50 protein-coding genes (1 of these 50 running past the window's edge) are annotated in these 57671 nt (G+C 38.2%); 5 read left to right on the top strand and 45 right to left on the bottom strand.

Going from position 1 to position 57671, the window contains the following annotated elements:
• Positions 1-136: 136 nt before the first annotated feature.
• Both KDU71_RS17510 and KDU71_RS17515 read left to right on the top strand, forming a co-directional pair.
• Positions 137-922: a transposase gene (locus KDU71_RS17510; RefSeq protein WP_212192395.1), complete on the top strand. Its 786-nt coding sequence runs from the start codon at positions 137-139 to the stop codon at positions 920-922.
• A 389-nt stretch (positions 923-1311) separates the two neighbouring features.
• Positions 1312-1629 (top strand): hypothetical protein, encoded by a 318-nt coding sequence (locus KDU71_RS17515; protein WP_212192396.1) that lies wholly within the window; start codon positions 1312-1314, stop codon positions 1627-1629.
• 2 nt (positions 1630-1631) lie between these two features.
• Here the strand turns inward: KDU71_RS17515 and KDU71_RS17520 are convergent, their stop codons facing one another.
• From KDU71_RS17520 to ileS, 31 genes are all read right to left on the bottom strand, one after another.
• On the bottom strand, positions 1632-2678 hold the full coding sequence (locus KDU71_RS17520; RefSeq protein WP_244828554.1) for a mannose-1-phosphate guanylyltransferase: 1047 nt from the start codon (positions 2676-2678) through the stop codon (positions 1632-1634).
• Between the two features lie 77 nt (positions 2679-2755).
• Positions 2756-3853: a GDP-L-fucose synthase family protein gene (locus KDU71_RS17525; RefSeq protein WP_212192397.1), complete on the bottom strand. Its 1098-nt coding sequence runs from the start codon at positions 3851-3853 to the stop codon at positions 2756-2758.
• A gap of 47 nt (positions 3854-3900) precedes the next feature.
• On the bottom strand, positions 3901-4275 hold the full coding sequence (locus tag KDU71_RS17530; protein WP_212192398.1) for a four helix bundle protein: 375 nt from the start codon (positions 4273-4275) through the stop codon (positions 3901-3903).
• Positions 4276-4338: 63 nt separating this feature from the next.
• Positions 4339-5454, bottom strand: coding sequence for a GDP-mannose 4,6-dehydratase (gene gmd / locus KDU71_RS17535; protein ID WP_212192399.1), 1116 nt, complete (start codon positions 5452-5454; stop codon positions 4339-4341).
• A 251-nt stretch (positions 5455-5705) separates the two neighbouring features.
• A complete protein-coding gene (locus KDU71_RS17540) occupies positions 5706-6863 on the bottom strand; it encodes a hypothetical protein (RefSeq protein WP_212192400.1) in 1158 nt (385 codons plus the stop codon).
• Positions 6832-7575: a WecB/TagA/CpsF family glycosyltransferase gene (locus KDU71_RS17545; RefSeq protein ID WP_212192401.1), complete on the bottom strand. Its 744-nt coding sequence runs from the start codon at positions 7573-7575 to the stop codon at positions 6832-6834. The genes KDU71_RS17540 and KDU71_RS17545 overlap by 32 nt, the downstream gene beginning before the upstream one ends.
• On the bottom strand, positions 7550-8713 hold the full coding sequence (locus tag KDU71_RS17550; protein ID WP_212192402.1) for a glycosyltransferase family 4 protein: 1164 nt from the start codon (positions 8711-8713) through the stop codon (positions 7550-7552). The genes KDU71_RS17545 and KDU71_RS17550 overlap by 26 nt, the downstream gene beginning before the upstream one ends.
• Positions 8713-9393: an O-antigen ligase family protein gene (locus KDU71_RS17555; protein WP_212192403.1), complete on the bottom strand. Its 681-nt coding sequence runs from the start codon at positions 9391-9393 to the stop codon at positions 8713-8715. Before KDU71_RS17555 ends, KDU71_RS17550 begins: the two co-directional genes overlap by 1 nt.
• 510 nt (positions 9394-9903) lie before the next feature.
• Positions 9904-11163 carry a hypothetical protein gene (locus KDU71_RS17560; RefSeq protein WP_212192404.1) on the bottom strand — a complete coding sequence of 420 codons (1260 nt, stop codon included), beginning with the start codon at positions 11161-11163 and terminating at the stop codon, positions 9904-9906.
• A 3-nt stretch (positions 11164-11166) separates the two neighbouring features.
• Positions 11167-12039 carry a hypothetical protein gene (locus KDU71_RS17565; RefSeq protein WP_212192405.1) on the bottom strand — a complete coding sequence of 291 codons (873 nt, stop codon included), beginning with the start codon at positions 12037-12039 and terminating at the stop codon, positions 11167-11169.
• A 121-nt stretch (positions 12040-12160) separates the two neighbouring features.
• A complete protein-coding gene (locus KDU71_RS17570; protein ID WP_212192406.1) occupies positions 12161-12814 on the bottom strand; it encodes an LbetaH domain-containing protein in 654 nt (217 codons plus the stop codon).
• Between the two features lie 5 nt (positions 12815-12819).
• The gene (locus tag KDU71_RS17575; protein ID WP_212192407.1) at positions 12820-13560 is read right to left on the bottom strand and encodes an SDR family oxidoreductase; all 741 of its coding nucleotides are present in this window, start codon (positions 13558-13560) and stop codon (positions 12820-12822) included.
• 6 nt (positions 13561-13566) lie between these two features.
• On the bottom strand, positions 13567-14478 hold the full coding sequence (locus KDU71_RS17580; RefSeq protein ID WP_212192408.1) for a Gfo/Idh/MocA family protein: 912 nt from the start codon (positions 14476-14478) through the stop codon (positions 13567-13569).
• Complete coding sequence (locus KDU71_RS17585; RefSeq protein WP_212192409.1) at positions 14475-15194, bottom strand: acylneuraminate cytidylyltransferase family protein; 720 nt, start codon at positions 15192-15194, stop codon at positions 14475-14477. Before KDU71_RS17585 ends, KDU71_RS17580 begins: the two co-directional genes overlap by 4 nt.
• 5 nt (positions 15195-15199) lie before the next feature.
• Positions 15200-16237, bottom strand: a complete 1038-nt coding sequence (locus KDU71_RS17590; protein WP_212192410.1) for a nucleotidyltransferase family protein — start codon at positions 16235-16237, stop codon at positions 15200-15202.
• The gene (gene neuC / locus KDU71_RS17595; RefSeq protein ID WP_212192411.1) at positions 16224-17336 is read right to left on the bottom strand and encodes a UDP-N-acetylglucosamine 2-epimerase; all 1113 of its coding nucleotides are present in this window, start codon (positions 17334-17336) and stop codon (positions 16224-16226) included. Before neuC ends, KDU71_RS17590 begins: the two co-directional genes overlap by 14 nt.
• A complete protein-coding gene (neuB, locus tag KDU71_RS17600) occupies positions 17333-18346 on the bottom strand; it encodes an N-acetylneuraminate synthase (protein ID WP_212192412.1) in 1014 nt (337 codons plus the stop codon). The genes neuC and neuB overlap by 4 nt, the downstream gene beginning before the upstream one ends.
• Positions 18347-18406: 60 nt before the next feature.
• Complete coding sequence (locus KDU71_RS17605) at positions 18407-19048, bottom strand: acetyltransferase (protein ID WP_212192413.1); 642 nt, start codon at positions 19046-19048, stop codon at positions 18407-18409.
• Between the two features lie 36 nt (positions 19049-19084).
• Positions 19085-20071 carry a polysaccharide deacetylase family protein gene (locus KDU71_RS17610; protein ID WP_212192414.1) on the bottom strand — a complete coding sequence of 329 codons (987 nt, stop codon included), beginning with the start codon at positions 20069-20071 and terminating at the stop codon, positions 19085-19087.
• Between the two features lie 2 nt (positions 20072-20073).
• A complete protein-coding gene (locus KDU71_RS17615; protein WP_212192415.1) occupies positions 20074-21102 on the bottom strand; it encodes a hypothetical protein in 1029 nt (342 codons plus the stop codon).
• A 41-nt stretch (positions 21103-21143) separates the two neighbouring features.
• Positions 21144-23627: a LuxE/PaaK family acyltransferase gene (locus KDU71_RS17620; RefSeq protein ID WP_212192416.1), complete on the bottom strand. Its 2484-nt coding sequence runs from the start codon at positions 23625-23627 to the stop codon at positions 21144-21146.
• Complete coding sequence (locus KDU71_RS17625; protein WP_212192417.1) at positions 23624-24760, bottom strand: iron-containing alcohol dehydrogenase family protein; 1137 nt, start codon at positions 24758-24760, stop codon at positions 23624-23626. Before KDU71_RS17625 ends, KDU71_RS17620 begins: the two co-directional genes overlap by 4 nt.
• Before the next feature lie 3 nt (positions 24761-24763).
• Positions 24764-26221 carry a class I adenylate-forming enzyme family protein gene (locus tag KDU71_RS17630; RefSeq protein WP_212192418.1) on the bottom strand — a complete coding sequence of 486 codons (1458 nt, stop codon included), beginning with the start codon at positions 26219-26221 and terminating at the stop codon, positions 24764-24766.
• Positions 26222-26223: 2 nt separating this feature from the next.
• Complete coding sequence (locus KDU71_RS17635; RefSeq protein ID WP_212192419.1) at positions 26224-26457, bottom strand: acyl carrier protein; 234 nt, start codon at positions 26455-26457, stop codon at positions 26224-26226.
• A 10-nt stretch (positions 26458-26467) separates the two neighbouring features.
• On the bottom strand, positions 26468-27616 hold the full coding sequence (locus KDU71_RS17640; protein ID WP_212192420.1) for a LegC family aminotransferase: 1149 nt from the start codon (positions 27614-27616) through the stop codon (positions 26468-26470).
• Between the two features lie 16 nt (positions 27617-27632).
• Entirely contained in the window at positions 27633-28820 is a 1188-nt protein-coding gene (locus KDU71_RS17645) for a UDP-N-acetylglucosamine 4,6-dehydratase (RefSeq protein WP_212192421.1), read from the bottom strand.
• Between the two features lie 11 nt (positions 28821-28831).
• Positions 28832-29941 carry a Wzz/FepE/Etk N-terminal domain-containing protein gene (locus KDU71_RS17650; protein ID WP_212192422.1) on the bottom strand — a complete coding sequence of 370 codons (1110 nt, stop codon included), beginning with the start codon at positions 29939-29941 and terminating at the stop codon, positions 28832-28834.
• 675 nt (positions 29942-30616) lie between these two features.
• On the bottom strand, positions 30617-33043 hold the full coding sequence (locus KDU71_RS17655; protein ID WP_244828558.1) for an SLBB domain-containing protein: 2427 nt from the start codon (positions 33041-33043) through the stop codon (positions 30617-30619).
• Positions 33044-33402: 359 nt separating this feature from the next.
• Complete coding sequence (locus tag KDU71_RS17660; RefSeq protein WP_212192423.1) at positions 33403-34005, bottom strand: lipoprotein signal peptidase; 603 nt, start codon at positions 34003-34005, stop codon at positions 33403-33405.
• 152 nt (positions 34006-34157) lie between these two features.
• Positions 34158-34535, bottom strand: coding sequence for a TraR/DksA family transcriptional regulator (locus tag KDU71_RS17665; protein WP_212192424.1), 378 nt, complete (start codon positions 34533-34535; stop codon positions 34158-34160).
• Positions 34536-34564: 29 nt separating this feature from the next.
• Positions 34565-37996 carry an isoleucine--tRNA ligase gene (ileS, locus tag KDU71_RS17670; protein ID WP_212192425.1) on the bottom strand — a complete coding sequence of 1144 codons (3432 nt, stop codon included), beginning with the start codon at positions 37994-37996 and terminating at the stop codon, positions 34565-34567.
• A 226-nt stretch (positions 37997-38222) separates the two neighbouring features.
• On the opposite strand from ileS, the gene KDU71_RS17675 reads away from it, so the two are divergent.
• Positions 38223-38924 (top strand): DUF5020 family protein, encoded by a 702-nt coding sequence (locus KDU71_RS17675; protein ID WP_212192426.1) that lies wholly within the window; start codon positions 38223-38225, stop codon positions 38922-38924.
• 16 nt (positions 38925-38940) lie between these two features.
• Complete coding sequence (locus tag KDU71_RS17680) at positions 38941-40242, top strand: NCS2 family permease (RefSeq protein ID WP_212192427.1); 1302 nt, start codon at positions 38941-38943, stop codon at positions 40240-40242.
• A 454-nt stretch (positions 40243-40696) separates the two neighbouring features.
• On the opposite strand, the gene KDU71_RS17685 is transcribed toward KDU71_RS17680, so the two are convergent.
• The 4 genes from KDU71_RS17685 to KDU71_RS17700 form a co-directional block, all read right to left on the bottom strand.
• On the bottom strand, positions 40697-42136 hold the full coding sequence (locus tag KDU71_RS17685; protein WP_212192428.1) for an MFS transporter: 1440 nt from the start codon (positions 42134-42136) through the stop codon (positions 40697-40699).
• 76 nt (positions 42137-42212) lie between these two features.
• Entirely contained in the window at positions 42213-43676 is a 1464-nt protein-coding gene (locus KDU71_RS17690; RefSeq protein ID WP_212192429.1) for an aminoacyl-histidine dipeptidase, read from the bottom strand.
• A gap of 36 nt (positions 43677-43712) precedes the next feature.
• Entirely contained in the window at positions 43713-44816 is a 1104-nt protein-coding gene (locus KDU71_RS17695) for a DUF4831 family protein (protein WP_212192430.1), read from the bottom strand.
• 149 nt (positions 44817-44965) lie between these two features.
• On the bottom strand, positions 44966-46474 hold the full coding sequence (locus KDU71_RS17700; protein ID WP_212192431.1) for an NAD(P)H-hydrate dehydratase: 1509 nt from the start codon (positions 46472-46474) through the stop codon (positions 44966-44968).
• Between the two features lie 277 nt (positions 46475-46751).
• Here KDU71_RS17700 and KDU71_RS17705 point away from each other — a divergent pair, with 277 nt between their 5' ends.
• Complete coding sequence (locus KDU71_RS17705; protein ID WP_212192432.1) at positions 46752-48272, top strand: peptide MFS transporter; 1521 nt, start codon at positions 46752-46754, stop codon at positions 48270-48272.
• A 47-nt stretch (positions 48273-48319) separates the two neighbouring features.
• Here the strand turns inward: KDU71_RS17705 and KDU71_RS17710 are convergent, their stop codons facing one another.
• The 10 genes from KDU71_RS17710 to KDU71_RS17755 form a co-directional block, all read right to left on the bottom strand.
• Positions 48320-49132: a universal stress protein gene (locus KDU71_RS17710; protein ID WP_212192433.1), complete on the bottom strand. Its 813-nt coding sequence runs from the start codon at positions 49130-49132 to the stop codon at positions 48320-48322.
• Positions 49133-49406: 274 nt separating this feature from the next.
• Positions 49407-49766 (bottom strand): hypothetical protein, encoded by a 360-nt coding sequence (locus KDU71_RS17715; RefSeq protein WP_212192434.1) that lies wholly within the window; start codon positions 49764-49766, stop codon positions 49407-49409.
• Between the two features lie 138 nt (positions 49767-49904).
• A complete protein-coding gene (locus KDU71_RS17720) occupies positions 49905-50366 on the bottom strand; it encodes a hypothetical protein (protein WP_212192435.1) in 462 nt (153 codons plus the stop codon).
• A 25-nt stretch (positions 50367-50391) separates the two neighbouring features.
• Positions 50392-52197, bottom strand: coding sequence for a V-type ATP synthase subunit I (locus KDU71_RS17725; RefSeq protein WP_212192436.1), 1806 nt, complete (start codon positions 52195-52197; stop codon positions 50392-50394).
• Positions 52198-52205: 8 nt separating this feature from the next.
• Entirely contained in the window at positions 52206-52814 is a 609-nt protein-coding gene (locus tag KDU71_RS17730; protein ID WP_212192437.1) for a V-type ATP synthase subunit D, read from the bottom strand.
• The gene (locus KDU71_RS17735) at positions 52814-53317 is read right to left on the bottom strand and encodes a DUF2764 family protein (RefSeq protein WP_212192438.1); all 504 of its coding nucleotides are present in this window, start codon (positions 53315-53317) and stop codon (positions 52814-52816) included. The genes KDU71_RS17730 and KDU71_RS17735 overlap by 1 nt, the downstream gene beginning before the upstream one ends.
• Before the next feature lie 2 nt (positions 53318-53319).
• Entirely contained in the window at positions 53320-53925 is a 606-nt protein-coding gene (locus KDU71_RS17740) for a hypothetical protein (protein WP_212192439.1), read from the bottom strand.
• Positions 53926-53955: 30 nt separating this feature from the next.
• The gene (locus KDU71_RS17745; protein WP_212192440.1) at positions 53956-55266 is read right to left on the bottom strand and encodes a V-type ATP synthase subunit B; all 1311 of its coding nucleotides are present in this window, start codon (positions 55264-55266) and stop codon (positions 53956-53958) included.
• Entirely contained in the window at positions 55263-57038 is a 1776-nt protein-coding gene (locus tag KDU71_RS17750; RefSeq protein ID WP_212192441.1) for a V-type ATP synthase subunit A, read from the bottom strand. The genes KDU71_RS17745 and KDU71_RS17750 overlap by 4 nt, the downstream gene beginning before the upstream one ends.
• A 624-nt stretch (positions 57039-57662) precedes the next feature.
• Positions 57663-57671 carry the end of a cystathionine gamma-synthase family protein gene (locus KDU71_RS17755; protein WP_212192442.1) on the bottom strand. 1266 nt of this gene lie beyond the right edge of the window, so only the last 9 of its 1275 coding nucleotides appear in the window; the start codon falls outside the window, past its right edge — the gene reads right to left on this strand; its stop codon occupies positions 57663-57665.

The following is a 57671-nucleotide window of genomic DNA, read 5'->3' on the forward strand; positions in this document are numbered from 1 at the left end:
CCCGAAAACTTGACTCGATTATGCGCATAGTTTTTGTTTCAAAACTAGGTCGCCGGAATAAAGTTGGCAATATGTATCAGGCCGAATGGTTACTTATAATCAAATAAAGTTGCTTTGTAACTACCATAAGCAACCAATGCCCCGTTGCAAATATATTAAATGGCAGCAACGCTATTGGAACTATAGCCGTAAGCGGCGTAAACCTAAAAAAGAAAGAGTTGCCATCACCAGAGGTCTGCTGAAGTTACTTCAAAAGCTTTTGGAAGAACTGGCAACTATTACACAGCAACTTAATGCCTCAATGCCTGAGAAGTACTACAGGCAGTATGCAATTATTGAAAAAGTGTTGGCGCAGCAAAACTTTAAATTCACTACAGGTCAATCACCGGAAGACCGGATCGTCAGCCTTTCAAAAAGCTATATCCGACCAATTGTCAGGGGAAAAGAAACGAAAGCTGTAGAGTTCGGGGCTAAGGTCAATAAAATACAAATTAATGGCATCAGTTTTATTGAGCATATCAGTTTTGACGCCTTTAATGAAGGCACTCATTTTAAGTCATCGGTTCACCTGGCTCAATCGTTGACGCATACAAAAGCAAAGATAGTTGGTGCTGATGCTATTTATGCTACTAATGCCAACCGAAGGTTTGCCTCCTCAAATAATATCCGTACTGATTTTGTGCGAAAAGGACGGGCAGGCAAGCATGAGCACCAGCGTAAACAATTGGCTGCACAAATTAAAAAAGAACGGGCTACCAGACTGGAAGGTAGTTTTGGAAAGGATAAACAACATTATTATTTGAATAGAATTAAAGCCCGAACAAAGGATACTGAGATACTTTGGATATTTATGGGCATCCATGTTGGCAATGCTCTTGAAATAGGCAGGCGAATGCAAAATAAAGCATTCAAAGCAGCATAAACCCTTTTACCGAAAATCACTTCAATTAATGGGATTGCTATGTCTAATCGTCACAAGAATCCTTTGAATTATGAATCAATAAATTATTATGAAAAGACAAAGAGACTAATCAGTTAAGATTAACCTCATAGATTCTTCTTTCTATGTATTACTTCTGAAATCGCCTAATGAGAACTACTATTAGTAGCATCCTTAGGGCGTCCGAAAATCAAGGGAGACAATTGGTTTACAATAAGCTATAAATTCATCACCTCATCCCGGCCTTTTCACTATGGTGGAATAAATCCCCCCAAGGAGCTACCCTTTATTCACTTTATTGTTAAATATTAAAATACAACTTAGATATCTTTAGCCCTCGGTGCCGGGCAGGCACATCCTTTTTAAAAAGGATGCAAAATCTGATTGAAAGAGGTGATTACTGCGCACCAGAGATGGATTTATTGCTTCAGGCTTACCTTTTCCTTCGTCAAGGCAGCCATTACGCAAAATCCACTCTTATCACTGACTTTCAATCGTTCGAAACTATGTTTCGATTAGGACGTAAAGAGTTGAGCTTAAAAAAGAAAGAAGTTCTGGTTTGGTACGAAACACTCTCTGCTTCTTGGAAAATCGAGTTCGGTGAAGTGAAGGCATTGCCGGCCAAGGTCGATGATGAACACGTGAGTTTACCCATTCACATCCATGCCGAACAGCAATGTACATTATAACCCTAACAGTTCTTCTGAAACTCCTTTATACGTTGCTCTTCAGACTTTTTACAAACCATAAATACGCCATTGGCTTCTGTAACAATGTAATCATCCAAGCCCTGAAGCACCACTTTCCGGTTATCCGCCACTGTGACAATATTGTTTTGACAATCGTATAACTGCACCTCTGAACCAACAACACTATTACCCTGCTCATCACGGGTTCTTTTCTCCCATAAACTGCCCCAGGTACCTAAGTCAGACCAGCCAAAATCGGCAGGCAATACATAAATATTTTCAGCATGCTCCATGATGCCATAGTCAACCGAAATATTCTCACACTTTGGAAACTCTTCATCAATAAAAGCCTGCTCCCCAACTGTGAAATATTTGTCTGTTCCGGCTTTAAAAATACCGGCTACTGCTGGTAAATGTTGCTGAAAGGCCTTCATAATAGAAGCAGCTGACCAAAGAAAAATACCCGCATTCCAAAAATAATTGCCTTCTGCCAGATATTTCTCGGCTGTTGCCCGGTTGGGTTTCTCCTTAAAAGCTTCTACCTTACGGAAAGTATCATTGCCCGATATAGCGTGAATATAACCATAGCCGGTCTCAGGGCGATGTGGTGCAATGCCAAGCGTGAGCAATACATCGTTTGAGGCTACAAATTCCAGCCCTTTATTGACCACCCTCCTGAACTCGGTCTCATCAGTGATGAGATGATCCGACGGTGCCACAACAATATTTGCCTGCGGATTTCTTTTATAAATTTTATAGGTAGCATAGGCAATGCAAGGTGCTGTATTACGCATGCAGGGCTCCAGCAAAATCTGCTCATCTTTCACTTCAGGCAATTGCTCATTAATAATGCTCTTATAGTTCTTACTGGTCACAATAAATACATTCTCAATAGGTACAATGCCATGCAAACGCTTTATGGTCTGCTGTATCATGGTTTGACCTGTTCCCAGGATATCCAGGAACTGTTTCGGTGTTTCGGGTGTACTCATCGGCCAGAAACGCGAACCAATGCCGCCGGCCATGATGATAAGATAGTTGTTATTCATAATTTCAAAAGGTTAGAGATGAGAACTGAGGAGAGAGAGATGAGACATTCTCACCACTCACTTCTCTTCTCTCATTTCTATTTTTTATACCACTGATACATCTTCTCAATACCCTCTTCGATATCAATCTGGTGATGCCAGCCCAGCTCATGAATTTTAGACGGATCAGTTAATTTACGCATCGTGCCATCCGGTTTATCGGCATTAAAAACCAAATCACCCTCAAAACCAACTTTTGCTTTGATTGTTTCAGCCAGATCTTTTATTGAAATTTCTTTTCCAGTGCCAATATTGATATGTGTATTACGCACTTCTTTGCCTGTTGAATCATAGGTATCCTTGAAGTCCACATTTTCCATCACATATACACAGGCAGCCGCCATCTCCTCTGACCAAAGAAACTCTCGCATTGGCTTACCTGTACCCCAAATCTCAATTGACACACGCGAATGGGTCGAATGATCACTCATTAAACGAATGCCGTACTTATCTAATATTTTAAGAATCTCGTCTTCTGATCTACTGCCATTAATACCTTCGATGGGATTTTTATTCAGGTCTGCACGCAATGCTGTCCAATCATTATTCTGCAGACACTTACCCAAATGATTTTTACGAACCAGAGCCGGCAGAACATGCGACTTCTCCAAATCGAAGTTATCGTTGGGTCCATACAGGTTGGTTGGCATTACCGAAATAAAGTTGGTTCCATACTGCAGGTTGTAGGACTCACACATTTTAATCCCGGCAATCTTAGCAATCGCATAGGGTTCATTGGTATATTCGAGTGGCGAGGTTAGCAAGCAATTCTCAGGCATTGGCTGCGGTGCCTCTTTGGGATAGATACATGTCGATCCCAAAAACAACAACTTCTTCACGCCATGCACATAAGCCGAATGAATCACGTTATTCTGTATCATCAGATTCTCATAAATGAACTGCCCCCGATAGGTATTATTAGCTACAATACCGCCTACTTTAGCGGCTGCCAAAATCACGTATTCAGGTTTTTCTTCTTCGAAGAATCTATCTACAGCTACAGCATCCATCAAGTTAAGTTCATTGATAGAACGACCTACCAGATTGGCATAGCCTTTATTTTGCAGTGTTTTCCATAATGCTGAGCCAACAAGTCCTTTGTGACCGGCTATATAAATCTTGGAGTTATTATTCATGATAAAAAGTTAAGAGGTGAGAAATGAGATGGAAGAGATGAGTCATCTTACTTGCAGAATTTTTCAGGGCAATTAATCATCGAAATAAGCATTTTTCTTACTTCCTCATATTGAAGCATTAACTTAGAATGCTCTTCTACTGACAAATATTTACAATCCATTGCGTATTTTAGCCACGTCTCTGTCTCAAATTCTTCACCTAAACAATCGGTTAATTTATTTATGAACACCTTTTCGTACCTTCTCTTTGCCCAGGCTTCAGATAAATTGGCACAAATGGAGCGGGATGAGCGACGAATCTGATCAACTAATGAATACCTTTCCTCTTTTGGAAATGTTTTTGTAAGAACAAATATCTCCATGGAAATCTTATAGGCCTTTTGATAGACAATTAAATCTCTGAAACTTGAAATTTGCCCCATACGGAATCTATCTATTTAATCTACCTAATTACTCATCTCTCAACGCTCACGTCTCTCCTCTATTTACTCAAAATAGTTGAGCACCTCATACCCACCATCTTTCAAATAGCGGTCCTTCTTCATCAATTTCACATCCGACTCCATCATGTCCTTAACCAAACCAGCCAGGTCATATTCCGGCTCCCAGCCAAGCTTTTCTTTAGATTTAGTCGGATCACCAATTAGCAATTCTACTTCTGTAGGACGATAATAAGCCGGATCTACTTTTACTACTTCAGTACCAATGGCCACTTGATATTCCGGATTAGAACAAGCCTTGATAATACCTACTTCAGCTTCAGCCTCACCTTTGAACTCCAATTCAACACCTACTTCTGCAAAGGCCATCTTCACAAAATCGCGAACGGTAGTCGTTACTCCGGTAGCAATCACATAATCCTCCGGGTGCTCCTGCTGCAAAATCAACCACATGGCTTTGATATAGTCTTTGGCATGTCCCCAGTCGCGTTTGGCATCCATATTACCCAGATACAAGCAATCCTGCATACCTAAGGCAATTTTTGATACTGCTCGGGTAATCTTACGGGTCACAAAGGTCTCTCCACGTAACGGACTCTCATGATTAAACAGAATACCATTACAAGCATACATATTATAGGCCTCGCGGTAGTTAACAGTAATCCAGTAGGCATACATTTTGGCCACTGCATATGGGCTTCGAGGATAGAATGGCGTTGTTTCTTTCTGGGGCACTTCCTGTACCAATCCATACAACTCTGATGTAGAGGCCTGATACACTCTTGTTTTCTCAGTCAAGCCCAATAAGCGGATAGCCTCCAAAATACGGAGTGTTCCCAAACCGTCGGCATTGGCAGTATATTCCGGTGTATCGAAACTTACCTTCACGTGGCTCATAGCCGCCAGGTTGTAGATCTCATCAGGCTGTACCTCCTGGATAATACGCGTCAGGTTCATCGAGTCCGTTAAGTCACCATAGTGCAATATCAGATTACGGTTCTCCACATGGGGATCCTGATACAAATGGTCAATACGATCGGTATTAAACAATGAAGAACGGCGTTTAATACCGTGTACTTCGTATCCTTTTTTCAATAAAAATTCGGCAAGGTAAGCGCCGTCTTGGCCGGTAATACCGGTGATAAGTGCTATTTTAGGCATGTATTTGTTTTCTTTATGAAAGATCAGTCTGTAATTGATATCTAAATCCTAATTATCAACAATACTGACTAAATCCTATGTGATAGATTATTTTATACCAGACAAATATCAATTTATAATATATTATTTCCAATCACTACCCCAATAAATTAGATTTTAGCTATTCTGTGTATATAACTCTCCGAACCAAACGATTCATAGATCACCCTTCATACAAAACCTCGGGCATATAATAAAATCAATTGAGGAAATCAGGAATTTTTTTCATCATTCAACATGAACAGAAACAAAGGTAAATAGAATGCATTAACACCGCTATATGTATATCGGCCTGCAATTGTAATCATAACAAAAAACACAACTACAAAGAAAATAGCATATGAATGATTTCTGTTAAAATTGAAAAGTATTTTGTTGTAAAAAAATGCCAATCCTACAGTACCTCCTATCCCTAAAGTAAAAAAGAGATCAATAAGATCCATCTCCACAAAAAACTGAAATGGATTATCAAAACCAATTAATAAATCAAGAATATTTCCATTTTCCAAAGCTAAAGGCAATCTGTTCTGAAGCAATTCACTTCTTACCGAAGTTAATGCATAAAAAACTCCTTTATCGTCCAAAATTTTTTCCCAAAATGAATAGTTATAAAAACTAAAAAGAACAACCATAGAAAATAAACCAACGACAACAACATACTTCCTCAAAACCCCATCCACCAAAACTACATATGCCATCAAAAGAACATTTTGAAGATAAATAGCCTTTGTTCCTACTAGAAATGAAGCAAAGAAAACAATTGTAAACATCCACATTGGACATACCTTCTTAGTCCATCTATAAAAGAGGTAAAAATTACCTATTAGATAAAATAGTGAAACGTCATTAATTGACATTCTTGGAAAAATACCACTATATCCAAACCTTTCAGAATATGGATATGACCTGAAAAACTCAATTTGGAACAAAAATCCAACTATTATCAATGCTGAATTGAAAACAAAAATCCAATCTAATACTGAAGCGGCCTTTTTTTGTGAAAATTTATAATGATTTAAAAATATCATTACATAAAAAAACAAAAATAACTTATTAATATGCTTTATCCCCCAAATAATATTTGTCCCACTTTTCCAATATATAACAGCTTTGGTTATTATTACAATAAAAGAAAATAGCAAGAACAGCTTTTCTTGTTTTAATAGGCGTTCCCACTTATTAATAATTAAAACCATAAGTATAGCTTGCCATATTAACTTTGGTATAGTCGAAGGACTAACAAACCATTTAAAGTCATAAAAAAACAATACCCCATTTACTGAATCTAACAAAAAAAACAATATCAATGAGGCTATTACAAATCTAGTATTAGCTATTTCAGGTTCCTTTAAACTTTGCTTTAAAAACATCAATAAAGAACTTTGGTGAATAAACTAAATACCTTTTCCATAACCTCCTAGGCTCTTTAAGCAACCGAATAAACCACTCTAGCCTTAACCTAATCCAAAACTGTGACGGTCTTTGAACAGTGCCTGCATAGAAATCAAATACAGCTCCAATAGAACAAATAATACTTGCATTTATTTGACTTTTATTACTTTCAACCCACTTTTCTTGTTTTGGCGCTGTCATTCCAACGAAAAGGATATCAGGATAAAAACTGTTTACCTTTTCTATCATTATTCGATTATCTTCCTCAGTAAAAGTTCTCTTAAATGGAGGAGAATATGCTTCGATGCAAACATCAGAGTATTCTTCTTGAGCCCGATTAATAATCTTCGTTAATGTACTTTCAGAAGCCCCCAAAAAAAATACCTTTTGCTTTTCAATATTTGCGTTAAACATTAAGTGCTTAAAGATATCTTCGCCAGCAATTTTTTCGATTCGAGTTCCTCTAAGAAAATGAGAAGCCAATTGTATTGGAAAACCATCTGGAAGTAAAATGTCAGAATTTGTCAAGGCATAACGAAAACTACTATCACTTTTCGCCATTACATATGAATAGGCATTTATAGTATTCACAACAATTTTCACATTCCCTTCAAAAAAAGATTCTGAATCCAGTTTCCCTTTAAACACATTGTAGCCTAAAATATCAATCTCGCTGTCTCTTTTTTTCATTTATTACGTCTTGATATATTTCAATTTGCTTTTTATAGTTAACCTGCAAGCTATACTTTTTTAGGTATTCATTGTATGCGGCCATCCCATATTCACGCATAGAATCGAAATTATTATATGCCCAATTTATTTGGTCAATTAGTTCCTCACAATCATCGATATTAAAATGCAAGCCTGTCCGATGATTATCAATTACACTAGACATAGCACCAATATTTGTGGCAATAACTGGTAGTTTATTTGAAAAGGCTTCTAATATGGTCATTGGTAATCCTTCATACCATATTGAAGGAAAAACAAGAAATGACACCTGCTGCATTAATCGTTGCACTTCCTCATTTTTCTTTAATCCCAGCAATACATAGTTATCAAGTCCCCTTAATTTTTCAATCTCTGGACCATCACCTACTATTAATAACTTACCATTTATTCGATCATTAATCTTAACAAGAATATCAACCCCCTTTTCAACACTGATTCTACCAACAAATAAACCTATATTATCCCGTTTAAAGCCAGAAAATTTCTTCTCTGTAACAAAGTTTGGCTTAACAACAATTTTACTATGCGTAAACCCAGCATCTACAAACTTACTTCGGGCAAACTCTGTTAAGCAAATAATACGATCAATTTTTTCATTCCAGGTGTTTCTCAGGCGGTGTATAAAATCCATCAATGCAACCGATGTCGATCCTAAAAATGATTGTCGATAACACCTATTAATTATCGCATATGTAAAATTTCCCTTAACACACTTTTCACAAATAGTATTGTCTTTCAATAGCAATGCTCCAGGACAAATTAACCGATAATTATGTAGGGTTTGAACTACTGGTATTTCATAACTATTAGCCAAGTCGTAAACTGATGGTGAAACAAGCGGAAAGAAATTATGAACATGTATAACATCTGGCCTAAACTTCTGTATTTCCTGAGCTAGTCTCTTTTTTGATTTAAACGAGTAAATAGCAGAAAAGAAGCCTAAAGCCTTCTGAGTAGAAGAGTTTATTTCGTCATTATTAAATATTATGGATCGAACTGTACATCCATAATGATCAAGCATTTTCTCTTCTGATAAGAGTACTGCGTCCTCTCCCCCAGCCTGTTTATATTTATTATGAATAAATAAAATCTTCATTATCGTAATCCTTTAATTTTATCATTCTCACTGAAACTTAGATAAATCAATAAATACAAGAAGTAACAGATAGGGTAAATTAAAATATTATCAGTTAATAACAGTATATTGTAGAAAAGAGTGACATAGACCTGTAAGCCTTTGGAAAACTTGTACAGAAAAAACATGAACAATCCCCAAATAATAATTCCATGCTCCAAAAATAACTTCAGTATATCATTGTGTAATAAATCTTCCGTTCCAGATGCAAACAAGATATTTGTAGTATTTCCTTGACCAGTTCCTAACATCCAAATTTTGAGATCATTAAAGTCTATAACTCTTAGAACAGTGTCATATATTCTGGTCCTACCCATTGTTAAAAACTCAGGAGAAATTCCAAAATAATTCCAAATCATTTCATCCCAATATCCTTGTGCTAAAAAAATAGAGAACAAAACAACTAATGCATTTAAAGATATGATGAGGTACTTATTTAAAACAATTTTTTTAAGCCCCTTAGGTAGCAAATAACAAATTATTACAACAAATAAGGACAATAAGACAATCCTTTTCAAGGTTAGTAATATACCTATTAAGGATAATAAAAATAGTAGCTTTTCCCTTTTAAAAAAATAATAGAGGGCAATAAAACCAAATACAAAGGAGATATTTCCTTCAATATTTGTGAAACCGTCCATTAGAATTGTCGATATCTGCAGATAATATTCACCATTTATTAGGGCAATACAAAAGAGTACGAAAATCGAAATTCTAAAAAACACAGATAAACTAATCACCTGTCGACCAGGTAAGAATATGAACAGCATGATACCTGAGCTAATAAAAAAGATTTCTTCAATGCCACGTCCTGAGTACTGATTAACTTTTAGAATCGTAACAATCAGTATCAGAAGAAAAGCGATCGTACCTTTGTTAAAAGTAACTTTACTCCTTGATATAACAATTACATACAATGGAAAAAATAACAATGCACTATACCTTAAAAATCTCAAAGCATTGAAATTATATAAACCAAAAACGAAAAAGGAAATTGCTAAGACCAGAAAAAAGGCGGTACTAAGTATTAACTTCGGTATATAGATATTTCTAAACTTACTGATCATCTCGCTTATAATTATCCTTGCGATTTTCAAATTTATAATTTTTCACTTGGGGGAAAAGACAAATCTAAGTCAGTTTAGTAGCCATCAGGTCATCTCTGTTTTTAGAGAAAAAACAAAGGGAATCAAATTTTTAATAAAATAAAAAACTGCATATCCTATACCAATGTTAAGTATGGCTACAAAACAGCCCAAATAAAATCCAACGAAAGCTAAAATAAGACTAACAGCAGTTAGGTAAAAATATTGCCTAAACTTATCCAAACTAAAGTAAAATGGAGAAACAACCCAATTGAAGGAATTGGCCAAAAATATAAAAATTGAGAAATAACCTACACTCAGAATATCGCTAATATTCTCTAATTTCCCATTAAATAAAGTCTGCAATGGAACTAGAGAATTAATAGCGGCCAAACCAACAAACATTAACAATGATATTAAAAAGTACAAAACTAAAATGTTCCATTTCAACCTATTAGCTTTTACATAATTATTACGCACAATTAGATCCTTTACTCTCGGAGAGTATACTTGATTAATGCCGTATCCAAACAGAAACAAGACATTATAAACATTAATTATGTAACCAAGTATAACCAAATCATCATCAGTATTCCACAATTTGGCAACATACATAAAACCCAAACTACTGAGCCATCCCATGATAGCGATAAAAAAGCTATAGGATACTCTACCTTTCATCTCTTTCAAAACAGGTTTAATAAGCCGCAATGAAAAGCTAGAGAATGTTATTTTTCGGGCCAGAAAAATTATATAAAAGAATAAGAAACCTAGAAATTTGCCTAAAAAGAATCCTAAAACTTTATCTTCCAGAACCATTACTCCCCCAAGTGCGACTACAAAACCTATAAAAAAGGGGAGTGACCTATATTTAACGGCCTCACTATGTCGTTCTTGTAATTGCAAAATTACCGAATAATAGACCGATAAATTAGCAATAAAAGCATTAGCTGCCAGTAAAATGAATACGATTTGATTATCATAGCTATAATAGGCAAATATGTATTGATTAAATAACAACAATAAAATAATGAAGATGCCTAATTGCAAAAGAGAAATTACAAAAAATACATTTAAGATACTTTTGGAAGGGAATAGATCGATTAACTTATATAACACATTACCATAAAAAGTCACATACACCATCTTCATTAAGGCCTCCAAACCGAGTAATAGCATTAGAACCAAGTACACATCATTGGCGATGAATGACGCTATAATTAATAATAATATTTGAAATCCACCTTTTGAAGCTCCTTCAGCAATACTATAGAGAATCGAACTCTTAAATAGTGTGAAATTTATTTTACTTCCAAAAATGCCCATTAGTTATTCTTCTAATTTAAACGAAACTCTTTCGAAAGAATCAATCCAACTTTTACTTGAACAGTTTAATACTTTTATATTCAATACATCAGCTAACTTCCTTAATGTAGAGTACGATCTAAATGTTTTTGCCAAACTTTCAAATTCTTCGTGAACTTTGGCGCTTTGTCCATAACGATTCTCTATTACATTCACAACTTCATCTTCTAAATCGTAAAAGTGAGATTCTCTAACATAGATCTTGTTATCCTCTTTTACAACATAGTTTTCAACCCAAGAGTGATCAGCCCCCCATACATGAATTGTTTTAATTCGCAATCGTATGGCTTGAAAGATAGAAGGTATCAGAATATTTTGATAAGGTGGATTTGCTAACAGATACTTAAAAAGAAAAATATTAATCACCTCAAAACCACCAACAAGAGGTACATAAGAGAAAGTCTGTAACTTGATCTTCTTGTTAACTAATATTCTTTTAACCTTGCTAGAGTTTCGGCAGGAATAGGGAACAAATAAAACCATATCCCAGGTGACTCTATCAACCAATGCTTTTATTGTTGGCTCTTGTATATTCGTAACGCGTTCATCAACGTAATCAGCAAAGAATTTCTTATCTGAAATAATATAATAATTCGGCTGGATATCAATAAATTCTTTAGCAGTAGCAAATAGATTAACGCACATAACGTTACTATTTACGCTTAACAACTTCTTTAACGTGCCAAAATCATTCTTTAACGATGGTCCATTTCCTAAAATGTGTATCTCATTTGCGTCAAAATGCTTTATTTGTTTTCGATTCGATAAAATTTCTGGTAGTTTGATTATTACAATTACTAAATTCAGGCAAGTTTCAAATGTTTTTAAAACCGCCATATATACATTCCTAAACATAGACTATTTATCTTCTTTCCAAATTCTTTCAACTAATACAACACACGCATTTACCATAGTAACTATTAGGCTACTCTCTTAGGTCTAACAACATCGTATGATTTTAATCCAAAATAAAAGCGCTTCTGCTTTCAAACCAACTAGGCTCTTTTTGCTTAAGAATTAAATTCGGAGATTTTCCAAAAACAATAGTATTATCTGGAATTATCTCATCCTTCACATAGGAATGAGCTGAAACAAAAACATTGTTTCCAATTTTACTGTTTCCGATTACAGTAGCACCGGCAAAAAGCCAAACACCATTTCCTAGAGTAGGGTAAATTCCTTTATTTCCACCAACCGTGCAGTTTTGTTGGAAGCAAAAGAAATTTCCAATTTTGCCTCTTCCAATAACACTCCCAACGGGATGCTCCATATAAAAGACTTCAGGTAATTCCACTTGGTAAAACAAATCACAAGAACTAATCATCCTATTCAGGCAATATATCTTGTCAGCTAAACCTGTGCCAAATCTCTTCCACACCATATTGGATAAAAAATAAAGAAATACAGAATATTGACCTAAGTGATAAGGATTAAACACAACTTCACCTCCTTGATAATAGTACTTATTCTTACATCTTCTAAAGCATTGATCAACACGTTGAAGAACACTATCCAGTACTTCATCTATTAATTTAGATTCTTCACTGCCAAGCAGAAAATTATTTTCAAGTTGCTTCTTCAGAAGAGGTATTAAAGGCTTTGTAATTCTCATAACGTTTATATTGCTGTCCAACCTCCGTCCACAATTAAATTTTGACCCGTGATGTATTTTGCTTCATCTGAAAGCATAAATGATACTGCTGGAGCTATATCATCTGGCCTACCCATACGTTTTAATGGTACTTTACTTTCGTACCTCTCAACAAAAGTAGGATCTTGATGATTAAAAATACCACCTGGTGAAACGCAATTTACTCTAATTCCATATTTCCCATACATTGAAGCTAAATACCTGGAAAAGTTAATTATCCCACCTTTAATGGCAGAATATCCAGCTGCCGGGACAATTTCAGTTCCTTCATATAAGGAAAAGTCATTGCCAACTACTCCATATATGGAAGATATATTTATAATGCTTCCACCATTTTCTTGCGTTTTCATAATTGAAGCAGCCTTCTGGCAAGCGAAGCAATAGCTATTCATTTGCCAATCGACATTCTTACTCCAGGATTCAAATGAAGTTTTCTCAAAATCAACGCCCCAGTCTTTTGTTCTCGGATAAGCATTATTAACAAACCCATCAATAGTTCCAAAGTGCTCTTTGACCAATTGAATTCGCTCTTGGAAACCATCTATATCTGTAACGTCACAATTAATTAAGCCACGCTCCCAACTCTCATCGCTATAGAGGTCAAAACTGATTACTTTTGCCCCCTTAGCATGCATATCATCACACATTGACCTACCTAGTAATCCATTCCCACCTGTAATTATAATAACCTTATCTTTTAAACTCATACAAATCTATTTTAAACAATACGTCAAAACATTTAAAGATTCAGCAACGTTATTTTCATAATCATTTTTTGATTCTATATGATTAATAAAGTATTGCAACTGGTTCTCATAAGTGTCCAATACGTTATAATCCGGATTAGAGAACAATACTTCCCCTTGCTCATTTGTTACCTCACATTTAAGCAAGTTAGCAGTCCATATTTCATCTTTAAAAACTATTTCAATAATCCGTTTAGGCTTTTTTCTAAAGTAATTCAAGCTTATATTAGCAACAAATCTCTCATAAATAAAAGTATAATTGGCATAATCTTTACTTGTAATTTGCAGATCGGAAATTTTCAGCTTAACAGAGTTCACATTATCAGGCTTTCCAAACAACCAGTATACGTAATCTAATTCGTGTATTACATCAAGATGAACGCCTCCACCTCTTGATTCACTGGCACTATATGATTTTGTATAATCAGTATTAGGACGCCAATCTGGCAAATAAGAGCCACAATAAACACTGGCTTCAATTGGTGTTTTACCTTTAATAGCTATTTTTAAAAATTTAATTACAGGATGAAATCTCAAACTAAAAGCCACATAACTTTTAATGTTGTTCTTCTCAAGGCTTGCCAAAAGTACATTACTTCCTTCTAAACTCTTCAAAACTGGTTTTTCAATAAACAATGGACATTTAAAAGGGATGCATTCTTTAATGGTCTCATAATGATTTACAGTAGGGTTACAGATCATTATAAAATCGATGTTAGCAGGGGCATCAGACAGACTGTAAAGATTATGAACCCCCTCCATTTCATTTGAAGGTTTAATTGATCTTAGAGCATATAGTTCCAGTGGTGAAACCAGTTTTCTTAAAGCAACAATATGTTTTTTCGCGATTGAACCTAACCCAATTATTAAAACTTTCATAAGTCGAAATCCAATTTGTCATTCTTTAGAAGTAATTCCATTATAGTAAAGTCCATTGGATGATCAAGATCAAAACATGTATGAGACATTACATAGGCAAGTGACCGATTGGTAATACTACTAACATGTCTATCCTGGAAGAAACTCTTTCGAAAGATATAAAATGAAGCATTCATATCATACACATCCGGAGCTGCCTGCCTTGATAGGATATTCTCAGTTCCACTCTTAACAAGTTGAACATAGCCATCATTACGAGATTCAACCATATTAAAATACGGATTTCGATTTGCCGGACTTACGGAAAATACATTATAAGCTTGCTCATCATGGAGCAACATATCCAAAGCATTCTCTAAATCCATTACAGTTCTTAATGGAGAAGTTATATCCAGATCAATAACAAAATCAAACTCCAGATTATTTTTTACTTCTTCATATTTCTTCAAATCTTCAATAACGGCAATTTTGCCGGCAGTATCTGTAGCCAAATTATCTGGTCTTAGATAGTCTGTTTTCAACCCACATTCAGCTGCTACCTTTTGAATATCTGAAGAATCCGTACTTAAAGCTATAACAGTGGAAAACTTTTCCGCAAAGTGTTTTGCAGTCTGTATTGTATACCCTATTAAAGGTAAGCCATTTAGCAGTTTAATGTTTTTCCCAGGAATTCCTTTCGAGCCTCCTCTAGCGCAAATTGTTATTAATATATCCATGTTAATTACTTCAAGTGCCTGATTATTTCTTTTGCCTTATTGTACTCTTCATGTCTACCAATATCAATCCAGTAGCCCGTTATTGGATTATCAATAACCGTTTTCCCGGTTTGTATCAACTTCTCAATAAGATCTGTAGCATTAAAAAACTCATTTTTCGGAATGAGTTCCATTACTTTCCTTTTCATTAAATATATTCCTGCATTCGCATAATGAGTATTGGAAGGTTTTTCTTTTAAACCTTTAATACATCCATTTTCTCTGGTGAGGATGGCAAAGGGAATATTGACAGTATAAGGAATAGATGCAACAGCTAAATCAGCCGCTCTTTCACAAAGATTAACCCACAGATCCTCAAAGTCTACATCGGTAAAAAGATCTGAATTCATAACTAAGACATAAGGACTTTCATATTGATCTACCATACTTGCAGATCCTATCGTACCTAAAAACTCCTTTTCTTCTAAATACTGAATATTCAAACCCTTATCTTTACCATCCCCAAAATAATCCTTAATCTGTTCTCCTAAATAATTGATGGAGATGTAGATATTCTCAATACCGAATGATCTTAACCGATCGATATTGTGTTCGATTATAGGTTTGTTTCCCAGAGGTAACATTGGTTTTGGGGTACTGTTTGTCAATGGACGAAGACGCTCACCTTTTCCTCCTGCCATAATCACAACATCAACTGGCAAAATAGTGCTTATCCTTTCCAGGTCGTAAACTTTACGAATTGATCCATCCTTATTAAGAACTGGTAATAGATTTACCCCAAAATTTCTATATTCTTTTATCTTGATTGGATCAACGCTTCCATTAAGAGCTCTGAAATTAGTTGACATAAAGTTGACAACTGGATCAGAAATAGAATTTCCATTGATCAACCCTCTACGGATATCTCCATCGGTAATAGTTCCTATCAATTTATTATTACAATCGACTACAAAGACTGTTTGGGCAATTGTGAGGGAATCCAGACGTTTTAATACATCAATAACAGAGATGGTATCCTGGACAATGAATTTATCTAAGTCCATAAACATTTTTAATAATTTGAGTTATTTTTTCTGATGTTTCACCTTCTCCATAAATACAACAGGGGCTATCAAAGTGCTTATTCATGATACTATTTGCAGAATCAATAATAATCTTCTTTTCAATAGGGATAGTCACTATATTAGGAGTGTTAATTCTCCCATCTTGACGGCTACCAAGGTTAATTACTCTGGTTGGGAAGAAAGATGCCTCTACAAAACCACTCGATGTGTTACCAATCATCATCGAACAATGCTTCATACAACTTAGGTACCCGATCATCCCAAACGACTCAACTACAAATACATTCGACCTACCTTTAGCGAACTCATTAATATACCGACGAACCATATTTCCCATGGTATCTGAGTTAGGCATTGTAATAACCACTTGAAACTTCTCTCTTAAAATGTCAAATGCTTCTAATAACTCCTGAATAAAACTTTCATTCTTATCGTAAGCTACAGTCTCTGGATGAAATGTAGAAAGTATGGTGGGTTCATCAAGGTCAATTTCAAATCTGTCCTTAAACTCTTCTATGGAATAAAGCCTCTGTTTTTTAAGGTTATCAACACTCAAAGCACCAACATTAAATACATTTTCCTCACATTTCGTTATCTCACATGCCCTTTGAAAATATTCCTTAGTTGATACAAAATGGTATTTCGACATAAGAGAAATAGCATGGCGGTATGCATTATCAATAGCTCCTAAAGTAGTTTCTCCTGCATGAATGTGTGCTATATCTATTCCAAAAGGAGAAGCTGCTGAAACAGCAGCGTACATCTCGTATCTATCTCCCAAAGCAAAAACCAAATCAAAAGAGTTTTTTTTCCAAAAAGATGAAAACTTTACTGTGGTATCTCCTAATGTAAAGGCAATATCTGAAGGTGTTTCGTTGTCAACGCAGGTAGTGATCTTGTGAGGCACATTAAAACCATAGGATTCTATTTCTGATAGTGTGTACCCATGCATTTTACTTAAATGGGTACCAAAGGCTATAATATTAACATCGAATAATGGGTCATCATCCAATCGTTTAATCAAAGGATAAAGGACTCCAAAATCAGCCCGTGAACTCGTTAAAACTCCAATCTTCATAACAAATCCTCCTCTTTTAACATGTGATCTTTTGGCAAATCAGTTGCTAGCACGCGACCACAATACTTATGATAATCTATTGGAGAAATGCCATTGCCTGGTCGTTTCATAATAAAATCGTTTTTTGACAATTTTTCTCCTTTCATCAAATCATGCTTTATATGGATACTTTTACGTGCAACAGCAATGTTTAATCTTTCCGAAGGTGTCACCTTCTTAACACTATGACCTAAAGCAACTTCAATATTTCGAATGGAACTAACTAATTGCTTTAGCTCAGAAGGTTCGATTGAGGCTTTATGATCTGGCCCAATCATAGAACGATCTAAAGTATAATGCTTTTCAATAATTTCAGCCCCCAAAGCCACAGCAGCAATAGATGCTTCCAATCCTTTGGTATGATCGGAATAACCTACCTTAAGTCCAAAAGCAGCTTTTAACATCGGAATCACATTCAAGTTAACTTCATTAAAGGGGGCTGGATATTCTGTTGTGCAATGCAAAATAGAAATTTGATCATCAGAAAGCCCTCTCTTTAAAACATTAAGAGCAGTCTCAATCTCACTTAAATTTGACATTCCAGTTGAAAGTATAACATCCCGACCCAAAGAAGATATATATTCTAAGTAGGGCAAATTGGTTATCTCACCAGAGGGGACTTTAAAATAATCCATGCCCAAATCATTTAAAAAATCAATGGACTGCTCTTCGAATGGTGTAGATAAAAAGTTGATTCTGCTTTCATCACAATAACTCTTTAGCGTTCGAAACTCAGGAAATGATAAGCTAATGCTTTTTATCATATCCAACTGCGTTTGCGAACTATCTGTTTCTCTCTTTTGGTATTCTGCCTTTGGAGCTAAAGTAGAGACCAGTAACTCCGGGATACCAGTTTGAAATTTGACAAAATCAACATTTGCCTCTTTTGCTTTATCAACAAGTTTTTTTGCTAGCGCTAAATCTCCATTATGGTTTACACCAGCTTCTGCTATTATTATTACCTTACTCATTAGTCAACTAGGTTTTCATTTTCCGATAGCAATGCCTATTCTACTACATTTCTCTACCGACTAAAACTTAATCCTTCTTAAAACTCTTAAATTATCATAATCCCTATTGGTGCCTATAAAACCTGCATCTATATCTCTATCAATATAAGTTAAAGCATCAACAATGCAATCATTCCCAATTCTTTTGCCTTGTAAAATAAAAGAATTTGCACCTATCAGGGTCCGACTAGCTATGTGACAGTTACCTCCTATACTAACTCCTGGATTAATAATATTATGATTTTCAATGGTTGTATCATGTCCTACTACAAGATTGTAGTTAAAAACATTATTATCTCCAACATTTACATTGGAAGATATCACTGCATTAGCAGCTATATAATTCCCTTTTCCAATAGTAGCAGAAGGCGAAATTTCAGCCTTTGGATGAATTACATTCGTAGGTTCAGCCCCTAATGAATTCATTAGCTCTTCTATTTTTAATCGCAGTTTATGATTGGCGAAGGATATAATAAACTTAGTGTTTTTATTCGCTATATCGGAAACCTCTGAATCGTATAAATAACTTGGATTAAGCTTTTCCTCTGTATTGGCAATTACATGATATACTTTATCGTAATCATTACGGAAATATCGTTTGATTACTTCAAAAATTTCAATTGCAGTGCTCTGTCCTCCAAAAATCAAAAGTGTACTACACATAACTATTCTCAAAATTTAACTTTAGGGTGAGGATTCTTATTTGCTGTTCACAACTTTATCAAGCCACGTATTCTCTTTTGCATTCCGATCCTTCGGTAAGTCATTGGTATCTAATCTAGAAAGTGTTAATCGGTTCTCATTTTTAATATCGGCAATATCAACATTCGTAGAAAAAGCAGCTTTACATTTATATTCTGTCAAAAGCTCTAATGTATCTTCATTAAAACCACCATAAGGAAAACACATGGTCCATGATTCAGTAGATCCACCAACACACTTAATAAACTCAATTGACTTTTCTATTTCAAAGCGTTGTTGTTCCCTCGACAATGAGTTTAACCAATAATGATCATAACCATGTGATCCAATATGCATTCCAAACCTCTTCATGATTTTGATTTGCTCAACACTCATGTATAATTCCCTAGAGAAGGAAGCCTCGCTCATCCCTACGTATTTCTCAAAAAGGAAATCAGAAAGCTTTCTTCTAAGCTCTTCCTGAAGCTCTACTTGCAGCATACGCTTAATAAATATTACCTCTCCGGTATCAAATCGGTTGGGTACAGCCAATTTATTATAGTAGTATTCATTGGAATTTAAATTGTATTTATCCCTATACTGGTCAAGTAATTCATAAATATCATCCACAAGCTTATGCTTATCTTTACAGGAAGCCAGAATATGATGTATTTTATTAACATCTAAAACAGTATGCTCAGTAATTGCTTTTCCAGGCGGAAAAAATGAACCTTGTATTTCATTTTCTACCAAGACAGGAAAGACATATGTATAATGATCTATGTAAGCATCATCAAAGGTTAATAATGCAGCTCTATCGGGTAGGATAATTTTCCCTTCTGCAGCTTCAATTAATTGCTCCATTGTAATAATGGAATACATGCTTTTTAAGTATGCAATTTGCTCTTTGAATAGTTGTATATCTAAACCTTTAATCTCAGGGAATCTACTATTTTCGAGATCCCTGACATAATGATACATGACTACAGTTACTTTCGAATTCATTATCAAATTGATTCTAATTGATTTGGGCGATCTTGGTCTGCATCTCCTTTATAAATTACTAAGTCTTCGTGTTCTGAATCTGTAGCAAACTCTATTCTTATATTCTTTTTGAGAAAAGGTTCAAAATAGTTAGGAATAGTCACCTCCTCAGAACTATGGTCTAACTCAATAAACCCATGCTTGTCAAATATCTTAGCTGATACTCCATAATTCAAACAGTCCAAATATTCAGAGTTTTCCTTTGTAAGTAATTTCTGAAATTCAGAATAAAGACAATCAACTTCATTCAGTGTTCCATAGATATCAACAATCCTTAAGCACGAAGATTCACCAACAAATTGCTTCCGAATTATAATTATAGCTTCCGCCTTGGAACCATTATAAACAGCATAGCTTTTATATTTATATGTTGGATGCTCCCTAAAACGTTTAACTAAGTAATTAATGGATTTAGTTGGAAAACAAGATACATTTATAGAAATATCATCGATATCTTTAACTTCGCGAATCTCAACATTTGTTGATTCAAACAAGGCTTTATGATCTATTTTGTTAGGAATAGAAGCAATATTGAACTCTTCACAATTAAGATTCAGTAAGTAGTAGTGTCTTAGATAGGATATTTTATAGTTTAGGACCTTGTAGATATTTTTAGCAATATCACTAATGCCAATCGCAGAATAAGTTATCCCTTCTTCCATATCCTTCAAGTGTCTCAATAAGGATATTCCTATTCCTAAATTTGCACCTTCAGCAGTTTTCCATATAGCACCCCAATAGTTTTTAGCCTCAATTTCTGGATCAAAGTGCTTGGGGGAAACATAACCTAACAGAGAATCAATAGTTCCTGTTTCTATATTTTCAGCAAGTAAAAAATTTAAATACTCTCCTTCCCTATGTTGCCACTCAAATAGTTTTTTATCTTTCAGAAAAATATGATCCTTTGACCAATGTGTTTCTATAAAATCCAAAATCGATTGCTCATCAGAAACACATGCTCTTCTAATAATATGGTTCTTCTTTGACTTCATTCTCTCATAAATGTGAATAATCATCATTAGGGGTACTTATATTATACTAAGGGTCCTCCGAATGTAGCCCATCGCACCAGGCGATCCATAATAAAAATACCATCCCATGGTGACTCAAAATTTAGCATTCTGCCAATTTCCGGACATCTCATGACACCAGATTCGACAGCTTTCGTTGCGAACTCAAGTGCTTTATCACCATTAGCGGCTAATCCAATGGTTTGCGTATCTTCATCTACATACTTCAAGCAATCCATAATAGATAATACCGGATTAACACTAATAACTCTAGAATACACGGGTTTATTCAACTCCAATTCATCGGAATAAAGAACCGTCCAAGTTGAGTCTTTGCTTGCGAAAACTTCTCCTTTAAAATCATAAACTCCCCTAATCGAATGAATTTCTGAAATCTGCTCAATACTTGTTTCACCTTTGGGAATTTGTATGGAGGTTTTCTCCAACGATGTAGCCAGGTATTCGCAAAACTGTTTAGGAGAAATATTTCCTCCACTTTCGATAAAAAGATTATGAGGAGAGGCACAGCCGGTTTGGTCAAATATACTAACATCTACAGATACTTTTCGAGCCAGTTTCTTTGCTTTCCTTTCGGTCTCAAGCATTTCTTTGGATATAGCTGAAAAAGATAGCTTTGGCCCAAAAATTATATCTTCAGTATCAAATTTAGCCGGATATTGTGCCACTGCCTGAACGGCACTTCTCCCCCCCCAGGCAATTCTAACTTCAGCTTCTTTAGACATTAATTCACCTATCAATTTATTACCTGAAGAGAAATAGACGATAGCAATAGTTTTTAATAGATCGTTCCCTTTAATTGTATACCCGCCAGGGGTAGTAAATTCTGTATCTTCAAAAGCTTGTAAGAGCTTGGTAAATACACCATCGTCATTAGAAGAGACCTTAAGTAAATTGACATTTTTAGTTAAAATACATTGAATTAGTGCAAACATTCCCAAAATTTGGACATTTCCAGCCAACCAATGAGCAACTAACCCTCTTGCATTCGCTTTAAGAAATTGCTTTCGCGATTGCCCGAAACTTAGGAACGATTCAATGTATCGTCTGTTACCTCTTAAGCCTAATGTTGCAATGCGATTCAGGTGTTCTGGTTGGGACCAGCTAGCAAGGAATGAAAGTCCTTTATCTTTGAGATTAACTAGTTCTCCTTCTGCTCTCATCCATTTCTTCGAAACTTTGCCAATCAAACCAATTAAGGCATCAATAGGTTGATCATTCAACCATTTTTTCCTTTCCTTTAGTTGATCAATGACAGCTTGTAACTTTTTCTCATCTGAAAAATCCGAGGCTATCGGGGTATTCTTCCAATATATAACCTGAAGTTTATCGGATCCAGAATGAGAAGTGTAAATATCGACATCAGAGAACTTCAGCTTACTTGACAATATATCACCACAACCGCGCACTTCTGCTTTTTTAAGGCGACCTAACACCTTAAACCTTGTACCTTTTCTTTTATAGGGACAAGGTTCATTATTTACAACTCCTATATCATCAGTTAAAATAACATTTCCAGGGTAAGAATGTTGAATAGGGGATACGAATTGTAATACACCTTCTTCCCCATCAGGAAGAACTTCTCGTGTGGCAGGATCTCTTACAATGACTTCAGAGTAGGCAGGAACATGTTTATATCCACATTCACAATCTGGATAATTCAATCCCATTTGTTCAGTAAAGCCATATATATCAATAACATCGGCATCTCTAATGCCGAAAACGGAAGCAACTTGTTCATTAAACTTTTCTTTGCTTATTTTCTCTGATTCAAGTTTTTTCCAGCCTCCAATATGTATTACTTTAGACCCCTTTGGCAAACTCAACTTTATCCCCTTCAGATTAAGCTCCTTAACAACATGACTGAACAAAATATAGGTAAATCCAAAAACAATTATAGGTTCGTCCTGAGATTGTTCTTTTACAAACTCATCTACTGATTCAAGTCTGAATTGCGCGAGATTGCTTTTACTTAATTCAAGACCATACTCAACCTTGCTGGCAAAGTTTAAGTAGCCACTAATAGCCGCATATCTTGCACCTAAAAAATTAATATTTTCGGGTTTGGGACTCACATCTACTACTATAAAAGGCTTCCTATCAGCTCCGATAAATTCCTTCATCACTTTAACCATTACTTTAGATTGCCTTTTCGAAGTGATCTTATCAACAACAACAGTGCTAGGGCGTCCAGAAGTAGCAGATGACTGTAAAGATATTTTAACTTCATTTTCAGGAACAGATCTTAACATTTGCCCCATCTCCTTAAACACACTGACTGCTACAGGAGGAATATCTTCGAGTTTACCATCAAAATTATTCGGATCAAATTGTTTTCTTGTACAAAACTGCTTATACTCATTATTGTTATTATAATGATAACACAACTCTTCGATAAGTGCACTAAGAAACAATTTCGACTTCTTATTGCTATCTAACTCGTATGGGGCCGCGCCTACTAATAAATCAACTTTACTTTTTTCCTTCATACCATTAATGACTTCAATATTGCGTCAATATAAGCTTTATCAATAACTACAGGATTACCTTGTCCACCCTTATCATTAATGATATTCTCATATAGAATCGTATTACCATACATCTTACCCAGATCATCTTTAAATGCACTAATTTCGCTTTCCAGGCTTAATTCACTCTTAACCTTATTGATTAAAGCGATCAAATCCTCATATGATTCTCCTAAACCAGAAGATTTAGCCAGTTTATTGTATTTCAACAAAGCTTCTTTATTCTTGGCATTTGCTTTAATAACTTCTGTTAAAACAAGAGCAATTCCCAATGCATGTGGGTAATTCATGGCTCCTAACTGATGGGCAATAGCATGACATGCTCCAACGATACAATGGTTTTGAACCATTCCGGCAAAATAAGATGCCATCTGAAGGTTCTGAATTTTGCATTTATCTGAATCCAATATGCCTTTATAGTTGCTAGCTATTAGACTAAGAGCTTTTTCGGCATAGACATCAATTAGTTCATTATCTACATTTGATACATATCCTTCTATTAAGTGAGCTAAAGCATCGATACATGATAAAAGCAACACTTTTTTAGGGGCATTTTCTAGAAAGATAGAATCAAAAACAACCACTTCAGGTATAAATGAATGAGAAACGACAAATTCCTTAGTAGCTTTTTCTTCATTTATCAATACAGCTGCAGATGATAACTCTGAACCACTTCCAATCGTTGTAGGAATAGCAATAAACTTTGTACTCCACTCTAACATGGAAAAATTATTGTTTTCAATATCAAAATATGGAAACTCATAAAGGCACCTTAAAATTTTGGCTCCATCGAGAACGCTTCCTCCACCAATGGCCAGTATCACATCTGGTTGGAATTCCTCAAGGTCTTTTAGATTCTCCTTAAAACTTTTGCGAGTAGGCTCATCAGCCCAAGTTTTTTTTATAAACTTTATAGAAAATGCAGAGGTGCTTTTAGTTATTAGTTCTTTGTGCCTTTCATTAATTCCAGTCCCGTGTATGACTGCTAACCTTGACATGGGCAGGGTCTTGAGTCCACCCATCGCATTTTCCCCGAATAGAATATGCGGCTGTTTTAAAATGAATTTGCTATATAGATTTTGTGGTGTCCACATTTCTTAATTCCCTTTAAGTTTTAAACGTTGTATTTTCCCTGACTTGGTTTTTGGTATTTCTTCAATCCATTCATACTCGACAGGCATCTTGTATGATTCGAGTTTACCAGCTAATGCCGTTTTAATGTCTTCAAATACTAACTTTTCATCAGATTTAACAACAAAGGCTTTGACTACTTCCCCCAATACCCCATTTTTATCTGGAATACCAACACATACCGATTCTTCAACTCCTTGAATTAAATCAATTTGTGTTTCTACTTCCATCGGATTCAATTTCTTTCCGCCAACATTAATCGTCTCTTTTATCCGACCTGCTAGCACTATATACCCCTTTTCATTACAGTAGCCAAAATCTCCTGTCCTGAAAAAAGATCCGTAGAAATAGTCTTCAGAAGGAAGCTTCCAATATGTATTTAATACATGCTCTCCTTTCACACAAATTTCACCTTCCTGGCCTGGAGCAAGTTCATTACCAAGACTATCAAAAATCTTAACTTCTACATTGGGACTAGGTTTGCCAATGGTTTCTAGTTGTTCGAACTCACTATGAAATTCTATGAAACAGGAACGTGAAGCTTCTGTTAAACCATAATGCATACAAATACGTGTCTTCGGAAGATATTTCATTAGAACATGTTTATCCTCTAATGGCAAAAAAGCACTACCAAATTCAATATACTTTAACTGATCTTTAAATTCTGAAATACGATCTCCACTCATTTTTTTCAGAAACTGCCAGGCAGACGGTACCATAGCAAGACCTGATACATTATGAAGTGCCATTAAACGAAATAATTTCTTGACACTAGCAAAGCTACCCAATAGAATAAGGGTACTCCCCTTAGATAAAGCACACCTAATTCTACCTAACCCAAAGGAGTGACTAATAGGTAACGCAATAATTTCAATATCTTCTTCCTTATTCCCGATAAACTCATTGATATTTCTTGCACTGGCTACTAAATTACTATGCGTCAACTGAACTCCTTTGGGAATTCCTGTTGTACCAGTTGTGAACAACAGGTCACTTATATCCTCCTTTTCAGGAAAGTGATATTCTATATTAGAGAATTGTTGTCCTTCCAGTATAGGAAATTTATGTGTCTGCACATTTAAGCTGGTAGTACTTAATCCTATAATACATTTAGATTTTGTGTTTTCAATAACAAAACAAAGTCGTTCATCATTAATATCAACTGCTACCGGAATAGCTATAGCTCCAATTAAATGAATTGCAAAATAGGTATAAATAAACTCAATATTCTTATCTGTTGCTAGTACTATCCTATCATCCTTCCGAATATCTAAAGTCGATTCAAGGTACATTTTAGCACTAAGAATATACTCTTTTAAAGAGCGATAAGTTACTTCCTTTTTACCATGTATTATAGCGACTTTATCAGGTATCAACTTACTATTGATAAAAACCTGTTCTACTATTGAATTCACATTTTCCATCACTATTTAATTCGTTCTTCAACTGCTTCTAATATATCACCAACATCTTCTAAATCCATTAAGACTTCTGGATCAAATTTAAAACCAAATTCGTCTTCAATTCCAGCAATAATTGTTAAGTGACCTAACGAATCCCATTTCGGGAAATCTCCAATAGCGGTTTCTTCTGTTATCTCACTCTTTTCAACACTAAGTCTTTCTGCAATAATTGAAATTACTTTCTCTGATACATTCATTATTAAAATATTAAAAAATTACACTACTTGGGATATTGACTATCCTATCTTCTAACCAAATCGAATTCTCTAAATCACCCTTTTGCTCTTTCTTGTACATCGGCAATCGACTCATTAACTTCCAAATTGGCCTTGTCATTACTCCATTGTCGTTGGAGATCTTTAAAAACTCGTCTCTCTGAGCCTTATCTTTTAATACAATAGCATTTAACCAGTAGTTTGATCTACAGTCTTTTGGCTCACAAATAAAATCAATGTCTAATTCTTTAAAAAACTCTTTGTATATACTAGCAGTTTCACGCTTACTTTTAATTATAAAATCAATTTGTTCTAGTTGAGCACAACCTATTGCAGCATTAATGTTAGGCATCCTAAGATTATAGCCAATCTCATCGTGACTAAACTCCCAAGCATGTGGTTCTTTTGCTTGTGTTGTCAAATGCTTAGCTTTCTGAGCAAGCACATTATCATTAAAGAGGAGCATTCCTCCTCCCCCAGTGGTAATTGTTTTATTGCCGTTAAAACTTAAAACTCCTACTTTCCCATAAGTTCCTGTGTGCCTACCTTTATAATAACTTCCAAGGCTTTCTGCAGCATCTTCAACAAGCTCAAGTTTATATTCCACACAAACCTGAATTAACTCATCAAGTCGAACCGGATGCCCAAAAGTATGCATCGGAACACACGCCTTGATTCTCCTTCCTGTTACCTTGTTATAACAAGCTCCTTTCTTAATTTCCGCGTTGGCAGCTAACCACTTCTTTACCGCCATTGGTGAGAGTCCAAGAGTATCGCGATCTACGTCTATAAATATCGGATACGCTCTGCAGTAAGATATCGCATTAGCTGTTGCTATAAATGTAAGAGCCTGTGTTATAACTTCATCTCCTTGCTGCACTCCTACCAGCTGTAAAGCTAAATGAAGGGCATTTGTTCCATTAACACATACTACCGCGTTTTTGGCACCTGTGTAAATTGCCATTTCATTTTCAAATCGATCAACAAACTTACCTACACTAGAAACAAATGTTGAATCAATACATTCGTTCAGATATTTCTTTTCATTGCCATTGAAAACAGGTGCATGCAAGGGAATGAAACCTTCAGAGTTATTATATATAGCCCTTATCTTATTTATAACATTATGAAAACTTCCCATATCAAATAACCTAAATTTACATTTTTGCATCAAGGTATTTTCCTTTTTCCTGATGCCCAAAATCTTTAATCATTTCATGAAACAACTGAACAATTTGCTCTTTTGACCACTTCCCTTCTATTTTTAATTCCTGGATTCTAGAAGTAAAATAATCAAGTTTATTATTATTATACTCAGGTACATTCTTAATCACACCAATATTATTAAACCGTGCTAAATCAAGTGTTTCATTTTCGGTATAAAACTCTTCAAAATCTTTCTCCCCTGTAGTATCACTTTCTGTAAATAAACAAGGCCATTTACCTTCTTCAGGAAGTGTATTAACCAATTCTCTTGCTTCATCCTCGGTAGAACACTCATATGGTTCGTACCCCAAGTCTCTTAAATATCCAATGGCAATATCTGAAAATGTAATTAAATGCAAATCTTCACTTAACTTGGGAAAGAAAATATCACGATTTTCACCGAATATACAAGACATTAAGCAAAGCTCTCCTGACTCTTTAGGAATGACGAAATAGCGCTTAATATCTTTTGGAGCAACAATAGGTTGTCTCTTTTGTATTCGTTGGTTAAATCCATGAAGCAAGCTTCCGTCAGAAAAAGCAACATTTGCAAACCTTGCAGTTGAAATTGTAATTTCTTCACTCCTGCGCATTAAAAACATTTCCATTATCCGTTTTGAGCCCCCCATCATATTTACCGGATTAGCCGCTTTATCTGTAGAAACACAAAAGTATTTTTTTGAGCCCTTACTAACTGCTTGCTGTATTGTTTTGTCTGTATTAAAAACATTAACTTCAACCATACGCATTAAAGTGAACGGATCTTTTTCACTTCTAACATGTTTGAGAGCAGATAAATTCAATACATAATCATATTTTCCATCCGCCTCAATAAACGCATCATATTCAGCTGAACCGATATCTAGAGCGAAGGTTTGAAAATCACCATCTATATAACCAAACGAACTTCTAATGTCACGTACCAGCTCAACCATATTGTTTTCGCTGATATCTACAATATGAAGCTTTTTAGGATTTCGCTTAAATATTTCTTTAGAAACAGCCTGTCCAATTGAGCCTGCACCGCCAATAACCAAGAATGATGATTTTGATACTATGTCATCAAGTTCATTATTATATCTCTCAATATCACTTGCAAATAATTCCTTATTACGTCCAATCAGGTCTAGAATATTCATAAAAATCTGCTTTATTCTTTTTTCATAATTGAGTTTAATACGAGCTTTCCAAAAATCACTCCTAAACCAATAAACCCTCCTAAGAACACACTCACCACCAAAATAATCTTTTTCTTTGGTGCACTCTTCTCAATCGGCACCTTAGCCGGTTCTAGTATGGTAAAGGCGGGTGTTTGTTCATTGACGGCTATTTTCGCTTGCTCCAACTGCTGAGCTAATCCTTTGAACACGGTAGATGACATATCGTATTCATCACTCAAACGCTGAAACTCGAGATTGACACGCTCAGACACCATATTACGATGCTGATCCTTGTAGGCGAAAAAGGACTTTTGAGCTACTTCGTATTCCGCTTTCTTTTGATCGAACTGTCCTTGCACAAACTCCAGGTGTTCACGAGATTGTTTGGTTTTGTATTTAATAATATAATCCTGCAATAACTCCACCGCTTTTTGCACCACCTGCGCCACCAATACAGGTTCGCCCAATTCAGCTGATACATTTATTAATCCCGTTTTTTTATCTACATCAATGACAATCACCTGTTCTACTGCAGCCATTGCCATTAGTTCTTCTTCGGACAGATTCAATACACCATAGTCAGTTACAGCTAATTCTTCGTCGGTAGTATCGCTTAACGCATTTTTAATCGTCCAGGGGAGACGAATGGTATATTTAGCTATTTTGCTACCTAATGACTCAATGGTATCTGCTACTGCATAGTCATAAAAGGAAATTGGCTGTTGATACCCTTCAAAATGAAATTGCTGATCAATCATCGCTTTTTTAAAGGGATAGGAATTCACCACCTGCGGATATATTTCAGCAGGAATACCTGATGACTGTCCCATCATGGAACCCAGGTTAATGCCTGCCATACTGGCTAAGCCACCTAAATTCCCCAATGCACCTGCTTGCTTTTCCTCTGATGGTATGAGCGTACAATATGCTTCATATTTAGCAGGACTGGCAAACGCAATAATTAAACCAATAAAGATAGCGATACCAATAGAATAATAAATTGTTTTACGTCCGTTCCAAATCGTTTTGACGAGTGCAATCAGGTCTATTTCATCGTCTTTGATTATTTGGAGCTTATCGTTTTTATTTTCTGTATTCATTTACTGAACTATTATTTTCTTTTATCCTCAGATGGAAATATTATTTCTTCTTTGCCCACAGATTGGCCCAGATTATCACTGATTAGAAACAACGATATTGTTTCTAATAATCGTTTTAACAATTTTAACAATCAGAGAAATTGCATAGCAATTTATTTTCTGTGTTAGTCTGTGGACTTCTTTTTTAAACCTTTGTTTAGTATCTTTTCTTGTCCGCAGATTTTCGCTGATTAGCACAGATGCAAAACAACTACGTTGTTTCTTTTTGTATAGTTACAATAGACATAGCGATGCTATTTCTTTTTCTGTGATAATCTGTGTTAACCGGTGGTCCACATTTTATGTTATGCTAGATAAAAACTTTGTTTACCACATTAAAAATAAGATTGATAAGACAAAACTAAGTATTGTTAGAATCATCCGTTGATGATTACCTTATTTTTTTGTCCGCAGATTGACGCAGATTTTACGGATTAAAAATAAATAGCGTAACTATTTCAATTCTTTCAAAATCTGTGACAATCTGCGTAATCTGTGGTTCTATCTTTTTACTATTTTCTTTTACTTGTAAACAGGTTCGCGCGAATTATCACGGATGAAAAAAGACTACGATATTTCTTTTCTGTGTGAATCTGTGATTTATTTTTTCAACTACACTATACAGTAATTATATCCTTAATTCCCCATTCGATCAGCAATAGTCACAATTGTCAATGACAAGGATGCCAACGCACTGGCCATGGCAATCCAGGCCGTTGCTGGCATTGGCTCACGCTCCGGCTTTTCAGGCACCACCACCTCTGAGCCTGGCATTACTTTAGGGTAGTTTCTAAAGAATAAGAAGCTCTTTGTGGATGCTGCTGCCCCGTTCGGGTAGATCACATAGGATTTTCCCTTTTTGGCGCGCAAACTAAACCCTCCTCCTGATTGCACATAGTGCTTCAGGCGCTTCCCTTCAATAAAGGATACTGAGAGTGGATTCAATACGCCACCTGTCACCTTCACCGTTTGGAGCTCACGTGGTATCACCAGTTCATCACCATCCTGCAAAAAGATATCATCCTTACTACCGGGTTGCTTAAGAATCTTCTCTAAATCGATACTCACCACATCAAATCCTAAATCATCAAATACCAATGAAGTATCAGATGCTACCAACTGTTCACGTAAACGTTTAACTTTTTGAGACACTTCCACCTTACGTGTCAGCATAGCCCCTTTGGCATAAGCATTTGGCGATAAACCACCCGCACGTTGAATAATCGTTGACACACGCTCTTTCTTGGAAGTCAGGCTAAATTGCCCTGCATAGTTAACCTCACCCATAATATTGACAACGCTTTTATCTTCATAGCCTGGTGAACGTCGGACAAATATTTGGTCGTATGGCTGTAGCACAAACATCGCATCTTCCCCATTCATCTTTAATTCGCGCGAAATGGTAAATTGAAATACGTGTGCTATTCTATCACCGGCCTTTTGGGCTTCATCGTATGACAGTCGTCGAGAAATCTCAATAAATGCCTCAGAAGCCGATTCCTTAAAACCACCTGCCTTAAAAACCAAATCAGATAAATTCATATCCTGATTGTAATCGAACTCACCTGGATACTGAACTTCACCAAATATTTCCACCGTTCGTATCTCACGCAGATCGTCAATTGAAGAGATTGTTATCATATCCTCTCGTTTGAGTTCAATATCAGATTCTCCTCTCAAAACGGCTCCCACATTGAAAGTGATGTTCTGAAGCGTTAAGTCTTCCATTAAACGGGTTATCAAACCTCTGTTCAGGAACACATCTTCCCTGACGCCATCTGCATTATCAATGAGTTGTTTCAGGGTTAATCCTTCCGTCAATTCATAATTACCAGGCCGATACACAGCTCCCTGTATACTTACTTTATTTTCGTAACGTTCCAATATCGTACCGGCAAAAATACTGTCACCACTCTCCAGCATTACCTGCTCATATTCTTTAGCCAGTACATCCTTAAAAGCTCGCTGACGGGATGTGGTGCGATAGAGTTCTACGCGATGTGTGTAGGCATTTTCAGTAAAACCGCCTGCGTATTCAATCATATCGCTCATCTTCTCATTGCCCTTGGCTTCAAAAATGCCGTTACGCTTAAATTCTCCCCCTACTTTTATTCGTTTCTCGTAGGTTGGAACCAAAATCACGTCACCATCACTCAGAGATACATTGACATCGCTCTTTCCTTTTATTAGAAATTCGTATACATCGAGCTTTGTTACAAGCTCACCATTACGAATCACCTGTATGGCCCTAAAAGACCCTTCTTTATTGGGACCACCTGCCAGATACAGGGCATTAAATGCTGTAGCTGTTCCTGGTACGGTATAGGTTCCTGGAACAAACACTTCACCAATGACATTTACCTTGATGGACTTAACTGTTCCCACATTGATGCTCACAAATGTTTTGGGATTTGCCGATTTTAAGTCACTATAGATGGTTGTCAACTTACTACGTATGCGCTTTTGAGCTTCCTCCTGTGTTAAACGCCCCACTTGTATTGGTCCGATGTTTGGAATATTAATGAACCCATTCTTATCAACCAGTAAATTGTAGCTCTGCTGCGAAACGCCCCACACATCGATGATTATTTCATCGCCAGGCCCCAGTACATAAGATGGTGGCACGGGTAAATTCACATTAGGTTCAAAAGTCAGTTTATCATTATTAAAGAAGGAAAAACCAAATATACGCTGATCGATTACAGCTGAATCAACAGGCATCTTCACCGACTCAATCATTCCAAATTCACTAACAGAACTTGATTCCATACCTGGCTGATTGAGGCCAGTGCCACCAGTTAACTTCACCTCATTGATGCGTTGACGGAGTTTGGTGATTTGCTCCTGGCTCATTCCTCTCGCCTGAGCTAAAGCGATAGCCTGCTGCTCACTTAAGCCACGCTTTTCCATTTCCTGAATCATTCTCAGCACCTGTGCATCTGTCATCTCATCAACATTAACAGATTTAACATCCACTGAATTAGGATCAATACTTTGTCCCCATGTGGTAACTGAAGAAGCTACCAATAGCAATAATGACAGAAACAATAATCTCATCTTCATATATATCTTTTATCTTTCTTTGCCAGAAACTTGGAACTGCTTAAGCAAGAATTACACCTGCAGTTTGAATCTTATTTTCAGCAAATATCCCTTACAAAAACTAACTATTTACGTCAGCTAGGTGACCTTTGGATACACTGCCGCTTCCTGACTCACATAGCGAAATTCCATTCATACGCAAACCAGCAATTCCTATCAGACTGTAAACCAACCCACAACACCAACCAACCCTATAGCCCAACATTTGACGGCGCGAAGTTATGGATAAATAAGGACAAAAGCACGTTAAAAAAACCTATTTTTCAACATAATAATTGTTGAAATAAATCAGGCTTCATGGTTAGTCCTTACTATTCAAACTACTCCTTAAAAAAACGTTTTTGGAAGAATAATATTATAATGATGCCAATAGTTATTGATGAGTCAGCTATATTAAAAACAGGTCGGAAGAAGATAAATGGATTTCCGCCCACATAAGGCATCCACTCAGGGTATCGTCCTTCAATCAATGGGAAATACAGCATATCAACCACCTTACCATGTAAAAATGACGAGTAACCGCCAGCTTCGGGGAAGAAAGTCGCGATTTGCCCATAACTATGATCGAATATCATTCCATAAAAAGCACTGTCGATAATATTACCAAGAGCACCTGCTAACACAAGGCCTACGCAATAAATGAGTCCCTTTGGCGCACCTTTTCTACTTAAATTAACCATGTACCAGCCAATACCCACAACCGCTACTATGCGAAAGATACTCAAAAATGCTTTGCCAAATTTACCGGCCAGCTGCATACCAAAAGCCATTCCGTTATTTTCAACAAAATGTATAATGAACCAATTGCCTAACACAGGAATCTCATCCCCAAGCATCATGTGTGTTTTGATATAAAACTTTGACACCTGATCAACCAACAGAATCAGGAAAATTATAAGAAATGATTTTTTTAATACCGACATATTCTCAAGAAATAAATACAATTAGTAATTACGGCTGACACCTTAACATGTTTCAAAAAAGATCATGCTATATAAAACGCACAAAAGACCAATGGAGTATTTACTATCATCCATTGGCCATTATGCATATTGATATTTTAAATGATATCTTTCTACTTCTGTCCCTGCTTAGCTTCCACACTCAATGTTGCATGCGGAACAGCCTTTAAACGCTCCTTAGGAATGAGCTTACCGGTTACCCGGCAAACACCATAGGTCTTGTTTTCGATGCGCACCAAGGCCGCCGAAAGATGCTGAATGAACTTTTGTTGTCGCTGAGCCAGCTTACCCGCTTCTTCTTTGGATAATACTGCAGCTCCCTCTTCCAACACTTTAAAGGTTGGTGAGGTATCCTGTGTATCATTACCATCCTGGTGAGTAATGGTATTTCTCAGCAGCTCATAATCTTTTTTGGCCTTATCAAGTTTCTTCAGAATAATCTCTTTGAATTCCTGAAGTTCTTCGTCCGAGTAACGTGTTTTTTCAGCCATAATGACTAAGTTTTAGTTTACACATACCACTAGGCCTTCATTACATGAATGGCTGTGGTTATTTCATCATCAATCTCAACGGTTGTAACACCATCGTTATTGCATGTATCAACCAATTTAACTTCTACAGCGAGTGTTTGTGCACCAATGTACTCAGCATGCTTTTCCACTGCGCTATTGATTGCGTCATGCTTTTGAATTTGCAATTTGATTTTATCTGTTACATCAAATCCAGAATCTTTGCGCAGGTTCTGAATGCGATTGACAAACTCACGGGCAATCCCTTCTTCACGCAGCTCATCTGTTACATTAATATCCAATGCAACCGTGATTTTGCCCTCATTAGTCACTAACCAACCCGGAATATCTTCAGATAATATCTCAACATCTTCAAGTGTAAGAACGATGGATTGTCCATTGACATCCAATGTAAATTGTTCTTCTTTCTCGAAGATAGCAATTTCTTCCTGACCCATGGCATTTATAGCCCCTGAAATTACCTTCATATTTTTACCATGCTTAGGTCCAAGGGTTTTAAAATTAGGCTTAATCTTCTTCACTAATACACCCGATGAATCTTTCAGGAACTCCATCTCCTTCACATTCACTTCAGTAAGCACTAAATCTTTGATAGCCTCCAACTGATGCTCAAAGGTTTCATCTAAAATTGGAATCATCACCTTACCTAAAGGCTGACGTACTTTCAGATTCACCTTACGACGCAGACTCAATACCATTGAAGAGATAGACTGCGCATACTCCATACGCTCCTCAAGTGCTTTATCAATCAGCTTCTCATCAAATTTCGGAAACTCAGCCAGGTGAACGGATACATCGGTATACCTACCTGAAACCTTATTTAAATCAGCAAATAACTGGTCGGTAAAGAACGGAGCAATAGGAGCTGATAGCAGCGCCACTGTTTCCAAACAAGCATATAGCGTCTGGTAGGCAGCCAATTTATCTTCGTTCATTTCACCACCCCAGAAACGCTTACGATTCAAACGCACATACCAGTTACTCAGGTTCTCCATCACAAAATCCTGAATGGCACGGCCAGCACGCGTCGGCTCATAGCTTTCGTAACTGTCGTTTACTTCTTTAATCAGTGAGTTAAGTAAAGACATGATCCAGCGATCAATCTCTGAGCGTTTCTCAATTGGCACCAAAGCCTCCTGGCCGGTAAATCCATCGATATTGGCATACAGGGCAAAGAATGAATAGGTATTATACAATGTTCCGAAGAACTTACGCTTCACCTCATCCACACCTGAGATATCAAACTTCAGATTATCCCATGGCTGTGCGTTGGTAATCATGTACCAGCGCAATGGATCAGAACCATACTGCTCAATTACCTCGAATGGATCTACGCCATTACCAAGGCGCTTCGACATCTTATTGCCATTCTTATCCAGAACCAGACCGTTTGAGATAATATTTTTAAAGGCCACCGAATCGAATAACATAGTGGCAATAGCATGCAAGGTAAAGAACCAGCCTCTTGTCTGGTCAACACCTTCGGCAATAAAGTCCGCAGGATATACTTCATTGAAGCCTTCTTTGTTTTCAAATGGATAATGCATTTGAGCATAAGGCATGGCACCCGAATCAAACCATACATCAATCAGGTCCGACTCGCGATACATAGGCTGCCCACTATCGGATGACAGGATAATATCATCTACATGGTGGCGGTGCAAATCAATCTTTTCGTAATTCTCTTTTGAATTATCACCCACCTCAAAACCTTCAAACGGATTTTTATCCATCAGACCGGCTTCTACGGCCTTATTTATTTCATTCATCAGCTCTTCTACAGAGCCAATACATTTTTCTTCTGTTCCATCCTCTGTCTTCCAGATAGGTAGCGGCGTTCCCCAATAGCGCGAACGGCTAAGGTTCCAGTCCACCAAATTCTCCAGCCACTTGCCGAAACGACCTGTACCTGTTGATGCAGGTTTCCAGTTGATGGTCTTGTTTAATTCAATCATGCGCTCGCGCACCGCTGTGGTTTTAATAAACCAGCTATCCAGTGGGTAGTACAATACCGGCTTATCGGTACGCCAGCAATGCGGATAGTTGTGAACGTGCTTCTCTACCTTGAAAGCCTTGTTCTCTTTCTTCAGCATCACCGATAAATCCACATCAAGGGTAGCATCTTCCTCGGTTAATGAAGGATCATAAGCATTCTTCACAAAACGACCGGCATACTCACCATAAACTTCAGTGTTTACAAACCTGGCGACAAAATCAGCATCCAGATCTTCAATTTTGAAGAACTTACCACTTTTATCAACCATCGGCTGACGTTTACCTTCTTTATCAATTAAGATGAGCGGCGCAATGCCAGCTACTTTAGCCACACGGTCATCATCAGCACCAAAGGTAGGTGCGATATGCACGATACCTGTTCCATCTTCTGTGGTTACATAGTCACCCAGAATAACGCGGAAAGCATCACCATCAGGCTTCACCCATGGCATCAGCTGCTCGTAGCGAACACCTTCCAAATCGGTTCCTACATACTCGGCCACCACCTTAAACGGTATCTTTTTATCACCTGGCTGATAAGCATCAAATTCCAGTTCAGCATTCTTAGGGTTAAAATAGTTATTCACCAATGACTTGGCAACAATAACTGAAACAGGCAACCCGGTATAAGGATTGTATGATTTAACTTTTACATATTCGATTTTCGGCCCAACAGCCAGTGCAGTGTTAGAAGGCAAGGTCCACGGCGTAGTAGTCCAGGCCAGGAAGCTTAGCGCCTCATCGTTATCAAATAGCTTTTCAGAAGCCTCGTTACGCACAATTTTAAATTGCGCCGTACAGGTAGTATCCTTCACATCGCGGTAACACCCTGGCTGGTTCAGCTCGTGGGTACTTAATCCGGTACCTGCAGCAGGCGAATAGGGCTGTATAGTATAGCCTTTGTACAACATGCCTTTTTTGTACAACTCTTTCAGCAGCCACCAAAGGGTTTCAATATATCGGTTATCGTAGGTAATGTATGGATCATCCATATCCACCCAATAGCCCATTTTATGTGTTAAGTCTTCCCACAAATCAGTGTATTTCATCACATCTTTGCGACAGGCTTCGTTATATTCGGCAACAGAAATACTCTTTCCAATATCTTCTTTGGTAATACCCAAGGCCTTTTCAACGCCCAGCTCAACCGGTAAGCCGTGTGTATCCCAACCGGCTTTACGTTTCACCAGGTAACCCTGCTGCGTTTTAAAACGGCAAAATATATCTTTAATGGTTCGCGCCATTACGTGGTGAATACCAGGAATACCATTGGCTGAAGGCGGCCCTTCGTAGAATACGAACGTTGGTTTACCTTCTCTGGTCGTAATACTCTTCTCAAATGCTCCGTTTTCTTCCCAGGTCTTCAGAACATCCTTGTTCACCTGCGACAGATTCAATCCTTTATATTCCGGAAATTTTGCGCTCATCAATTCAATATTTTACCCTAATTTTAAAAAGTTTACAAATATAGATGTTGGTGCAGTGAAAAACAAATGATTCATACCACATAACGCATCAATTTACCCTTTCTTTTACTCACTATAAATAAGCCTTCTAAAAGACAAATGCGGATATTCTTCATCAATTGCATTAACTTTTTATTTACTTTTGCGCCATCAATAACTAGTATAAACTATTAATTACACATCACTTATGAAAAGAATTCTATTTTCATTGATGGCCGCTATGGCATTTGGAGCTGTTGTAAAAGCTCAAAACCTGCAAGTTCACTATGACTTTGGTAAGGAAAGAAAAATGATTACAACCACACTGGAAATGTTTAAACCAGACAAGTATGGTAGTACCTTTTTCTTTGTTGATATGGATTACAGCAACGATGATATTCGTGGCACTGAAAATGGCATTTCATTAGGTTATTGGGAGATTGCCCGTAGCTTTAAGTGGAAAGATACGCAAAAATTCGAACCTCGCGTTGAGTTTAATAGTGGAGGTGCATGGTTTGGTCCTATCAACAATGCGTGGCTAGTGGGTGGCCAGTACACATTTAACAACGCCGACTTTAGCAGAATACTTACACTTCAAGCTAATGCCAAGCATATTAAAGATGGTAAAATCAACGATGATTTTTCTACCGAGAACCTAATGAGCTTCCAATTAACTGCTGTGTGGATTGTTCAACTAATGGAAGGAAAACTATCCTTGATGGGCTTTGCTGATTTTTGGAGAGAAGACACCTATTTCGGCGATAAGAAATTCAGATTCCTTACTGAACCACAAATCTGGTATAATACCTGTAAAAACTTCTCATTTGGTGGCGAGATCGAGATGAGCAACAACTTTGTTGAAGACGGATTTCAGGTTAACCCTACCCTGGCTGTTAAGTGGACATTCTAATTAATACAACAATATCATGTTAGAGAAATTCTTCAAACTATCAGAAAATAAAACCACTGTCAAAACAGAGATCGTTGCCGGTATCACTACGTTTATGACAATGGCCTACATCCTGGCTGTTAACCCCGATATTCTTTCGGCTACAGGCATGGATAAAGGTGCCTTATTTACCGCCACAGCAATTTCGGCTGCCATTGGCACCTTAGTTATGGCACTGTGGGCTAAATTACCATTTGCCCTGGCTCCAGGCATGGGCCTGAACGCTTTCTTCGCCTTTGGTGTATGCATTGGTATGGGCATGTCGTGGCAATTTGCATTAACAGCTGTATTCCTCGAAGGTATCCTGTTTATTTTAATGACCGTATTCAATATACGTGAGTTAATTATCAATGCGATTCCTGGCAGTATCAAAAACGCCATTTCGGTAGGTATTGGTTTATTCATTGCTTTTATTGGTATGAAAAATGCGGGTATCATTGTTGCACACGACGCCACCTTTGTTCACTTAGGTGATATGAAGAGTGGTGCTGTATTACTGGCATTGGGCGGCATTGTTATTACTGGCGTATTGCTGGCACTAAAGGTAAAAGGAGCCCTGTTAATTGGCATGGTAGCTACCACAGTAGTTGGCTTACCATTAGGCGTAACTCAGTTGCCACACTTCGATTTCTCAGTACCTTCTATCTCTTCAATTGCCTGGCAGTTTGACTGGAGCTGGCTGAATAACCCGGAAGGCATCTTCACCATGATTACTGTACTTTTCACTTTCCTTTTTGTGGATATGTTTGATACGGTAGGTACCTTAATCGGTGTGTCGACCAAAGCAAAAATGATTAATGAAGACGGCCGCATACCAAATGTGAAGCAGGCACTGATGGCTGACTCTATTGGTACTACCGTAGGAGCTGCCTTAGGTACTTCAACGGTTACAACATATGTGGAGTCTGCAGCAGGTGTTGCCGAAGGTGGACGCACCGGCTTAACAGCGTTAACAACGGCTGTATTATTTATTTTCGCATTGTTCCTGTCGCCATTATTCCTGATGATTCCGGCAGCTGCAACTGCACCTGCATTGGTGTTGGTAGGTGTAATGATGATGACACCTATTCAGAATCTGGATTTAGATGACTTTACTGAATCTATTCCTGCGTTCTTCACATTAGTGATGATGCCACTAACCTTCTCTATTGCCGAAGGTATTGTATTTGGTATCCTCTCGTATGTGATTTTGAAATTACTGACCGGTAAATTCAAGGATATTTCAATCATCAGTTACATTCTGGCTGTGTTATTCATCATGAAGTTTATTTTCATGTAACGATTGATAGTCAAAATACTTCAAAGAGGCCTTTCGAAAGATTGGCCTTTTTTTGTCCATAAACATCTCCGGTCGATACTATACCCCTTCCCGTCGCGCAAGCAGAGCTTACGGTCACGTAATTTCCCTCTCCGGTCGGTAACATACCCCTTCCGGTCACGTAAGCAGGGCTTCCGGTCGCGTAACTTCTATCTCCGGTCGGTAATATACCCCTTCCGGTCGCGTAAGCAGGGCTTCCGGTCGCATAACTTCTATCTCTGGTCAGCGCTATACCCCCTTCCGCTTGCGCAATTAGAGCTTCTTATGTCTTACCATCCCTTCCTAAACTGTTACAAAAGGCTTGTTGGTCCTTACATTGGGTTCTTTGGATATTAGAATGAGCTTCTGGAATTGGACTAAAAAAAAACAGCCACCAAAGGCAGCTGTTTCTATATCATTTAAGGCATTTAAAAAACTACGCCATATTTGGTTTTTCAAGACCGTAACCACTCTTCTTATCCTGACGTTTAAGCATTATTGCCAGGAATAATGCGGCGATTGTCAGACCTACAAAAATCAACCAGGTGTTAGTATAGTCATAGTTTGGTAAATCACCGGCAATTCGCATTTCGGTAATTTTATCACCCACCTCTGAGGCACTCAAACCTTGTGCTTTAAGACTTTCACGAGCGGCATCCAATTTATCCGATACGCCCGGATTCATAATATCCAGTACTTTACCCACAAGGATAGGAATTCCCATCAATCCAATATTCTGAATAAAGAAGATTAAAGCATAAGAGGTTCCCAGGTAACGATCTTCAACAATTTTTGGTACTGAAGGCCACATTGCCGAAGGCACCAATGAAAAACCAATACCCAGAACGATTACCGCCAGGTAAGCAAATCCAACTGTATCTAAGGATGGTGTCCAGTAAATTAAATGCACAACAATCAGAAGAATGGCGCCAAGAATCATGATAGATGCCCCTTTTCCTTTACGGTCGTACAAGGTTCCGAAAACAGGCGTTAACAGCATTGTTCCAATCGGCAACCATCCAGGAATGTCACCAGCTTTAGCTGGATCAACGCCGTACTTATTAACCATTAAATCGGGCCCGTATTTGTAGAATGGGAATACAGCAGAGTAAAACAATAAACATAACAATGCGATGTACCAGAAACCAGGGTTTTTGATGATATGCCCGATATCTGAAATTTTAAAGTCATCTGATGAATCCGACTCTGATGCTACAGCTTCACCTTCCTTATCATACTTAGCATCCATCATAGCATAAACTAAGAAAAGAATTAAGCCAACCAGCAACAGGATAGCTGCAAACATAATAGGTGTTGGAATATCCATGGCTGCAGCAATACGAGGAGAGCCAAATAGTGCCAAAGCAGAACCCAGACGGGCCGAAGCCATTTCAAGCCCCATTGATAATGCCAGCTCCTTACCTTTAAACCACTTAACTAATATTTTAGAAACAGTAATTCCTGCTGTTTCAGCTCCTACACAGAAGATAGCGAAACCTGACGCAGCCAGAAAAACTTGCGATGGTATACCTAAAATGTCTCCACCTGGTTCGGCAATAAATGCATAATATTTAAGAGCAGCACCGCCCAACATTACAATACCTGAGGTGATAGCGGTAAAACGGATACCCATTTTATCCAAAATAATACCACCAAGAATTAACATCCCGGCAAATACATTGAGGTAGCCCTGAGCCCCGGTTACAATTCCCCATTGAGAGTTATCCCAACCGTAGGCATTTTGAACCATTGTCTTAAGAGGAGATAAAATCTCCATAAAAAGATAGGCTGTTAGCATCGCCAACGATACTAAAATAAGCACGACCCACCTTGCCGTTTTAGAGTCGCGTAAACTGCTCTTTATAGCTTCTGTCATTTTGATTATAGTTAGTTATACGAACAAAAAAGAATAGCCACAACTTATATTGCAGCTATTCCTATAGATTTATTAATTACTTTTTAACCGGTACATTTTTGAGGGTTTCCACCAGGTAATCCCAGAACAAAGAAACGGTCTCAATATTCACCTTCTCATCAGGTGAGTGAGGATAACGAATGGTTGGTCCGAACGAAATCATGTCCCAGTGCGGATAGGCACTACCCAAGATACCACACTCTAGTCCGGCATGGATAGCCTTTATTTCCGGCACTTTTCCCCATTTATTATTATACACTTCCTGCATGGTTTTCAGGATTGGTGAATCCATATTGGGTTTCCAACCAGGGTACTGACCACCGAAAGATACCTCGGCACCAGCCAAACGGAAAACACTCTCCATTTTCGACTCCAGCTCTTCAATAGCGGTATTCACCGAGCTTCTCATCAAACATTTAACATCAATAACGCCATTGGCTGATTTTACGATTGCCAGATTCGTTGATGTTTCAACCAGACCTTCCATATCGGTGCTCATGCGCATAACGCCATTAGGCGCCGCGATAACGCCATTAATCAGGTCATCTTGTGTGAGCTCATCTATCAAAGTAGCCGGCAAGTCTGATTTTTCGGCAGTAAATGACAAGTTTGGCTCTACGTTGCCAAACTCGGCCTTATACATATCTTCAAATTCCTCCAGGCTTTCAACAAAGTCATCTGCATTTTCGGCAGGCACAGTAATCACTGCAAAAGCCTCGCGTGGGATAGCATTACGCAAGCTACCACCATCGATTGAAGCCAGACGTGCATCTAAATTAGCTACAGCATACTTAATGAAGCGGAACATCAGGATATTGGCATTACCACGTCCGATATTGATATCAAGACCTGAGTGACCGCCTTTCAGGCCAGTAATAGCCATTCGGAAAGCTACAGAATCAGCAGGTACCTCAGACTCAGTATAGTTAAATTTGATGTTGGCATCTGAACCACCGGCACAACCTACGTACAATTCACCTTCGTCTTCTGAGTCCATATTCAAAAGGATATCGCCTTCAAGCAATCCCGACTTTAGTCCGTTAGCACCAGTCATACCAGCTTCTTCATCCATGGTAATCAATGCCTCAACCGGTCCGTGCTCCAAATCTGTTGCCTGCAGCACAGCCATTGCAGCTGCCACACCAATGCCATTATCAGCCCCCAATGTAGTACCATTGGCTGTCACCCAGCCATCCTCGATATATGTTTCAATAGGATCGGTTTCGAAGTTGTGCACTTTATCACTATTCTTCTGTGGCACCATATCGATATGACTCTGCAGAATAACGCCCATTCTATCTTCATAACCAGGTGTGGCTGGCTTACGAATAATTACATTACCTACCTCATCACGGATAGTGGTAAAACCAAGCGATTTTCCAAATTCTTCAATAAAGTCAATGGCTTTACCTTCTTTTTTTGAAGGACGTGGTATTTGTGTTAGTTTATAGAAATTTTCCCATAGCCCCTGGGGAGATAATTTAGCTATTTCGTCGTTCATAACTTATTGTTTATAAAAGGGATTATTTTAATGTTATTACTTTTTATCTACACTTTGTAGTGCTCCGGTTGCGGGGTTGATGCGAATGCTCACATCAGCTTTTTCAAGCACATTGGCAGGCATGGATACCACCTGTCCATATTGCCCAAGATAAAGCTCCTGCTCTTTTACCAGCACATTTTTATCAATTACCTTAATTTTAACCTTGCCAGGCTTGCAGTAGAACAGGCCGTTACGCACTTCCTGATTTTTATTACTGATCACCACATTATCCGGCAGGTCAGGGCTATCAATAGCTTCCAGCTCAATATACACCGGAGCGCCGCTCACATCCATTTTGTCAACGATACCATTAACCGCTGAAAAACGAAATAACACATCGTTATTGGCACTCATCTTATCAGGTATAATATCAAAGGACTTGGTAAAAATAAATGACTCAGTTTTGCCAATGAACAGCTCCATGTGCTCTTTTTCAAGTGCATTAAGCTCACGCACCATGACTTCGTATGATTGGCCGTCGGGAGGTAATTGCTCATAATCGCTGGCTAATATCTTAAACCTGCGCTTACGTATTTTATAAATATAATTGGCCGTTTCTTCGGCCATGGCAGCAGTTGATGTTTTAACCATTTGTTTTTCAATCATGCCCACCTCATTAAAATTAACATCCTTAAGCGATGGCACATATTCATTGGTAAACTCCTTCAGGTAATCATCAAGCACCAGTGCATCAGTGTTGATCCCGGCCAATACACCTGATGGTGTCAGGTTCAGATAAGGTGCAGCATTATCACCTGAAAATGAAATGGCATACTGCTTTGCCGGGTCAGGTTTACCATATGTTTCGATATTAATGGATTTTATTTTCCACTCTTCTTTATCCTGTGTTACCACATCGCTGATGTTAAGCATTTTTTGAGAGTAACGATAAAAAGGCCCTACACGGCTGATAGTCTTTTCCACCTCAACATTAACACGTACAACAGTAACGGGCAGGCTATAAAGCAAGGCATCACTGGTGGCATTGGTCATAGTTGCCACATCCTGCACATTCACTTTTGATGGAATTGTCTGTTCAACAGCACACGAGGTAAGTGCCGCAACAATACCTATTGAAAGAAATAATTTCTTCATCATTCTCACTATTTCTGATTAATAAAGGTCTTGAGAGCTACAATTTTCACACCAATAGCTTTCAAAACAATTATTTAATTGAACGTTACTTTTACATTAAAAGTACAAGGACATCAAAGGTAAACGAAAAAAATTAAAAGCCAAGATGATAATTATCGCCTTAAAGACTGAAACGCAGCACCAATTTTTGAAATAATATCGGAAGCAACAATGGCTTCTTCGGCCATCTGCTGCAACAACAAATCGGCGGCCAGACCATGCAAATAAACTCCCAGACGGGCCGCCTCCAAAACGGAATAACCCTGCGCCAACAATGCCAGTAAAATACCAGTAAGTGCATCACCACTTCCGGCAGTTGCCATACCATAATTACCACTGGAGTTGAAATAGCAATGCCCATCTACATTGATTACCGCTGTGAAGGCTCCTTTCAGCACTATTACCACTTGCATATCAATGGCAAACTGTTGGGCTTTCTGCAAACGCTCAAAAGCTGAATAACTTGGCCCGGCCAAACGGTCGAACTCACCAGGATGTGGCGTAATAATGGCATTATCCGGCATCAACTCCCACATCGACTCATCCTGCGATAGTATATTTAATGCATCGGCATCCATCACAATTGGTTTGCCATTAAGCGCCTGCAACAACTCTCTCATGGCAGTTATTGTATTAGGTTTTGTACCAATACCCGGACCAACCCCAACCGCATCGAACCCATTTATATCAGGAAATTCAGATAGTAGAATATCCGATCGATCGATACTAGCCATTGCTTCAGGCACCGCTGTTTGTATAATTCCATACCCTAAACGGGGCACATGTGTTGTCAATAGCCCAACTCCTGCCTTCAGGCATGCTTTGGATGCCAGTACAGCTGCTCCCATTTTGCCATAACTGCCAGCCAACAATAATGCATGCCCCATATCTCCTTTATGGCTAAACCTGCCTGGTTGCTTCAATAGCTGCCTGATTAACTGCCTGTCTGAATAACAATAGTCAGAACTGGTTTCTTTAATAATCTGAGGATGTAAGCCAATTTCTTCCACCACCCATTCACCAACAAAAGCTTCATTTTCGGCCAATAGAAACGCCAGTTTAGGAAATTGAAAGCTAATGGTGTAATCCGCCATAATAATAGCTTCCGGATCATTCCCCGCATTATCTTCACCAAACAAGCCTGAAGGTATATCGATGCTGACCACCTGTACATTGGTATTATTAATATAAGCAACCAGCTTTTGAGCCAAGCCTTCCAAAGGACGATTTAAACCAGAACCAAAAAGTCCGTCAATAATCGTATTTTCAGTACCAATGGCTGTCAACTGCTCCTCCGATTGCAAAGTGACGGTGCACTTTTTAATACGCTGCAGTCGTTGGTAGTTTAGCTGCGCATCCTGACTTAGCTTATCTTCACTGGTCAGCATAAATACTTCAACATCCCTACCATCCTGCAAGAGCATACGAGCCACAGCTAATGCATCTCCCCCATTATTTCCCGGACCTGCCAACACACTCACATCGCCGTGCGGGTACAATGCCGTAAAACGACGGTAAAAGGCCGAAGCTGCACGCTCCATTAAATCAATGGAAGCAATTGGCTCATTTTGTATGGTGTATTGGTCGATGCTGGATACCTGGGCAACGGGAAATATCTTCATAATCTAAACTACTAAAAGTGGGTGTTATCAAATTTACAAATATTTACGAGAACCCTATAACTCAACAATAGTCCGTGCGCAAGAGGAACCACAATTACGATACCTTGGCGCACTCTATCGGCAACAAATTAAATTATTATTGATGACGTACGTAACTAACCATCATAACCTTACATAAAGACTGCTGCAAAGCATGACACTTACGATTTGTAAGTGCTGCAAAAAAATATATATTTGCTTCGCTTTGATTTAACAACTAATTATAAATTAAATAGATATGTTTAAAGGACATCCTAAAGGACTCATTCCTGCCGCACTAGCAAATATGGGAGAACGTTTCGGCTTCTATACCATGATGGCGATATTAGTGCTATTTATTCAGGCTAAGTTCGGTTTGAACGAGCAAATTTCTGGTACTATTTACGCCACTTTTTATTCTTCAATTTACTTCCTCGCCATTGTAGGTGGTATAATTGCTGACAAAACCAAAAATTACAAACGCACCATTCTTGCAGGTTTATTAATGATGGCTGTTGGCTATTTTCTGATGGCAATTCCTTCAAATACCCCGGTGGCCAGTGTTCCGTTTTCACTAACCTTAACTTGCTTAGCTCTTTTTGTTATCGCTTTCGGTAATGGTTTGTTTAAGGGTAATCTTCAGGCTCTTGTTGGACAGATGTATGATAACGAAGAATATGGAAAGATGAGAGATTCAGGCTTTTCAATTTTCTACGCTTTTATTAACATCGGCGCCATCTTTGCTCCAATGATTGCTCCTGCCGTTAGAAGCTGGTGGCTTGGTCGTTCAGGATTCACTTACAATGCTACACTTCCTGAATTGTGTCACCAACACTTGAATGGAACAATCAGCGAATCTGCTACTCAAAGATTTCATGAAGTTGCCAATTCAGTAAGCTCAACTCCTATTACAGATTATACTGCATTTTGCAATGAATACCTTAACGTATTTAATGAAGGTTTCCATTATGCATTTGGTGTAGCAATTTTTGCAATGCTTATTTCACTAGTAATTTACCTTAAGAATAAAAACAACTTCCCGAATCCAGCACTTCAAGCTAAGTCTACTGATGGAGGCTATGATACAAAGATGGCTGAAATGGATGCTAAAGAGGTTAAGCAGCGCATCTACGCTCTTCTTGCGGTATTTGGGGTAGTTATTTTCTTCTGGTTCTCATTCCACCAGAATGGTTTAACTCTTACATTCTTTGCAAGAGATTACACACACCTAAGTCTATTAGGTTACGAAATATCTGTAGAGTTCTTCCAGTCTATGAACCCATTCTTCGTTGTATTCCTTACTCCTGTTGTGGTAGGTATTTTTGGATTCCTTAGAAAAAAAGGCATAGAACCGTCAACTCCAAAAAAGATTGCAATTGGTATGTTTATTACTGCTCTTGCATTCGTTTTAATGGCTGTAAGTTCTCTAAACCTTCCAATGCTTAACGAAGTTAAGGAAATGGGTGGACTACCTGAATCTATGAAAGTTTCTGCCTGGTTGCTTGTTATCACTTATTTAATTCTAACAATTGCCGAGTTATTCATTAGTCCTCTTGGAATCTCTTTCGTATCGAAGGTAGCTCCTCCTAAATACCAAGGACTGATGCAAGGATTGTGGCTTGGTGCAACCGGTCTAGGTAACCAGCTATTATTAATTGGTGGATTACTATATGCAGGTGTACCTTTATGGATTACATGGACTGTATTTGTAATTGCATGTGTTCTTTCAATGCTCACCATGCTATTTATGCTGAAATGGTTAGAAAGAGTTTCGAAGTAATCTGAACTTGAATATATAATAAAAAAGAGGCCAATTGGCCTCTTTTTTTATGCCTCGTCATGAAGGATTAACATGGGATGTTCAGGATGCAATACCATCTTCTTAGTAACACTTGGATGGAATAAACGCTCAAAAAATGATTCATTATGACGCACAAGTGTAACAATATCAGCATCATTATCATCCATAAACTTCAGGATGCCATTACTTACATCTTCGCCCTCAATGAAGTTAAATGACAAATTAAGCCCCTCGAAGTGCGATGCAATTTTATTTTCTGCCTCCAGGCGATTAACGTAATCATCTTCCATCACATTTACAAACATCAAATCAGCATGGAAATGATGTGATAAATCGCGCAATGGTTCAACTACTTCATCCACTTTCAGATCTTTCAAATCTGTAGCGAATACAATTTTATCAGGCTTTTTAAACTTGGCATGCTTAGGCACAACCAAAATGGCGGCATTAATGTTCTTCACCACTTCATAAGCATTACTGCCTAAGAGGAAGTTCTCCAGAGCTGTTTCTCCCCTGCAGCCCATCACAATCAACTCTGGTTTAAATTCTGTAATTTCATTCTGGACAACATCTAACAGTGAACCAAAGCGAGAGGCTAATTCCACCCGGGCATTTGGAAAACGTCGATGTAAAAGGGACAGTTCATTCTTCAGGCCTTTAAGGCTTTCTTCAGCCAATTCCTCCTTTACCTGCATGATATACGGACTACCGCTAAACTCGAGATCGTAGGCATTAAGAAGATCAAAATACACCTTCTCATTTTCAAACATCTTAAGCGCATACATGGCAGCATTCCTGGCAGTGTCAGAAAAATCGGTCAGTAACAAAATCCGTTTCATAACACACAATTTAAACGATAAGGTAAGCTACATGCGGCACCGGCACTTGCTGCCGTAGGAAAACTCATTACCGAACCTTTTCGGAAAAGCAACTTGTGCTGTCGAATATGAAATACATTAGCTCAACACAATAAGAAACCACGCTATAATAGTATACGAGAAATATAAAAAGATAGTTCAGCTTTTAATCAAAGCAAACCATTGTTTAGTCAACAATTTTAGTGCGTTAATCAACAATAGGAAACCTAAAGACAAGAATCATGTAATAAAATAGTTATGCCTGATAAGCATTGACACGCCTCAGAATAAAGCGCCCTTCAAGGTTTTGATCATCCACACTATGCCCTTCAATCTTATGAGGATTTGTCAGCTCTGCAATACGATCGTCCAAACAATATTCAATGGCAAACGGTGCTTCAATGATTTCATATGACTGCCCCCGCAGCATCAGCCTGTCTTCAATTACCTCTCCCTCTACACGGATAGCAATAAGAAAAGAACCCTCCTCATAAATATACTCGCGGTACACCAGGGTACCAGTTATCTGTTCACCATTTTGCTTCAAAATGGCATAACCCATATCAAACCCTGCCTCAAACTGCTCAAAAAAATGCCACTGACCGGTTAAATTCATGTAGTTAGTTTCTAGTCGGATGGCTAAAGTCAGTGTAGTATCAATGACTTAAACCCCATTCGTTTCAAATAAAAAAGAGCTGGCAAAGATAGCCAACTCTTTTAAATATTATTCTGTCATTCTTAACAGAAGCAAGCATTATGCACTTGGAATAGCTCCCATACCAAATACCATTGCCAAAAGAGCTACTGTTTCAATAACACCCATTGCAGCAATGTACATACCTGCACCTTGCTTATCATCTACTGCCAGGTTAGAACAAGCGGCAGCACCTGCACGGCCCTGCATAATAGCCGATGCAGCAATGGCAATACCTACAAACAAGGCAAAAACCATCTGGTTCATATAGCTATCAGGATTCAGATTAGCACCAATCAATGCATTCATGAAGATCATACCATAGATCACCTGACTTAAAGGCATGCCTACCATGGCCAGTGCCAGCGCAGGTAACTTCTTTTTGTCTTTAATGGATTGCTTCCATAGTCCCATAGCACCCATAGCTGCAATTCCTGTTCCTATTGCTGAACCAACTCCAGCGATTCCTAAAGCGATAGCGTGTCCGCCAAAACCGTTTACTACTGTTGTTAATAATGTCATTGTATATAATTTTATTAGATTTTACTTACTTTTTTATTTTAAATGGATTGTATTCACTGCCTGAGAATTCTACACTCGCGTGTCCGGCATATTCCAGCATATTCAAACGGACACCATGTACCAACACAGCCATTGCTGCCAATGTCATATTTAAAGCATGTCCCAATATTAGTACCAATACGGCACCTACTCCGGAAGCAATAGTGGTGATACCTTCGCCGATGGCCATGTCGTTAAAACTACTTGCCATCAACACCGTTGACAAACCTACTGCGTATAAACGAATGTATGAAATTACATCAGAAAAACCGTTAATGACGTTCAAAGGCAAATTACCCAAAGATGATAATATGCCTTTTACTATTGGCTGGCTCGGACTGGAGAACAGCGCAACTAATACACCTCCCCCAATAAATAACCATGGCATAAATTCAGGTGCCTCTATACCTAGCACCATTTTATTTACCAAGAAGTAGAGCCCCCATACAATGGCCACCCAACCTAGCTGGGCAATTACCAATATAGAGTTGATGTATTTCCACCCCTTTTGGATATGACCAATGGTTAAGTGTACAGCCCCAATCAGGAACATAAACTGCTGAATCCGGAGGTTATCTCCACCAAAACTAGCCAACTGCTCAACCTGCAATTGCTTTAAGAACGGAATATTAGCAAGGGTTTCAGCCCCAAAATATGTTCCGGTAAGCACTCCCCATATCATAACCGATACAGACAGAGTGTAAAACAAGCCAAACTCAATCTTTTTAACAAAGCCTGATTTCCAGTGAGCCAAAAGGGTCAATACAAAAAAGATGATACCATAGCCAGCATCTCCAACCAATATACCTGTAAAGAAGGTGAAGAAAATCAGAAATACATGTGATACATCAATCTCATCATAACCAGGCACTAAGCCCATAAAGTTCATAACCGGCTTAATCTTATCGGTCCACTTTGGATTCTTAAGCAAAGTAGGTACCAGATCAAACTCATCATGACGAGGATCGCTCACCATATAACCCCAGCCGTTTTCATCAGCTGCATCGGTCACAGCGTTAACCTTATCAACGGGCACATATCCTTCCCAGCAACGCACTTTACCATGGAAAGCTACCCCTCCATATTGAACGGTACGCACTTTTAATCGGCAGTTACGTTCCTCCAAAGCATCTATTAATAAATCCTTTTGAGTTGCTAACTGCAACAAGAGTTGCTGGCCAGTTGCCAGTTCCTCTGTATTCTTTGCAAATGCCTCGTCAACTTCCTGCTTTGATACACCAGGGAATTCTATTTGATGATAGTTTAAAGTAGCTTCCTTGTCTTCAGCAATAAGCACTACCTGACAGAGCCCTTTTGCCTGCCCAACGACTTGTACACTTGCCTTAGCCTGAACACTTTTCACATCCCTTTCAGGCACCTCATACAATTTCAGGTAAATACCTTTACTGTTGATGGATTGAATATCATCCAGTGAGATATTTCCCCAACTACTATACCACTGTTGTACTTGCGAAAGTTCAGCAATCTGCTTTTGAAGTTCTCTATTAGCCCGATTAGTTTCCAGCACTTTCTCCAATAAGGCAATCTCACCTCTTTCTTCTTTGGCATAATCAATTATCCCAACCGAATCAGAAGGTTCTGCGCCTTCATATTCATCCAGCACCTCAATGGCCTTCTCCAGTTGCTCGATGCGTTTGTTTAATCGTTCAATCGAGTCATCTTTTGCTGGTTGAAACGGAGAAATATGCATCAAACCTAATTTGCCCAAAACCGTTAAGTCGTCATCCATATCATTGGTTGGATGGGCCATAAAGAGCAATAGTTTTTTCATTTTTGTAATCATACCATCACTCCTTCCTTTTGACTGGTTTTAACAACTTTAGCTGTAGCAATTGTCAGGCGCTCATCATCCTGCAGCTTCTGACCAATTTTTCTAATCGCTGTTTTTGCATTAGGTATGCGGCGATTTTCAAACAGTTTGATACGGGCACGCACATCAAGCAGTTCCTCTTCAAGTAAATGAATCTGCTTTTGCAGACAATCAATTTCAGCCATCAGCTGTAATTGCTCTTTCATTAACTCAATAGCATCGTCCACCCAAAGCGGTGTATCAGCATGAATGGGAGCTACATTAAAGTCCACACCTTCATATTGATCAACCCGCACTCCAGCCACATCAATATGCTTCGTAAGTACCTTGTTAACCGATATAAATGACGTAATATCAACGTGAGAATCACTCATCACAGCTACCCATGGATCAGCATGCCTGTTATTCCGCTCTATCACCTGACGAATTTCCTCAATTCTTTCAGCAATTGTGTTGATAGTAGACATCAAGGACTTCTCCATGGCTTCGAACAAAGGCAGCATGCGTAACGACACCTTCAGAATTTTTTTCTGACGGGCTCGCTCTGTTTTAGTATATTTTATTTTTACTCCTGCCATTATTCCTCCTTCTTTTTAGGCGGGTTAACGACTGATGCCAACACCTGTGAACCGCGCTCTTTATCAAAGGAATTCAGCCGGTTTAATATCTGCAATCGCAGTTTATAAACCATTACCTCCGTTAAAGTAAATGATTCGCCAGCCTGGATGGAATCAAGTTCTTCCCATTGCCATCGCATAATCTGCTTTTCGCGCTCTAATGGATTGGCATGCACCACAGTTACCGGGAGTCGCATTAAATTAGGGGTGCGTTTCTGAGCCTTTGCCTCTCTGAGTTCAGCCATGTCTTCTTTCATATCATCCAACATCACTGCAATACTCTTCAAACTCACCTTCCCTTCCGAATCGGTTGCCTGATAAATATCAACCGGTTCGAGTTTCTTAAAGTGCTTTGCCGACAGTTGATTTCTGGCATCTTCGGTAAACTCATCCATGGTGATGGGTGGTGCCTGGCCAAATTTCAACGAGGGCAAACTACACATTAAATAAACCAAGTTCGACATGTTTAGTCCTCCTGGTTTTGGGTTATGCGCTCAACCAAATCTTTATTTAACAAGGTAAACATGGCCTCTTGTATATCACTAGCACTTAATACAAACTGAACGCCACTGTTTTCCTTCGATTGTACCACTATTTTGGCTGCACTATTAGTCAATGGCTTCAACTCCACTGATTCTTTCAGTCCAGCCTGAGCGATAAACGCTTCCATGGCTTTTTGCGTTTCAGCAGGTACTGATACCGTTTTATTTCCTTCAATAGAAGCCACCACTGCTTTGGTTAATTCTTGCAGGTATTGCTCCTGCGTGAATAAGCTATGGCTCATGTTGCCAAAAATTGATTCCATGTACTTCAGCACAGCCACCTTCGTAGCCTCTATCATATCACGAGATGCCTGCTTTAAAGCCATTTGAGCATTATTTTCTGCCTGCTCTGCTTTTGCATTGGCCTCTTCGATTATTGTATTTTTTTGAGCTTCTGCTTCTGCTATAATTTCTTCGGCTTGTTTTTTAGCCTCTTCGATGATTCGTTGCTTTTCGGCTTCTCCTGCATCAATACCTTGCTCTTTCAGCTTCGAAACTATCTTTTCCAGGTTTTCTTTATTATCGTGCATTTCTTTCATTTTTGTTAATAGAATAACCGATTAGTTCTTATCCCAATATTCGTCAATCAGTTTTTTACTGAGGCCTGTTTCTGTTGGTTCAAAATGACGTTTTAGAATAGCCCAACATTTATCAAGGGCTGCCTCCAACTCAATTGGTTCACCAAAAGGCTCCTCAATATTATTGATGAAGTCAGTACGATAACGCAATAATTTTTGTGAATATGGATCATTTGCCGCACCTACTTCTGATGCTTCATGGGCTTTCTCGGCATCAGCCAATAACGAAGCCATGGCCGTCATAATAGCACGGTGGTCGCTCCTGGTTTTTCCGTTTACACCTTGCTTCAAACGTGAAAGCGAACGAGCCAACTTCAGCTTACCATTTTCCAGGAAGAACTGACCTTCTGTGATATAACCTGTATTATCTGGCACCGGATCTTCTAATGATTCAAGGGTCGTGGCTCCGATAATAGTAATCGAACCAGCCCCTTCAATATCAGCAGCTACCTCGTATCGTTTGGCCAATTCAGAATACAACGAACCCGGATAACCTTGCAGTGATGGAATCATATCCTGATAGTTAGCCACGTTACGAAGGATGTTTGACCAGTTGGTCATATCCGTCAGCAACACCAACACATCTTTACCCTGATCACCGAACTCGCGGGCTACACTTAATGCCACATCAGGGAGCATTAAACCCTTGATCTGAGAATCACCAGCCAAGTGAGTAAACATGATGGTTTTATCGATGTTACCCGACTGTGAAAGCTGATCTTTGAAGTACTGGTACTCATCGAACTTCAACCCAATACCGGCAAAAATAATCACATCAGCCTGAGCACCCTGAGCAATTTGCGAAAGCAATCGGTTATAAGGCTCTGTAGGACCAGCAAAAATCGGAATCTTCTGCGATTTTACCAATGTATTAAATACATCAATCATCGGTATACCTGTCCACAAGGCTTGTTTTGGTACATTACGAACGGTTGGGTTTAATGTATCCAAACGTGTCGAAATTTCTTTTTCGAAGATAACCTCAGGGCCTCCATCAGCCACCTGGCCAGCACCGTCAAAACTACGCCCAAGCATTTTGTTCGAGAATCCAGCTGTAAGCGGCACCTCAAGCATACGTATTTTGGTTTTTGTACTCAATCCAGCAGTACCATTAAAAACCTGAAATCGAGTTGCATCCTCGGTAATATTAATGGCTTTAGCAAAGGAAAGGCTTTGATTGGTATCAGCTTCCAATAATTCAACCACATGGTTTAATGCCACTCCGGGATTACCTTCCACCGAAATCAGGGCTTTCCCTACTTCGCTTATCTTGTTAATTTCTTTCCTTATCATACGGCGTATTCCTCCTGTAAAATAAATTTATCCACTGCTTTAGGTAATTTGGCGAGCTCTTCTTCTGTTTTAGCTGAGTAATTCCAGTCTCTCCACCATTGACGCAATTCATCAAACTTGTGTTTGATTAACTCCTTCAGTTGCTCATCATCCAAGTCACCAGCCTGGAAATCAATCGTGTTATCAATAAGGTTTTGAGTCGCTTGATTGATGATTTCCAAACGTTCAGGACGCGTACAGGCATCGGTCTTCTCAAATGCATCTTGTTGCATCACACAGAAGTCGATTGTAAGCCCTTTTTGGTATTGTATGTAATTAGATACCGGCACTTTTTTCAGACCGATTGTACTAATTGTTTGGTCGATATCATTGGCTTCATTCAAGGTGGTAAGCATTTTTTGGCGATCCTTCCATGAAATGAAACCATCATAAACAGAAGTTGTATATACCAGAGGATCAATCGCCGGATATTTTTTTGCATCAGCACGATCCTGAGAAAGTCCCCAGAAACCACCGGTTGCATCCATGGTAGCTTGGGTAACGGGCTCCTGGAAGTTACCACCAGCTGGCGATACCGTTCCGATGAATGTAAGCGATCCGCCAGTACCTAGATCTTCACCGGCACGCTGATACATACCTTTTATCTGATCCGGAATATCCATTGGAAATGCCTCTGGCCCTGGAATATCACCCTGACGACCACTACGCTCACGGAGAGCCTGTGCCCAACGCGATGTTGAATCGGCCAGCATGACTACTTTTTTACCCTGATAGCGGTAATACTCACCTACGGTTAATGCAATAAATACAGAGGCCTCACGCGCTGCTACAGGCATCGAACTTGTATTACCGAAGATACACATACGCTTCATCAAAGACTCACCTGTTGTTGGGTCTTCCAACTCGGCAAATTCTTTAAATACCTCCACAGCCTCACCAGCACGCTCTCCACAGGCTGCCATCACAATAATATCGGCAACTGCATACTTACACAGTGAGTGCTGAAGCACCGTTTTCCCTGCGCCAAAAGGTCCAGGGTTACCTACCGTACCTCCATAGCCTACAGGCGCTAATAAATCTATCACCCGTACACCTGTTGAAATCGGCTTAGTAGGAATAGCACGTTCTTTAAACGGAATTGGCGATTTTACAGGCTGACGGAAAGCTAGTTTAAGCTCATGCTTATTACCCTGCTCATCTACTACAATAGCCACCTGTTGTGTAATGTTAACCGAACTTTTTTCGATTATGCTCTCCACTTTGCATGGTCCGAAACTAAATGGCACCAGTATTTTATGGTCCACTTTACCTTCAGGCACTGTTCCTATTACATCTCCTCCTGCAACAGCATCACCTACTTTTACAATTGGAGTAAAATCCCATATAGCCTCCTCGTCCAAAGCAGGAGCATTCATACCCGGTGTCAAATAAGCATCTTGTTCACTTAACTTATACAACGGATTCTGAAGTCCATCCCATACGCTTGTCAGGAGTCCTGGCCCTAGTAAAACAGATAAAGGGGTCCCTTTAAAGACCACTTCATCACCAATTTTAGCGCCGGTTAAATCTTCAAACACTTGCATTTCTACAATACCTGCATCGGCATTTTTTGGATCAGGTAGTATCTGCAGCACCTCCGCCTGGAGGAATTTCCCATCTACGGAAATCTCTGCAGTTTCACCCATTATCACATCATCAAAGAATCGGGCTTTCACCAATGAGTCCTGAATGGAAATAAGGTTTCCTGTCCTCTTTTTACTGATATCGTTCATAATTTATATTTTAAAGACAGTTGATAACATACAACCACCTCCTCATTACATATTTTAAAAGCCAATTATTAAAAGAGTCATTCTTCACTTGCATCAGAGTTCAAACTTAATTTGTTGTGAAACTATGACATCTGGCAGAATTTATATACTTCTGCAAAGTAACATGGCTATTTCATCCACTTAACAACACATAACCACAATGGTTCTGCCTACGTAACTCAACCGATTACAATTGTTTCAGGCAATTCTTCATTAAAAATATGACCTGTTTATTCCTCCAGCTCAGCAGGCATAGTGCCTGTGTTTTTAAGCTGTAAAAATATTAATTAACATTTTTTGGGATTTCAAATATAGTTCTTTTTACCTCTCTTTTACCATTAGTTTAGAAAGATTATAAAGAAGCTATTTGGTGATAGGTAATAGTTGTAACGAATGTATATAATTAATTATACAATTGGAAGTAATTGAGGGCGAAGACCGATAATTTTCGTATAAAATAACAAATATCGATTACGAATTTACATTTGTTATGCATTCGTCATTTTTGAGGCAACAAAAAAGCCGTCCCACCACAGGACGGCTTAGCAAAACATTAACCATAAAAACCAAATTCAAGCCAAATGCCTAACAGAT

Source organism: Carboxylicivirga sediminis, assembly GCF_018156225.1.
In the GTDB taxonomy this organism is placed as follows: domain Bacteria; phylum Bacteroidota; class Bacteroidia; order Bacteroidales; family Marinilabiliaceae; genus Carboxylicivirga; species Carboxylicivirga sediminis.

Bases quoted from the DNA above. Each gene is read 5' to 3' on its own strand.
- KDU71_RS17510 (WP_212192395.1), top strand. From the start codon at position 137: ATGCCCCGTTGCAAATATATTAAATGGCAGCAACGCTATTGGAACTAT.
- KDU71_RS17515 (WP_212192396.1), top strand. From the start codon at position 1,312: ATGCAAAATCTGATTGAAAGAGGTGATTACTGCGCACCAGAGATGGAT.
- KDU71_RS17520 (WP_244828554.1), bottom strand. From the start codon at position 2,678: ATGAATAACAACTATCTTATCATCATGGCCGGCGGCATTGGTTCGCGT.
- KDU71_RS17525 (WP_212192397.1), bottom strand. From the start codon at position 3,853: ATGAATAATAACTCCAAGATTTATATAGCCGGTCACAAAGGACTTGTT.
- KDU71_RS17530 (WP_212192398.1), bottom strand. From the start codon at position 4,275: ATGGGGCAAATTTCAAGTTTCAGAGATTTAATTGTCTATCAAAAGGCC.
- gmd (WP_212192399.1), bottom strand. From the start codon at position 5,454: ATGCCTAAAATAGCACTTATCACCGGTATTACCGGCCAAGACGGCGCT.
- KDU71_RS17540 (WP_212192400.1), bottom strand. From the start codon at position 6,863: ATGTTTTTAAAGCAAAGTTTAAAGGAACCTGAAATAGCTAATACTAGA.
- KDU71_RS17545 (WP_212192401.1), bottom strand. From the start codon at position 7,575: ATGAAAAAAAGAGACAGCGAGATTGATATTTTAGGCTACAATGTGTTT.
- KDU71_RS17550 (WP_212192402.1), bottom strand. From the start codon at position 8,713: ATGAAGATTTTATTTATTCATAATAAATATAAACAGGCTGGGGGAGAG.
- KDU71_RS17555 (WP_212192403.1), bottom strand. From the start codon at position 9,393: ATGGACGGTTTCACAAATATTGAAGGAAATATCTCCTTTGTATTTGGT.
- KDU71_RS17560 (WP_212192404.1), bottom strand. From the start codon at position 11,163: ATGGGCATTTTTGGAAGTAAAATAAATTTCACACTATTTAAGAGTTCG.
- KDU71_RS17565 (WP_212192405.1), bottom strand. From the start codon at position 12,039: ATGGCGGTTTTAAAAACATTTGAAACTTGCCTGAATTTAGTAATTGTA.
- KDU71_RS17570 (WP_212192406.1), bottom strand. From the start codon at position 12,814: ATGAGAATTACAAAGCCTTTAATACCTCTTCTGAAGAAGCAACTTGAA.
- KDU71_RS17575 (WP_212192407.1), bottom strand. From the start codon at position 13,560: ATGAGTTTAAAAGATAAGGTTATTATAATTACAGGTGGGAATGGATTA.
- KDU71_RS17580 (WP_212192408.1), bottom strand. From the start codon at position 14,478: ATGAAAGTTTTAATAATTGGGTTAGGTTCAATCGCGAAAAAACATATT.
- KDU71_RS17585 (WP_212192409.1), bottom strand. From the start codon at position 15,194: ATGGATATATTAATAACAATTTGCGCTAGAGGAGGCTCGAAAGGAATT.
- KDU71_RS17590 (WP_212192410.1), bottom strand. From the start codon at position 16,237: ATGGACTTAGATAAATTCATTGTCCAGGATACCATCTCTGTTATTGAT.
- neuC (WP_212192411.1), bottom strand. From the start codon at position 17,336: ATGAAGATTGGAGTTTTAACGAGTTCACGGGCTGATTTTGGAGTCCTT.
- neuB (WP_212192412.1), bottom strand. From the start codon at position 18,346: ATGAGTAAGGTAATAATAATAGCAGAAGCTGGTGTAAACCATAATGGA.
- KDU71_RS17605 (WP_212192413.1), bottom strand. From the start codon at position 19,048: ATGTGTAGTACACTTTTGATTTTTGGAGGACAGAGCACTGCAATTGAA.
- KDU71_RS17610 (WP_212192414.1), bottom strand. From the start codon at position 20,071: ATGAATTCGAAAGTAACTGTAGTCATGTATCATTATGTCAGGGATCTC.
- KDU71_RS17615 (WP_212192415.1), bottom strand. From the start codon at position 21,102: ATGAAGTCAAAGAAGAACCATATTATTAGAAGAGCATGTGTTTCTGAT.
- KDU71_RS17620 (WP_212192416.1), bottom strand. From the start codon at position 23,627: ATGAAGGAAAAAAGTAAAGTTGATTTATTAGTAGGCGCGGCCCCATAC.
- KDU71_RS17625 (WP_212192417.1), bottom strand. From the start codon at position 24,760: ATGTGGACACCACAAAATCTATATAGCAAATTCATTTTAAAACAGCCG.
- KDU71_RS17630 (WP_212192418.1), bottom strand. From the start codon at position 26,221: ATGGAAAATGTGAATTCAATAGTAGAACAGGTTTTTATCAATAGTAAG.
- KDU71_RS17635 (WP_212192419.1), bottom strand. From the start codon at position 26,457: ATGAATGTATCAGAGAAAGTAATTTCAATTATTGCAGAAAGACTTAGT.
- KDU71_RS17640 (WP_212192420.1), bottom strand. From the start codon at position 27,616: ATGGGAAGTTTTCATAATGTTATAAATAAGATAAGGGCTATATATAAT.
- KDU71_RS17645 (WP_212192421.1), bottom strand. From the start codon at position 28,820: ATGAATATTCTAGACCTGATTGGACGTAATAAGGAATTATTTGCAAGT.
- KDU71_RS17650 (WP_212192422.1), bottom strand. From the start codon at position 29,941: ATGAATACAGAAAATAAAAACGATAAGCTCCAAATAATCAAAGACGAT.
- KDU71_RS17655 (WP_244828558.1), bottom strand. From the start codon at position 33,043: ATGAAGATGAGATTATTGTTTCTGTCATTATTGCTATTGGTAGCTTCT.
- KDU71_RS17660 (WP_212192423.1), bottom strand. From the start codon at position 34,005: ATGTCGGTATTAAAAAAATCATTTCTTATAATTTTCCTGATTCTGTTG.
- KDU71_RS17665 (WP_212192424.1), bottom strand. From the start codon at position 34,535: ATGGCTGAAAAAACACGTTACTCGGACGAAGAACTTCAGGAATTCAAA.
- ileS (WP_212192425.1), bottom strand. From the start codon at position 37,996: ATGAGCGCAAAATTTCCGGAATATAAAGGATTGAATCTGTCGCAGGTG.
- KDU71_RS17675 (WP_212192426.1), top strand. From the start codon at position 38,223: ATGAAAAGAATTCTATTTTCATTGATGGCCGCTATGGCATTTGGAGCT.
- KDU71_RS17680 (WP_212192427.1), top strand. From the start codon at position 38,941: ATGTTAGAGAAATTCTTCAAACTATCAGAAAATAAAACCACTGTCAAA.
- KDU71_RS17685 (WP_212192428.1), bottom strand. From the start codon at position 42,136: ATGACAGAAGCTATAAAGAGCAGTTTACGCGACTCTAAAACGGCAAGG.
- KDU71_RS17690 (WP_212192429.1), bottom strand. From the start codon at position 43,676: ATGAACGACGAAATAGCTAAATTATCTCCCCAGGGGCTATGGGAAAAT.
- KDU71_RS17695 (WP_212192430.1), bottom strand. From the start codon at position 44,816: ATGATGAAGAAATTATTTCTTTCAATAGGTATTGTTGCGGCACTTACC.
- KDU71_RS17700 (WP_212192431.1), bottom strand. From the start codon at position 46,474: ATGAAGATATTTCCCGTTGCCCAGGTATCCAGCATCGACCAATACACC.
- KDU71_RS17705 (WP_212192432.1), top strand. From the start codon at position 46,752: ATGTTTAAAGGACATCCTAAAGGACTCATTCCTGCCGCACTAGCAAAT.
- KDU71_RS17710 (WP_212192433.1), bottom strand. From the start codon at position 49,132: ATGAAACGGATTTTGTTACTGACCGATTTTTCTGACACTGCCAGGAAT.
- KDU71_RS17715 (WP_212192434.1), bottom strand. From the start codon at position 49,766: ATGAATTTAACCGGTCAGTGGCATTTTTTTGAGCAGTTTGAGGCAGGG.
- KDU71_RS17720 (WP_212192435.1), bottom strand. From the start codon at position 50,366: ATGACATTATTAACAACAGTAGTAAACGGTTTTGGCGGACACGCTATC.
- KDU71_RS17725 (WP_212192436.1), bottom strand. From the start codon at position 52,197: ATGAAAAAACTATTGCTCTTTATGGCCCATCCAACCAATGATATGGAT.
- KDU71_RS17730 (WP_212192437.1), bottom strand. From the start codon at position 52,814: ATGGCAGGAGTAAAAATAAAATATACTAAAACAGAGCGAGCCCGTCAG.
- KDU71_RS17735 (WP_212192438.1), bottom strand. From the start codon at position 53,317: ATGTCGAACTTGGTTTATTTAATGTGTAGTTTGCCCTCGTTGAAATTT.
- KDU71_RS17740 (WP_212192439.1), bottom strand. From the start codon at position 53,925: ATGCACGATAATAAAGAAAACCTGGAAAAGATAGTTTCGAAGCTGAAA.
- KDU71_RS17745 (WP_212192440.1), bottom strand. From the start codon at position 55,266: ATGATAAGGAAAGAAATTAACAAGATAAGCGAAGTAGGGAAAGCCCTG.
- KDU71_RS17750 (WP_212192441.1), bottom strand. From the start codon at position 57,038: ATGAACGATATCAGTAAAAAGAGGACAGGAAACCTTATTTCCATTCAG.